We start from the raw sequence: 42,361 nt of genomic DNA, 5'->3' as shown, positions 1-42,361 counted from the left end.
TTGAATTTGAGGAACGACTCAGCAAGCATATTTAAAATCTAAAAACGGGCAGTTACACAGAATCCGTTACAGGCTCCCCTGATAATGAAAACTATATGAGCTTACCAGGTATTTCAGTGTTAATCGGTGGCATGTGGGTAATGAATTTTAGTTATTGGGGTTTCAATCAATATATAATTCAACGTGCTTTAGCTGCAAAAAATCTTAAAGAAGCGCAAAAAGGTATCGCTTTTGCTGCTTACCTTAAGCTGTTAATGCCACTTATTGTTGTATTACCGGGTATTGCAGCCGTTATTCTCTATCCTACATTAACTTCTCCAGACCAAGCTTATCCTTCGATGATGGCATTAATGCCTGCTGGCTTAAAAGGCTTAGTTTTTGCTGCGTTAGTTGCTGCTATAGTGTCATCTCTAGCTTCTATGACAAACAGTATTTCTACTATTTTCACTATGGATCTTTATACACGCTTTAAGCCGAATGAGACTCAAGGTCATTATGTGGGTATTGGTCGAGTTGCCTCGCTGGTCTCGCTGTGCATTGCCTTAGTTGTCGCTCAACCATTATTAGGAAAGTTTGATCAAGCGTTCCAATATATCCAAGAGTTTACTGGTTTCTTCACTCCCGGTATTGTGGTTATTTTTGTTATGGGGATGTTCTGGAAGAGAGCAACGTCAATGGGCGCATTATCAGCTGCATTGGGATCAGCTATATTTTCATTGATACTTAAACTTTCTTGGCCTGAGTTGCCATTCATGGACCGAGTCGGTTTAGTATTCTTATTATGCTTAGTGCTTTGTTTCTCAGTGTCAATGATGGGCAAGCAAAATTCGACTGATAGCAGTGTTAGTTTAGATCAAGTGAGCTTTGTCACAACCAAGCCATTTAATATTGCAGTAGTAGGCGTGATAGTAATTCTTACGGCTTTATATGCCACTTGGTGGTAAACAATATATTAATTAGCAAAAGGCCAATTTATTGGCCTTTTTAATGATTGCCAGATAAATAATGGCGGTGTTATCGGTGTTAATTTATTGATGCTCAATAAAATCATAGCTAGATAATAATCAATGTAGTTTTTGCTCGGTTAAATTCATAGTGTCGGCGCTGAGGTTTTTCGGCTATTTGAATTTGTTTTTATGTCGCGCAGCTATATCCGATTACTCGACCCCGGCATTCTAAGAACGGTACGTGCAAGTTTACCCAAATGCAAAGTGAGATGCCAGCTGGCCTGGTAACGCATTAGTATTTCCGCGTATTCAAGGTGCCGATGTATGCGGTGTAATAGTGGCCATTGGTGAATGTGTTGATAAAAGTCGATTGGGCGAGCGTGTGCTAATAGAGCCTTGTATTGTTAATACTGCAGGTAAAGTGCTTGAGACTCCTTGGTATTTTGGTTCTGAATGCGACGGTGGTTTTGCACAATTCACCTCTGTCGATACTAGCCACGCTTATAAAATTAATAGTCACTATAGTGATGTAGAGCTTGCATCATTTCCTTGCTCGTATTCTACAGCCGAAAACATGCTTTACAGATCAAAAGCTAAACAAGGCGAAACTGTTTTAGTTACGGGGGCATCTGACGGTGTAGGCTCAGCTGCAGTGCAATTAGCTAAAGCGCATGATGCATATGTTGTCGCTAATACGAGTAAAAGTAAGGCGCAGCAGTTAAAGGTTTAGGTGCAGATAAAGTTATTTTTCGAGAAGACGATTTAGTTCAAACATTAGGTAAAAACAGTATAGATATCGTTATCGATTTAGTTGCTGGTGAACAATGGCCTAAATTAATAGAGGTATTAAAACCTAAAGGGCGTTATGCGGTTTCAGGCGCTATTGGTGGCCCATTAGTTGAGCTTGATATACGCACATTATATTTAAAGGATTTGAGCTTTTTTGGCTGTACCGTTTTAGAACCTGGTGTGTTTAAAAACTTAATACGCTTTATTGAAGAAGAAAAGGTAAAGCCAATTGTTGCGCATACTTTTCCTCTTAAAGAAATAGTGAGTGCGCAGCAGGCGTTTATTGAAAAACAACACGTGGGTAAGATTGTATTAACTATCCCTCATAGTGGTTAAGTTTATTTTAAAAGCTTGCTGTGCTGTATAAAACATAACAAGCTTTTTCTTCAACCGGTGTTTTACAAACTCTTTTTAGGTGGCAGTGCTACGTTGGCAAAAATTAACCCAGCTACTAGCGACATAAAAATTAAAAACGTTTGCTGGCCTATATGTTCTGCATAAACAAAGTCTTGACCTTCAATAAGCGAGTTTAAGCCAATATAGGTTTTGCTACCCGGTACTAATACAATTAAGCCTTGCATAGCAACAATAGAAGCGGGGGCGTTGGCCACGCGATTAAATAAGTTGCTAAATATGCCAACGGCTAATGCGCCAACAAAGGTCCCTAAGGTGTAATCGAGATACATAGCCGAGCCAATACTGGTGCCATAAGCAATAAAGCCAGATGCGATAGACCACACGGCATGTTTAAGCTTGGTTCTAAATATGCTATTAGGCTGCTACACAGCAAAAATATAGCAAGCCAAGGCGTCCACGCTGGCAGTGGCGCAGGTTGCACAAAGTCGGCCTGTCCAAATAATGCAAAACCAATACCTATGCCAATAAAACCACCAAAGTAGAGTTTAAACAGCAACATGAATGAGTCCATCACCCGTGCTGTACCCGACACTAAGTGCCTTGCTGCAAGTTCTGCTAATCCTAGGGCTAATGCTAAACCCGGAATAAATACAATGATGGACGACAGTACCACTAAACGTATATTGATCTCTGGGGCAAAATAAACACTAATAGCACAGGCAACGATTGACGATACAATTGCTACCAAAGGCTCAAGCATGTGGGCGACACGTTTTGAGCGCCCCGACCAAAGCACAAACAAGTATACAAGAGATGAGAGTAACGCAGACCAAGCTACATCAAACCAGCTGGTGCCCATTAACATAGCAAACGCACCACCAGATGTGGCAAACGCAATGCCTGTAGTGAGTTTATTGTAAGAGTTAGGAGCAACAAAAATAATGTCTAGCTGTTCGTCCACTTCGTGCAAGGTTAACTTGCCATCAAGCATTTGATTAACTAAGTCGTCGGTGTCGGCAAGTGAGCCTAGGTCGTGATCGCCAGGATCTACCCGTGCAACATGGGTATACTCGTCTTCGTGGCCGTCGGTCCAAATAACAAAGGTAACAGAGGTAGGCGACATAACAAACGACGATTTAAGGTCTAAGTAGGTCGCAACTTCCATTAAATGCGCTTCTAAGCGGTATGCGGGCGTACCATATTTGTGCAGCATTTTACCTAATTTAACGATAAATTTGCGTTTTTCTGTAAAGGTTGCGTTTTTCAAATGCTTTTAAGCCAACGGTTAAATAACTAAGCTAAAAATATAGACAAAAAATACTAATCTGCCATAAAAAGTGCTAATTCAGAGTTCATCCAGTGGCTTTTGATTCAAGTGGGCAACATGTAGGAAGGGTGGTTCCCTTTCAAAAGTTGCCAACGAAGAAGAAATGTCACTGGTGAGCTCCCTTGGGCGAGTTTTAAATGAGCTTATACTGCGTTCCTCGAACTCAAAATAGAACCACTATTTTATCATTCAAGCGCCTTGTCTAGGCTCATTTTAATTCTCGCTGAATTGTACCGTTTAAGGTAGATTGGTATTAAAAATTTGCCCACGTTTAATGGGCGAGATTTTAAACACTAATTGGTGTGTGTCTAGTCATTTTTAATCTAATTTTTTATTTTTTTCAGCTATCCATTGCGACATGTATTGTGTGCTGCGCATTGTATGATATTTGAGCATTTGGCCTGTAAAGTTTTTTTCGCGATGGGCATTTAAATCGCTACTTATTGAATCGACTTTTTGAATTAACGCAGCGCTTAATTGGGCTTTGTCATACAGCGTATTAAGTAGTGTATTGCCATCTTGTTGTGCTTGTTCAAATTCACTTTGATTGTTGTACATTTCAACGGCTGCATTTGCAAAATCTTCGGCGGTGTTTGCTATTTTTCCAGGCCAAGATAACTCATTATGCATACCTTCACTGCCAATATTAGTGGTAACACTTGGGGTTTGCATAATCATGGCTTCAAGTAATTTACCTTTAATACCTGCGCCAAAACGCAGTGGTGCTAAACATACTAGTGCGCTTTGCATTACCTCAAACGCATTATCGGCCCAGCCTTTAATTAAAAACCCCGATTTAGGGTTGTTAAGTGCAGTTGCTTTTGGCGGCGGGTACGATCCATAAATATGCAGCTCAGCTTTAGGCAGTTGCTTGCGAATAAGTGGCCAAATTTGTTGTAAATAAAGCACAGCATCCCAGTTTGGCGCGTGCCTAAAATTACCTATGGTCATAAAGTGTTGGCGCTGCTCAAAGGTTTTAGTGCTGGTGGGCAATGTGTTTAAATCGACCATAAAAGGTAAATGGTGTAATAAGCTAGGCTCTATTTTAAATACATCATTAAGTAAGCTCATTTCATAGCTAGAAATAATAAGGCTTAAATCGCAACGTAAGATGGCTGCAATTTCGCGTTTTGCTATGTCTGAGTGCAAGTCGTTAGTGGTAAATTCTCGCTCGCCTTTGTGGGCTTCGTGGCGCGCATTACGCAAACATTGTAGATCTTCGGTATCTAAAATTTTCAGCGCATTCGGGCAATGCTTATCAACGCGCCAACCAAACTGCTCTTCCATCATAAAACGATCAAACATAACGATATCGGGAGCATATGCTTTAACGTAATCGTCAAAACTTTCGCAGTTAAGCGCAATGCTCTGGCTACTAATACCAAAGTCGTCAAGGTTGACCATGTGCTCGGTGCGCAGTGCCGGCGTTGCAAACTCTACTTGCCAGTTTTGGGCTCTAAAGGCATTTAATAACGACATCATGTGCGTGCCTGCAGCAGATGAGTTGGGCTCTGGCCATACGTAGCCAATTACCAGCACTTTTTTCATTGGCTAGGATCTCTTATTAGTAAGTTTAAATTTACCCATATAGAAACAGGTAAGCTTATTTTTGTGATGGTTATTACAATATTAACGGTAGTAGCACAGTAAATTTAGCGCACTAGTTCTACACAAGTTCAATGCTTATAAAGTCATTTTTTATTAATGGGTAATATTAAAAAATATGACAGCATTTACTTTATTCATCAGCATTGTTTTTTAGGTGTACAGCACTTTATAAATAGCGCTGTAGTGTAGCTTAAGTTAGGGTGGCGATAAATCATTTACGCTATTTTGTATAACCTTAATGCTTTATGAATGCGGCAAAACATGTTTAGATAGCTTTATTAAACTAAATAATTACTAAAGGACAAAACATGAACGCTTTTAGGCTGTTAGTTGCCTTTATTGGCTGTATTGCATTACTGCCAATGAGCTATGCAGAGCAAGGATATCAAACGCCATCGGCTGAACTTGCTGCATTAGTAGATGCTAAGTTATCGCCCACCAGTAGTTTGTCAGACGATGGCCAATGGCTGGCATTGTTTGAGCGCAAACGTGTTGTGTCGCTAGATGAGTTGGCAAAAGAGGAGCTTAAACTGGCGGGCATTAAACTCAACCCGGCAAACTTTTCACGCTCACGCGTAAGTGCAAAATACAGTGCGGTGCAAATTAAACACGTACAAAGTGGTACGGTTATTAATATTAATAACTTGCCACAAGGTATTATTCGCGCGCCAAAGTGGTCATCAAATAGTGAGTACTTAGCCTTCGTGGTTGAGCAAAAAAATGATGCGCGTTTATGGTTATACAATGTAAAAACAAAACAAGCTAATGAGCTAAACTCAATTGCGCTAAACTCTGTCCTTACTGCATCCCCTTATGAATGGCTACCCGATAGCAGTGCCTTGGTTGCAAATTTAGCTGTTAATTTAGGAAAAGCCAGATTACAAAATGATAGCCAAAGTACGATGCCTGTTATTCAGCAAAGTAGCGGCGAAAAAGCCCCTGCACGTACTTATCAAAACTTATTAACCGGTCCGTTTGATGAGGCGCAGTTTAAGTTTTATGGCCAAGGGCAACTCGCCTATATAACGCTTGATGGTCATGCGCAACCGATTGGCCGCCCTGCGTTGCTTAAGTCATTTTCAGTATCACCCGACTCAACCAATATATTAGTGGCAAGCATAAACGAGCCATTTTCGTATCAAGTTCCATACAACCGCTTTGCTACAACATGGCAAATATGGGGAATGCGTGGTTTTTCACTAGTTGAGCTGGCAAAACAACCATTAGCCGATAATATTCCACAAGGCTACGACAGTGTACGTACTGGCAGACGTGACTTTGAGTGGCGAGGCGATCAAGGTGCAGAGGTTATTTGGGCTGAAGCGCAAGATGCCGGTGATATGAAAACCGATGTTGAATATCACGACTTTATTTACAGCTTACGTGCACCGTTTAAGCGCGAGCCTAAACTGTTTGCTAAAGTAGAGCGTCGTTATTCGGGTATAGAATGGGGTAACGATAATATTGCTATGCTCAGCGATTGGCGCTTTAGTGACCGCCAAGTGCGTACTTATATTATTGCCCCACGTGATGCTGATAAAAACCGCATATTATTTTCAGAGCGTAGTTACAACGATGCCTACAAAGACCCTGGTAGAGCACTATATGAGCGCAATGATTTAGGCAGCAAGGTAATAAAAGTGGTTGGCGGACGCTATCTGTTTTTACGCGGTAATGGCGCATCAGAGCAAGGTAATGTGCCGTTTTTAGACCAATACGATGTAAAAACTCATAGCAGCAAACGTTTGTGGCAATCAGCGGCACCTTATTATGAGCGTGTTCGTGCGTTACTTGATGACGAAGGTAAGCGTTTTATTACTATTAGAGAGTCTAAAACAGAGCAACCTAACTTTTTTATTCGTGATTTAAATAAACAAAATTTAACTCAAATTACTAATTTTGAGCACCCTTACCCTGCATTTAAAGGCGTAACAAAAGAGCAATTACGTTATACCCGAGATGACGGTGTTGAGCTTTCAGGCACACTTTATTTACCACCAGGTTATGATAAATCTCAAGGCCCATTACCTGTATTAATGTGGGCATACCCGCTTGAATATAAAGATAAAGCAGTCGCTTCTCAAGTGCGTGAATCGCCTTATGAGTTTACCTCTATTGGTTACTGGGGCCCGATGCCTTACTTAGCTAAAGGTATTGCGGTGTTTGACGATCCTAAAATGCCTATTGTAGGTATTGAGGGCAGTGAACCAAATGATAACTTTAGAAAGCAACTAGTGGCCAGCGCACAAGCTGCCGTAGATGTATTGGTTAAAAAAGGCATTGCTGATAAAAACAATATTGCCATAGCAGGGCATTCATATGGCGCATTTATGGTGGCTAATTTATTAGCGCATAGTGACTTGTTTAAAACCGGTATTGCCCGCAGTGGCGCGTATAATCGCACCTTAACGCCGTTTGGCTTTCAAGGCGAAGAGCGCGACTTTTGGCAAGCCCAAGATGTGTACGCAAACATGTCGCCATTTTTTCATGCCGAAAAAATTAACGAGCCAATGTTGATGATTCACGGGCAAGAAGATCCGAATTCTGGCACCTTTCCCATGCAAAGTGAGCGTATGTACGCCGCATTAAAAGGCTTAGGTAAAGAAGTGCGCTTAGTTATGCTACCCCATGAAGCACATGGCTATCGTGCTCGTAAAAGTTTACTGCATGTATTGTGGGAGCAAGAACAGTGGTTAGATAAGTACTTACTTAATGACTCTGCCGGGCCGGTAAAGGTAATAACTGAGCAAGTGGCAGAGCCAGCACCGAGCCAGTAGTAAAGTACGTGTTTATGCTGTGAGAGCAAGAAGATCCACTCTAAATCTCACGGAACCTTCCCAATGCAAAGTGAGCGTATGTACGCCGCGTTAAAAGGCTTAGGTGAAGAAGCGCGTTTAGTCATGCTGCCCCATGAAGCACATGGCTATCGAGCCCGTAAAAGTTTACTGCATGTATTGTGGGAGCAAGAACAGTGGTTAAACAAATACCTGTTAATGGATGAAGAGGCTGAGCCGGTAAAGGTAATAACTGAGCAAGTGGCAGAGCCAACACCGAGCCAGTAGTAAAGTACGTGTTTATGCTGTGAGAGCAAGAAGATCCACTCTAAATCTCACGGCACCTTTCCCATGCAAAGTGATCGTATGTACGCCGCATTAAAAGGCTTAGGTAAAGAAGTGCGCTTAGTTATGCTACCCCATGAAGCACATGGCTATCGTGCTCGTAAAAGTTTACTGCATGTATTGTGGGAGCAAGAACAGTGGTTAGATAAGTACTTACTTAATGACTCTGCCGAGCCGGTAAAGGTAACGACTGAGCTAGTGGCTGAGCCAACACCGAGCCAATAGTAAAGTACGAGTTTATGCCGTGAGAGCAAGAAGATCCCCCCTTAATTTCACGGAACCTTCCCAATGCAAAGTGAGCGTATGTACGCCGCATTAAAAGGCTTAGGTAAAGAAGTGCGCTTAGTTATGCTACCCCATGAAGCACATGGCTATCGTGCTCGTAAAAGTTTACTGCATGTGTTGTGGGAACAAGAGCAGTGGTTAGATAAGTACTTACTTAATGACTCTGCCGAGCCGGTAAAGGTAATAACTGAGCAAGTGGCAGAGCCAACACCGAGCCAGTAGTAAAGTACGAGTTTATGCTGTGAGAGCAAGAAGATCCACTCTAAATCTCACAGCATCTTCCCAATGCAAAGTGAGCGTATGTACGCCGCACTTTAGAGCAACAAAATGTATTTTTGCACTTTATCATCTCAGACTTTTGCCATATATGAGTGTATAAAATTTCCAAATTCAGACGCTTTTTGTTTTTCATAATAAAGGATAAATAACGCGAAAGCCTTGCTGTTCAGAGCTTTCAAGTGGGAAGATGTTTTACTAATAGGTAAAATTTATTTTGGGCTGATACTTTGTTTAAGGGGGAGGTAACCTTACCAAAAATTGGCTCAAGGTGAGCGAGTACAAATGGTCATATTACATATCATTTATCTTTCACCTTAGCTCTTTTTCCTTTACCCTTTCGCCTAGAACCTATTACAACTTTGTCTTTAACCCATTACGAGTTTTAAATGATTGATATAACAGTACTCGCGGTATTTATTCCCACCTTCTTTTTTGTTTCGATCACTCCAGGTATGTGTATGACATTAGCCATGACGCTAGGCATGAGTATTGGCGTGCGGCGCACTTTATGGATGATGCTTGGCGAGCTACTCGGCGTTGCTAGTGTTGCCGTTGCTGCAGTGCTAGGCGTGGCGAGTATTATGCTTTATTATCCAGAGGCGTTTGCTATTTTAAAGTGGGTAGGCGGTGCATACTTAATTTACATTGGTATAAATATGTGGCGATCTAAAGGAAAAATGTCGGTAAATACCAGCAATGCCACAGCTGTAAGTCGCCAGTCACTGTTTACGCAAGGCTTTGTAACTGCAATTGCCAATCCAAAAGGCTGGGCGTTTATGATCTCATTACTACCACCATTTATCAGCATTGAACATGACGTAGCCCCGCAACTATTAGTGTTGTTAAGTGTAATAATGGTTACCGAATTTTTAAGTATGTTGGCTTATGCAACAGGTGGAAAAAGCTTACGATTATTTTTAACACGCGGTAATAACATCCAGTGGATGAATCGCATTGCGGGCAGTTTAATGGTCGCCGTTGGTGTATGGCTGGCTTTAGGGTAGTGCTGACATACTGTAGAGTAACTTTACTCTACAGTATTCATTTTAATATGGAGTTAGTTTGCTAAGTTATTTAACTCTTCAGTGGTTTGTTGCAATCTAAATTCACGGTAAAGCATATCTTCATCATTAGGGCTCAGATTTTTGCCTGACTTTTCAATCAACTTATCGAAAATAGGCTTAGTATTTTCCATAATAACTAATGCACATAGTTGCTTTTGGTTATTTATTTGAGCAAAGCTGACTTCTTTTGCAATACTACCAACAAGGCTTTCTTCGGCTGTTTGGCGGCTTACTTGTGTAAAAGAACTTTGTGTTTGTACAGAATCTTGCTGCTGCATTTGCTTATTTATTAAGGTATCAAGAACTTGAGCTTTGCTATTAATTTGTGTTGCTAAATCAGCGCGTGCGCTAGCTACGGCCTGTGCTCTACTTGCTGCCATATTACCACTCCAAGGTACACAGCTAGATGAGGCTAACCCTCCTTCAGGTGCGCTTGGCATTAAAACCCAGCTTGGTACAGTATCAGCATTACTAAAGGGGGTTGATTGTGGCTGTTGAGTTGATCCACATGCGCTTAAAAAGAAAATAGTGGCTATTGGTAAAAGTTTATTTTTCATGTTTGATTTCCTTATTATTAAGGTTCCATTGATTAATATTTGCTTGGTACTGCTGTTCAAGCTTGTTTACTTTCTTAAGGTATTTTTTTGTTTCATCATAGGGTAAGTTTGCAATTAAGTGACTGTAAACACTTTCACTATCTAGGTCGTTTATAATAGAAATAGCACGATTAATATTTCGGCTTTTATCAGTATTAAACGCTTTAGCTACATTTCCTGCACCAGTATTGTAAGCTGCAATTGCGCAATATTTACGACTTATTGGATCTTTTATTTTCCGTAAATAACTTTTGTCTAAAATAGAAATGTAAGCAGATCCATAAGTGATATTGGTATCAGGATCAAAAAGCTCCTCTGGTGTTGGCGCTATATCTTTTTTAAAGTGTTTTCTTGCTACATCTAAACCTGCTGAATTAGGTACAATTTGCATTAGCCCAAATGCGGGAATATGCGACTTAGCATTTGGATTAAAAGATGACTCAGCATGCGAAATTGCTAATAACAGAGGTAGTTGTTGTTGCTCGTATTGTAAGTAAAAGTTTAAGTAAGGACTCACTTTTTTATGTAAATATTCGTCAGGGAGTGAAAAAGTACGAGAAGTAATATTTTTATAAGTCACATCATTATCTTTGGTGCTGAGTGATGTGTTTAATTTTTCAATACGCTGCTGTTTTTCTATGGCTAATTGCTGTTTACTTTGTATTGCTTGTTGAGGCTTTAATTGAGTGTTTTTATCAACACTGCTTAGCGACTGTTCATACTGTGTAGTTATTTCTTGTGCTAGCGTTTCTTGGTTCTGTTTTAACTCTTTTTGACTTTTAATTTCACTTTTTGAAATTGCTAAGCTATTTTCTAATTCTTGTTTAGTTGGGCTTATTAATTCTAAAGACGAGGCTAGATTTTTATCAGTTATTAATGTCTCAGCTGCTTGTCCAAGCGTACTGTGAGAATCTAATGTTTCTACAGTAACCGTCATGCTTTGTTCGTCAATAATTATGCGACTTTTTAGGTCTGCACTGTAAACGACCTGCTTTAATGTGCTGCTTTGGATGGGCACAGACCAATGCTTAAGTAATGAATCTCTAAAAGAGTCGTAATCAGCTAAATAAGCTTCTCTAAAATTTGCGTAATCTTGTTTATATTGCTTGCTGAAACTGGTTGCTTCTAAAAGTTGCTGCTTTTTAAACTCAGTAAAAGTGTTCGCACTTATATTTGTTACTGTAAAAGTACAAAGTAGTGGTAAAAACAATGAAAAATGTCGCATTTTGTTCCTTAAAAATAAACGTTAAATTCATATTTAGTAAGTAGTGAATCAGCAATATATTCGCTTGGTAATTCTGAGATTGCGTAAAAAGTTGCTTTATTGGTTGCTAATTTTTTGGTGATAGGTGAAGTAAGCGTTTGCTCGTCACTCATCAAAGTTACTTCATCTAATTTGAATAGATCCTCAGCAACATTTCCCTTTAGCTCAGTATAATCACTAAAGCCACTCGTTAAGTTAAGAAACATACCTTGGGCAATGAGTTGTTTTACTTGCATGTAGTATTTAATGTTATTACTGTCATAAAAAAATTCATTACTATCAGGCACTATTTGTTCAAGACTGTGCTCTTTTAATTTAAAGTTACTAAACGGTACCTTAGGTGAGAAATCGTCAACTAAGCTTTTGTCATAGGACAGGCTATGGACAACAATAGCTACTATGCGAGTTTCTTTATTGATTAAAGTTAGGAGGTATTTATCTTCTTTATAATAACGATATTCGTAACGTTCATCAATTTTTGAAGTTTTAATGACTTGCGGTATACCTATTTGTTTTTGCGCATATGGAAGGTAGTTACCTATGTCTAACATTGAAATCTTTTTTTCTTCAATTTTATTTGTAAAGTTAGTAATAAATCCATTATATGCTTCTATTGATAGAGCTTTAGTATCTGCCCAGTTACCTAAGCCCATAAGCGCCACCATTAACAAAATAAAATATTCTTTAAGTTTTTTTATAGTTGTTTTTTTTTCTTCAGTAACTTGTTCTGTAGGTGTGCTGTTATTTTCCACGGGCATTTCATTCCTTAAAATATGCGTTAATTAACGGGAGTATCTTTTAGTTTAATAATATCTTCAATTAATAGTGATATGCTGTCTTCATTTGCGATTTGTAGTAATTGCTGCGTTGATCTTTTAGAAAAGCTAATACCTTTACCTTGATAATGATCCTGCCAAAGACGCTTGTTAGTGTGAGTAATTATTTCTAACTGTAACCTAGTAAAAACTTTATTTTGACTACTCTTAACAATTGAGTTTTTTACATGGTAATAAACGTCGCAGGCTGAGTCTGTGATATTAAAGCCATTTTGAATAAACTTAGCGGTTAATAAGCTTTTAACTTCACCTGCTTGCGAGCCAGTACTTTTTATGCAGTTATTCTTAGCGGACAGTTTTGACTGTGCCTCTTGCTTTTTTTGTGCTTGCGCTTTTTGTATATCTGTATGGTTTATTGTTACTCCTGCATAAACCACGCAGTTATTTTTATCTACCCAACGTTCGAATATTTTAGCGTTTTTTAGCAGCTGGTCGCTTGTTATTTTAGCTGTAGAATTAAACTGTAAGTTACTTATGGAATTAGAAGAGAAGAGTTTATTTTCCTCTTTAATTTCTATTTCAGTTTTAAGAAGCTTTGTGAGTGCTTTTCGAGCTTCAAGTGCAGAACGGCGTTCGTCAATTGACTTTAGTCCAGAGCATTGAGAAGAGCCTGAGCTAACATAGAGGGTGTCGGTTACTTTATCAACGCCTATCCAATCAGGGGTTTGAGCTTGTGTTGGGTAGTAATGGGCACAGCTGCAATTAGAGTGTGTTTGTGCCTCTACTGTGAAAGAAAATAAAAGCATAGATATAAAAAGAAGTAATTTCTTATTCATGTTTCAACCAAATAGCCCAGCATTTGCTGGGCAAAGTTTGTTTTATAAACGATTGTGGTTATTATTTTGAGCTAGTTTAGCATTATGTTTGTTACGATCTAACAAACGCTGCTCACCTTCAATAATATACTTTAGCTCATCAACATCCATAGTTAGATTATGAGACTTTTGATAATATGCAAGGGCTAGCTCTAGGTCCGCTGCTCTTTCTGCACAAACAGCATTATTATAATTAATTGCTAGTGATTCAGAATAAATACTTTGAGCTCTACTAAACATCTTACAGGCGTTATCTGGCATATCTTTTTCAGCAAACTCTATTCCCATATCCAGCATTTTTTCAGCATCGTCGGACATATCAGAATCATCCGATTCCATTAATTCAACTAATTTTGTAACGCTATGCGGGGCAACATCTTGAATTAGTTCTTCTGATATCTGAGAAACTGCTTGCCCTAATAGCGCACTATCAGAATTGTGAGGATCATCACCTTCGCAAACTTTACTGCTTACCTGTTGGCTGTATCGTTTTGTGAAAATGATTTCACCAGATTCAACAGATATTGCTTTTGGCTCTAGTATTACTTTAGCTAGTTTTTCAGAGCATCGAACTTTAACATCACGAGAGCGTTTGCATTTATACCATTTGTCACCTTTTTCAACACATTCACTACGCTCTTCGTAATAGGTTGATGTTTCAACATCAGAACCATACAGAGCGGTTACCAAAGTGTCTGCGCCAGTAAGTTTACCTAATCGAGTACGATTATTTGAGTTTGTTAGGTCACCTTCATTAAAGCGCTGTTGAGCAATTACTTTATCAAGCGCTGCTTGATCAACAAAAGTAAAGTATGGCTTGTCATTAACGCGAATAGCTGAAAGGTTACTTTCAATTAAGTTCACTGCATTTGAAGAGCTTCTATCGGTAATAACAGCAATACGTTTTATTTTATCGGTGTTATCTTGATTAGCTGGGCGCATGTAGGTTACAGGTAGTTTTGCTGTTGTTAGTAGATTATTTAAGCCACCAATCATGCCGTTAATTTTACTATCTAAAGCACAACCAGATAACAAAATGCTAGAAATTACAGCAAACTGAATTCCTCTTTTCATTAAATATCCCTATTAAGTTTATATTCATATTTATTGCTTATTTTTAACAGCTGTTATTAAATGAGTCAATTAAATATAAGCAAAACCTATGGAATTTCATGCTTTTTACTTATTCTTTAGCACTAATAACACACAAGATACCTTTAATAACCTAGTGGCTAAATCGGGAAAACGTTTAGATCCCGGTTCACGCGAAGCGCTTTACGAAGAGTTCAAAGCGCAAAAAGCAATGAAAGACTTAGAAAAAGAACTCGATAATTTAAATAAGTAACTGCGACACCTAATTTTTAATTTAATAGCGTAATTAGCTTTAATTAAATATACAGCCAGTTAGCTTTATTAAGGCTAGCTAGATAATAACTATGAGGGCTAGTAAGCGCTCATTTTTTGTGAAATAAAAATTTACTGACTATTTTAAAAAGGACTAAAAAATGAAAGATATTTTTTTCTTTGAATCTATGCTGACACCTAAAATCATTACTTTTGTATATTGGTTAATGTTACTAGGTGCTGTAATTTCTGGTGTAAGTACTATGTTTATGCAGTACGGTGGTGGTTTTTGGGCTGGGCTTGGTATTATTGTTGGTGGTGTAATTGGCGCTAGAATTTGGTGTGAACTACTTATCGTTTTATTCAAAATTCACGAGAATTTACAAAAAATAGCTAATAAATCAGAATAAAACTTTAACGTGTCACAGTAAGTTTCAGTTAGAAATAAAACCAGACACGTTATTTTATCCAAAAAACTCCGAGAAAACCCATTGTTCGACACGAAGTGGCGTCGATGGGTAGTTTACTTTAACCACTTTGAGGTTCAAAAAGGCTAAAATACATTTGCAAACATAGTTTTAAGTAAATTATTTATAAAGAGGTTAGGGGGGCGCTGCGCTTCTTATTATTTGCTGTTACTAACTGTTAAGCTGTTGTTTTAACCAAGAAATAAACTCAGCTGCGGGCATAGGATAAGCCATATAATAGCCTTGCATACCGGTAATATTAAGTTGTGCGAGTGTTTTAGCTTGCTCTGCGGTTTCAACGCCTTCGGCAATAACATTAAAGCCAAGGTTGTGCGCAAGTGAGATTATAGTACTTACAATGGCAGACCCTCTATTACCTTCATGTATTTTATCAATAAAGCTTTTATCTATTTTTAGCTCATCAACGGGGTAAGTGTGTATATAGGCTAACGATGAATAACCAGTGCCAAAATCATCAATCGAAAACCTAAACCCTTTAGCTTTGAGCTGCTGCATTTGTGCAATATTTTCAGCCATGTCATCCAGTAAAATGCTTTCGGTTATCTCCAGTTTAAATCTTGTAGGAGATATACCAAACGCATCTACAATACTAACAATATTGTTGTATAAGGAATGTGTTATAAATTGGCAGGCGCTAATATTAATAGCAACACAAAATGAATCATGAAGTTGTTGTGTTTGCTCTAGCGTTTTAATTAACATGCAGGCGTCAAACAGTACACTGCTTTGCAATTGATCAATCAGACCAGATTGTTCCGCAACAGGAATAAAGTAGTAGGGTGATATAATGCCTTTTATAGGGTGTATCCAGCGAATTAATGCCTCCGCGGCTATAATATTACCTTGGCAATCAAGTTGCGGCTGAAAGTAAGCCGCAAACTGCTTTTCTTTTATTGCAGTTATAATGTCGCTTTCTAGCTGTAAACGTAAGTCTAATTCGTGTTGCAGTGCCGGAGCGTAAAACGCAAAACGATGGCCGCCAAATTTTTTGGCGCTATACATAGCTGTATCGGCCCGCTTTAGTACATCGTTGCTTGTTGTGTCTGGGCCTTCAATAAAACTAATGCCAATACTGACGGTAATTTTATAACTACAGTTGTTTATTTTAAATGGGTTTTTGAAGCAGTCGAGTATTTGCTTGGCACACACTATTGCCTGGCTTTGTGCATTGTTTTTATTACTACTTAGGTGCTTAGGTAAAATTACAAATTCATCGCCACCAATTCGCGCAATAATACCTGCATTTTTAATAACGGTTTTTAACCGCATAGCAACTTCTAGTAAAACCTCGTCACCGATAACATGGCCTAATGAATCATTAATGCGCTTAAAGTCATTTAAATCTAAAAACAATAGAGTGCCAAATGAAAGCTGCTTTTTAGATTCGCTGATCATCAATTCAAGCGTGTCGGTTAGCATGCGGCGATTAGGCAATGTGGTTAATGGGTCGTAAAATACCAACTTTTTAACTTGCTCTTCAGCAAGTTTACGCTCGGTAATGTCGCGTATCATCCATAAAACATGTTTTTTATTTGGCTCATCAAGTAGGTAGTTATTAATAATTGACGTTCTAGCTTCAAAAATATGTCGGTTACCCATACAATTAAGTTCGTACTCGTACAGTTGTACTTGCTCTGTTTTCAGTGTTTTAGTAATGATAGAGATTACTTTATTAGGATCACCTAATGGTAGCGAGCTTATGCGTTGCTCATTACTTAAGCTATTACATTGCAACTCGTTGCTAGCACCATAACTTTCAATATACCGCGCTTGTTCATCAAAAATGATTCCTAAATCGGGGATTACCTCAATAAATGCTTTTAATTTATCGTTAGAACGTTGTAGCTCTAAACTAAGTGCTTTTTCTCTTGCGACAGAGCGCGCTTTTTCTATTGCTAGGCCCGATAAATGAGTAAAGCGTTCAATAAGCTTTAAATCTAATGCGGTTGGTGCGTTTGGATGGGTGTAATAAACGGCAAAACTACCGAGCACTTTGTTGTCTGAGGAAAAAATAGGAGTAGACCAACACGCTTGCAAACCATGTGCTAATGCAATAGTTTTATAATTAGCCCAAAGTGGGCTAGTAGCTATGTTACTAACAATAACTTGTTGCTCTGTGTACACTGCAGTGCCACATGAGCCTACATTATCTCCAATTGTAACACCGTCTATTGCTTGGCAATATTCAGGGGGAAGTTTAGGCGCAGCAACGTGGCGAAGTTGGTTGCCCTCTAGAGTTAAAATCGAGCTTTTAGCATTTTTAGAGTCAATTATTGCTTCAATTTGCTCGCAGATATTATGCAGGCACAGGTGTATATCTACACCTAATGCGATCTGCTCTATAATCTGTTGTTGGGCTGCAAATAATGCTGAATGTTGTGCTGGAGTCACTCAGAAAAGTTCCTAAATAATAGTTAATGTGTCTGAGCGCATAGCATTAATAAAAACGAGAAATTTATTTTATATTAATTAAGCAGCACCTTATTGATATTGTAAACATTATCTAATTTAACTCAATACTAGAGTCGAATAAAATTTAAACTCTTTTTGTGTTAATTCTTAACTGTTTGTTACTATTTGTTATATAGAACAAATAGTAACAGTTATAAGTGTTACTTAGTGCCTAGAGTGACTTCTGCGAAGTGCTTTTTTAAAATATCGAGTAACGCATAAGTCTTTGCAGCAATAAAATCTCGTTTTGGCGTTACTGCATACACAGTGTAGTTTGAACGTTGCCAGTCTTTATGAAGTTGCTTTAACTCTTTGTTTTTAATGCGTTCGCGCACTTCTGGCTCTGGTAGCATTGCATAACCTAATCCATCGCATACTAATTGAATAACTGATTGCATATTATTTACTTTTATACGCGGAGCATTAAGTGTGTATGGTGCGCTGTTTGGCTTAAATAATTGATAGTTTAAATGGCTGTGAGCTATATGAGCGTGCTGGTTTAATTGTTCAATACATTGATCATTTTTTGCTAAAGGGTGCGTCGCATTAACACAAAGAGCATAAGGCCATTGGGCTAATTTTCGGGCTATTAAATTTGAGTCGTTAAGTGGGCCAATACACAATGCTAAGTCGGCTCCTTCTTTAAGCATATCAACAGGTTCATCTGTCAAAAGTAGTTCTATGTTTAATTTTGGGTGTAGCTCTATTAAGCGTTTTAATGGTTCAGAAAGTAACCCAGCGCCAAAGCCAACAGGGGCAACTAATTTAAGTTTGCCACTTGGTATACCGGTTAAATACTGTAGTTTTTGTTTAGTCTGCTCTGCTGTTTGCAGCAGCTTTTTACAGCTTTGATAATAAATATCACCCGCTTCAGTTAAGCTTAATGATCGTGGACTACGATTGAATAAGTTTAACCCAACCTCTTGTTCTAATGTTTTAATTTGCTGACTTACAGCAGAAGTAGTCATGCCTAATTGTTTAGCAGCTAAGCTCATACTGTTTGTTTCTACTATGCGCACAAACATAGTTAACGAGCGTGTTAACTTGATATTCATAGTAATTAAGTTTTCCTTAATTTAATTATTAGCATACTTATATTGCTCGGCAATGCACTTACCACTAACATCGCAAATGCTAATCATTATCAATTAAGCAATTCTAACACGGGAAACAAATATGAACACCGCAAGTCGACAATTATTGCCTTTAAGTGCCGCAATTTTATTTACCTTTACAAATTATGCGCAAGCAAATAAAACAAACGATGATATGGAAGTGATGGTGGTCACTGCATCAGGGTATGAGCAGCTAATTAAAAATGCTCCTGCATCTATTAGTGTGATTGATAGAGAAGAGTTAGCGAGTCGTTTTTACCGTGATTTAACCGACGCTATGACAGACGTGCCCGGCGTTATAGTCACTGGCGGTGGCGACAGAAAAGATATTAGCTTACGTGGCATGGCTAATGGCTATACATTAATATTAATAGATGGCCAACGACAAACATCGCGCGAAACACGGCCAAACAGCGACGGCCCAGGCGTTGAGGGGGCATGGACACCGCCTATTGGGGCCATTGAACGTATAGAAGTTATTCGCGGTCCAATGTCATCTTTATATGGCTCTGATGCGATAGGCGGGGTAATCAATATCATTACTCGTAAAACACCTGAGCAGTGGTACGGCGAGGTGCGTTTAGATAGTACTATTCAACAAAGTAATGAGTCTGGGAACATTAACCAAGCTAACTTTTTTACAGCGGGCTCATTAGTTGATGAACTACTTGGAGTGCAGCTATACGGGCAATTTACAAAACGCGATGAAGATGACTTAGTAGCTGGTTTTAGAGGCAAAGAACAAAATAATCTTAAAGCTAAGTTTATAGTAACACCTAATAAAAATCACGAGGTTACATTAGAGCTTGGTCGTGCTGAACAAACGTTAGATGCGACTGTGGGTAAAACAATTGCGCCACTTGCTCCAGGGGAAAAGTGTGGCCGCCGTGGTTGCCCTGAATCAACAACTACACAATACGAGCAAAAAACCATCTCGGTAAGCCATAATGGTTATTATGACTTTGGTAGTTCTAATAGCTATATAAAGTACGATGAATACAATAATAAATCACGCGAAATGCTTATTAAAAATACTGATGCACAAACGATGTGGAGTATTCCGCTTGCGAGTGAGCATAATGCGACATTGGGCGCTTCCTATAAAAAAGAAGATTTAACCGATCATACCAGCAACAAATTAAGTGATGTATCGCAAATAGATAACGAGCAATGGTCTATATTTAGCGAAGATGAATGGCGAACCAGCGAGTTATTTGCATTAACCGGCGGTATTCGATACGACCATGATGGTAACTTTGGCGGCCATATTAGCCCACGTTTATATGGTGTGCTTAATGCGAGCGATAATTTAACCGTTAAAGGAGGTATATCTACCGGTTTTAAAGCACCTAGTTTACGAGCAACTACGCCAGAATGGGGGCAGGTTAGTCGCGGCGGTAATATATATGGTAATGCGAATTTGGCGCCTGAAAAATCAATAAATTATGAAGTAGGTGTTTATTACGATAAAGGTGAAAAGTTCAGTACCTCGGCCACTGTTTTCTATAATCAGTTTGACGATAAAATATCACGTATAGCTTGCCCATTAACTCAATGCACCGACGGTGCAAATGAATTTGGTTCAGACCCAACAACCTACGTAAATGTTGATGAAGCAGTAACACAAGGGTTTGAGCTATCAGCATCGCTTAAACTAAGCAGTAAAGTAAGTGCAAGCGCTAATTATACTTACACCGAATCGGAGCAAAAAACGGGCACTTATGCAGGAAGCCCATTAAATCAGTTACCAACACACTTACTGCAAACCTCTGTTAATTGGGTTTTAAGCGATGCATTTAGTGCATGGGCACGTATGCACTATCGCGGGGAAGAAAGCCAACCTACAACTGGGCCATCGCAAAGTAGCTTAATTGCTCCAAGCTATACCACAGCAGATTTAGGTGCAAACTATCAATTAAGTAACAACATTAAATTAGGCGTGGGGGTTTATAACTTATTTGATAAAGAAATTAGCGAAGTAGAGTATGGTTATGTAGAAGACGGACGTCGTTATTGGGCTTCTTTAGCATGGCAGTTTTAAGTGCTTTAATTAGCTATTTAATGACTTCTTTTTAAAAAAATAAATAATGGCTATATACTAAATAGCCATTATTTATCGAAATTTTCCGAGAAAACCCATTGATCGACACGGAGTGGCGTCGATGGGTAGTTCACTGCAGTAAATGCAGCCAGTATTAAAGTTTGTTTAAAAAAGCTGAAATATTATAAAATGCGGTTGGCTTTTACGCTTGAGTCGCTTATTCTAGCCACATATATGTAGCTGCTTAGTTTACACTTAAATGTTATTACTGCTTGCTACTACTCTATAATCGCACTTAATCCGCAAAGGTAACACCTCGTTTGAACCACCTAGACAACCATAACCAAGTTAATAAAATAAACGTTATTAGCGCCTTTTATTTAGCAGAAAATCTGTGAAAATTCCTAAACGCCTACAACCGCTAGTTGATGATGGTTTAATTGATGACGTACTCAGCAGGCTTATGAGCGGTAAAGAAGCCGATGTTTTTGTAGTGCAGTGTGGCGATCATATTCGCTGCGCTAAAGTTTATAAAGAAGCCAGTAAACGTAGTTTTAAAAAAGCCGCACAATATCAAGAAGGCCGTAAAGTTCGTGGTGGGCGCCAAGCGCGTGCTATGGGTAAACGCTCAAGTTATGGTCGCCAATTAGAAGAAGAAATTTGGCAAAATGCCGAAGTTGATGCGCTATCACGTTTAGCGAGTGCCGGTGTACGTGTACCCGACACCTACGGCTGTATTGATGGTGTGTTGCTAATGGAGCTTGTGTGCGATGACAGCGGCGATGTTGCCCCGCAGTTAGGTAATGTAGCCCTTAGTGAAGAAGAGGCGATTAGGCAGCATAGCTTAATGATGCATTACATTAAATTAATGTTGTGTGCGGGTATCATCCACGGCGACTTATCAGAATTTAATGTGTTGGTTGACAGCAAAGGCCCGGTAATTATTGACTTACCGCAAGCGGTTAATGCTGCAGCGAATAATAGCGCCGAAGCAATGTTTGCTCGCGATGTTAATAATATGCGCCGTTATTACGGCGAATATGCCCCAGCTTTATTGCAAACTCAATACGCCAAAGAAATGTGGGCATTGTTTTCTGAGGCTAACTTAACGGCTAACTCCACTTTAACAGGTGAATTTGAAGATAACAGTGAAGCCGCAGATGTTGATGCAATACTTGAAGAAATTGAAGCCGCTCGTGAAGAAGAGCTGGAGCGCTTAGACCGTATTCGAGACGTTGACGAAGATGCTTAAACTTAATTAAATTAAGCTGATGTCTAGCGTTTAGTAGCTAGACATCAAACCGTTGCAGTTAAATTCAATAAAACAAAGGTTAACTTAATCGCGGCCTGAGCCCGTATAAAGCAAATGTTTTTTGTTTTAACGCTTTCTCTTTCACCTTGAGTAATTTAGCTGTTATTTCACTCCTATTCCCTGCGCTTTAAAGTACTGCTGCATTTCATTTGTATGTGGTTTAAATGCACGCCAGCGGCCAATGGCTTTGTTGTTGAGCGGTTGACGAACCTGCACTTTACTGGCGGTAGAAACCGGCGCTGTATTTAAATGAAAATCAATACACTGCGGTTGCCACGCTAAATCACAAAACTTAACTAAATCTTTAATTTGCACTTCGGGCTGCGCTACTAATTCCTCGTACTGAACTAATTTTATTGTATTTTTATGCAAACTTTGAAAATGCTGCATTAGTTTATAAAAACGGTTATAAAATTTAGCGGTATCAAGTAAGTCTAACGAATAAGCATAATAAGGGTTATTAATACTAAATAGTTGGCGATAGTTACCTATACAGGTGTCCATTGGATTGCGTAGCAGGCAAATTATTTTTGCATTAGGTAATGCTTTAGTTATTAAATCAATATAAAAAAAGTTAAAGGGGAGTTTATCAATAAAGTGTTTACTATTGCCTGTAACTACACGGGTAGCATTTAAGTAATGAGTGCCAAGTTGCTCAAAGTTAATTTGATAGGCGCTACTCAAGGTTTGGTTATCAAGCACGTGCGGCGAGGTGGTTTGGCTTATTTTTTTAACACACAAGCCAAAGTCTTGCAGCTCCCCTGCTGATTGCACGTCGCTGTGGCTTGATAAAATACGCTCTACTAAGGTGGTGCCAGAGCGCGGCATACCTAAAACAAAAATAGGCTCGTTGCTTGGGTTACCTGAGGCGTTTGGCTCGTTATGCTCAAGGCTTAATTTTTTAATATGTGCAAATAAAGCCGCTGAGCCCTCATTATCAAATGGTCTTTTTTTAAGTTTATCGGCTTTACCTTGTTGCAGTGCTAAAAAGGCATCCGAAAATGCGCCAATATCTTGATATTCTTTTGCTAGAGCATGGCCAATATGTAGTTTTGCATCGGGGTGAGTAACCTGTTCAGCAACCGTTTTTAAGCGTTCAATATGGTTAGCTTGCGTACTTGCCTTAGTTAAATCGCTCAATGCAAAGTGGCTTTGGTGGTGTAATGGTTTTAGAGTAATAGCATTTTCAAACGCATTTTGAGCTTGCTCAAAAAGGCCTAAAAACTTAGCGCAAACACCAAAGTTATAAAAGAACTGTGCTTGCGGAGTTTGTTTATTATTTGCCAGTGTTAACGCGTATTCAAAGTAATTTATCGCTTGTTCGTGTAAACCCGCTTGTGTGAGTGCAACGCCTAAAGTGTCTGCATCCAGCGCTTTGGTTATTTTGCTAAGTGCAACACTTAATGCGGTTGTTTTGGCTTTTTGTAGTTGTCCTGTAAGTGCGTAACATTTTGCCAGTTGCGCTGTGTATTCAACACTTTCTTGCAAACCTTGCGCTTTTTCAATCAGCTGAATGGCTTTGTAAATTTGCCCCACTTGTAGGTTTACCATAGCTAGTAAAAAATAGCCGTCTGCAAAGTCTGGTTTTTGGGTAACAAGTTCAACTAAAGTTTTATGTGCTTGTTGCACATCACCTTGGTTTAAGTAATTTATGGCGCTTTGATGTAACTGTTTTAGGCTAGGGGGCATAGTTAGCTCGTATAAATAAAAAGGCTCAAATAAATTTGAGCCTTTATGACATAGATTAAGTACAGTTTAAATGTAATTTAAATTATATTTCAAACTTGTAGTTAAATTTAATGCCTACCGTAAGAGGGCGGTTAATGTAATGGCCATAGTTGCGTTGTATTTCTGCGCCATTAGCACTTGTAATATCGGCATCTGAGCGACGCACCGATGTAACAGCATATTTATTAAACATATTATCAACATATAATGTAGTTGACCACGCATCTGCTGTTAACTTAGCAGAAATATTACTTAAGCTGTAACCTGGTAGTACTTCACCACTATCACGTAAACCAACTTTGGAAATAACGTCGCTTTGCGCAGTTAAGCCGTAGTTTATATCTAATGTTTTGTCGTTAAACACGTCAGTTTGGTAATTAATACCTAATGAAAACTGATGCTCTGGTGAACCAGGTAAACGATCGCCATCTGCAGCGCCATCACTCCCGTCGGCGTTAAATAAAAATGGTGCATCTGATGTTAGCTCCGCTTTAGTGTAAGCGTATGTTGCATAGGCGCTAAATGAGTCTGATAAAATAGCGCGAGTAGCAATTTCAATGCCTTTTGCGTTAGCACTGCCAGCGTTTGAAAGGTAAGGCAGTTGCCCCACTGCGGTTGCCCCAGTAATTTGCGCATTGTCCCAATCTACGTTAAAGAGTGCAGCGTTAAAGTGTAACTGACTTCTAAACCATGTACTTTTAAAGCCAAGCTCGTAATTGGTTGTTATATCGGCATCAAATAGCATTTCATCTGGTTTACCACAGCCTGTTTGTTGATCATCAGGAAGTGGATCAGGGCACGGAACCAAGCCATTTGAACCACCAATTCTAAAGCCTTCACTTACCGTTACATAGCCCATTACGGTGTCATTAAATTGATACTTTGCGTTAAACTTTAACAGATTACCGTTATCACTTGCTGCATTCTCTTCAAAGTTAATAGCGATATCGTTAGGGCCAGCACCATCATATAATGTATTTGCTAACGGAAAGTCAAAAGCGGCTTTAGACTTTACATCGTATTCGTAAAAGCGCACACCAAGCGTTATATCTAGTTTGTCGGTTACTTGATAACCCACTTCACCAAAAAGAGCCGACTCTGTTACTTTGCTGCTCGTTATTTCTAGGTACTCTAGTGCATCAGGTCTAAGTTGAGTTGCGCCAAAGTTATCAACCGCAAACTGATCAAAACCTGGTGTAAATTCTCTGCTTGATGCATCTGTGTCTTTTTTATTATAAAAACCACCTACTATCCAACTAAAATCGCTATCACTTTGTGATACTAAACGCAGCTCTTGGGTAAAAGTATCTACTTCATCAATTTCGCGGGTAAATGTTGAAAATGCTGGAAATTCTTCGTAGCCATAATCAAGACGGATCAGTAAATCTGTTTGGTCGCGTTGACCTTCAGCTTCAAAGCTTGATATACCGGTAGCCGATACTAACTCTGCAAAGCCTAAGTCTGCTTTGAGTTCTAGGCTAAGTAATTGATCTTCTTTCACGCGTGGCTCTTCGTAACGATACGCTGATTCGTACTTACCAATTATATCGCTTAAGCCATTGTTTGCATTTAAGCTGTTGCTATGAACAATTGAACGACCTTCGCTGTCTTGTTTTTGATAAAAATAGTTAAGCGTACCTTCAAAAGACTCACTCGCTTTATAACGAACTGATATACGCCCTGTAGTGGTTGTTTCGCCATTGGCATCTTTTACTTGTTTAAGGTTGTTGTTAACGGCATCAGTATTGCTCCAATCAGGATCGCTAAGCGATACTCCCGGCTCACGAACAACATAATTGTAATCTACAAAACCCGGATCTTTATATAGGTTTAAGCTAGTACGTATGGCAAGCGTATCTTCAATAATTGGTAAGTTGAAAATAAAGCCGCCTTCACCGCCTACTGAGTCACTTTCTTGGGTTTGAAAAACATCACCGTAAATTTCGCCTGAGGTATAATCAAGCTCTGGCGCTTTTAGCATGTAACGAATGGCGCCGCCTAATGTACCTGCGCCATATAATGTACCTTGTGGCCCAATGAGTACTTCTACGCGCTCAATATCAACGAGGCGCATATCAACGCTTACCGGAATTTCATTAATATATGTTGCTACGGTGCCGCCATCTGACGCTGGACCCGATGAGTTAGTATTTAAACCACGTACAATAATAGGTGAGCCTTCGCGGCCACCTTGGTCAGTAATTGTTAAACCAGGAACCCAGCGTGCTACATCGGCAAGTTCACTAATGTTTTGATCTTTCATTACATCAGCGTCAAGCGCGGTTATATTAAGTGGTGCTGCTTGTACAGAGCCGCTGCGTCGTGTTGCCGTAACCTCTATAACTTCAAGTGATTTGTTTTTTGTAACCACTTGTTCTTGAGCTGAAGCGGTATTAGAGAATAAAACCACACTTGAAAGTGTGCTTGAAATAGCCAAGGTTAACAGGCTTGGTTTAAACATAAAAAGTGATCCTAGTTCAATAAAATGTGTTTATAAATGAGCGCTAATAGTATCAGGGGGTTTTAGTGATGGAAATAAAAATATGAATTTTAATTCACTTTTTTAGAATAAAAATATAAAAGTGAGTTTGAGTGTTTCACGCTGTATATTAAATAAACAAAGGCGTTGCTTTAAAATCAACCAAAATAATAATTGTGCCTAATATAGATAAAAACTGGATAATGAATAGTTTAAAACGTTATTACTTATATTTTTATAAACACTATAAAAATGAATATTCCCCCCCATAATCTTTATAAATACACGTTTAATTATTGATAACACGAACAGCACAATTTAGTTGTGGCTGTGAGTCAGTTATATGAGGATTTATAATGTCAAAGCTGTTTTCACCATTGTCACTTGGTAAGTTAAGCCTAGATAATAGAATTATTATTGCACCCATGTGCCAGTACTCGGCCAACAATGGCGCTGCAAGTGACTGGCATACCATTCATTTAGGGCAATTGAGTTTAAGTGGAGCGGGTTTACTTATTTTAGAAGCGACGGCCGTTAATCCCGAAGGGCGAATTAGTTACGCCGATTTAGGATTATGGGATGATACTACCCAAGCTGCATTAGCAAAAAGTTTAACGGCCGTAAGACAATACAGCCCAATGCCTATTGGTATTCAATTAGCCCATGCAGGTCGAAAAGCGTCAACCGATAAACCATGGGATGGCGGTGGGGTACTTATGCCCGATCACCTCAATGGTTGGCAAACGGTTGCGCCATCAGCCATTGCCTATGATGAAAACAGCCCCACTCCCAAAGCGATGAACCAAGATGATATAGATTCGCTCATAAGTGACTTTGTTAATGCGGCAAAGCGCGCTGACGAGTTGGGCCTTGATTTAATAGAAATACATGGCGCACACGGTTATTTGCTACACCAGTTCTTATCGCCGCTGGCAAACAAACGTGATGATCAATACGGTGGTAGCCTAGAAAATAGAATGCGATTATTACTCGACGTATTTAAAGCTGTAAGAACGGCATTTCCAAGCAATAAAGCGGTGGGTGTACGTATTTCAGCAACCGATTGGGTTGATGGTGGTTGGGATTTACCGCAATCAATTGAACTGGCAAAAGCACTTGACGCGTTAGGATGTGACTTTATTCATGTAAGCACTGCGGGTTTAAGCCCTGAGCAAGATATACCTGTTGCTAAGAATTTTCAGGTGCCGTTTGCAACCGCCATTAAACAGGTTGTTAATATGCCAGTGATAGCGGTGGGTTTAATTACCGAGGCGCAGCAAGCTGAAAGTATTATTAGTGATGAACGTGCTGATGGTGTCGCTTTAGCGCGGGGGATTTTATATAACCCACATTGGCCTTGGCATGCTGCGGCCGAGTTGGGCGCGCAAGTACAAGCACCAAAGCAATATTTGCGTTCAAGCCCACATGGCCAGCCATCCTCTATAAAATAGTGAATAACTTAACTGCAAAACCCAAGCAAATAGCGTGGGTTTTGTGTGTCTCAGTAGCTTAATATTTAATTAAATATTAAGCAGGAACTGGCTGCTTTTTACTGTTTGACGTTGAGCTACCAACCGAGGCAATAATAACTAATAAAATAGCAAGCCACTGCCAAATGCTAAGTAGTTCACCTAAAATAACTAAGCCAGCGAGTGCTGCAATAGCGGGTTCAAGGCTCATCATAATGCTAAACCCTTGCGGCGACATATTACGCAGCGTGATCATTTCTAGGGTATACGGCAGGGCGCTTGAGAGTACTGCAATAGCAATACCTAACGGAATAATATCCCAACTGAATGAAGAGGCTTGCAAAATTCCGCCATAGGGCACAAGTACAATGGCCGAAATAGTCATACCCATAGCCACAGTTGCACCACCAGAGCCTTGATTACCGGTTTTTTTACCAAAAAGAATATAACCTGCCCAACATGCACCAGCGGCAAGAGCCAATATAACGCCAACCGGATCTAGGCTTTCTTGGCCTTTCATATCAGGCAGTAATAATAAAATGCCCGCAATAGCACAGCCTACCCAAAATAGATCACGCTTACGGCGCGATGAAAATAATGCAACTGCTAATGGGCCGGTAAATTCAAGTGCAACGCCAATACCCAGTGGAATACGCTCTATGGCGTAATAAAACAAAATGTTCATACCGCCGAGGCTCAGGCCGTAAATTAAAATAGGAAATCGTTGGCCTGCGGCAGGTAAGTGTTTCCACGGTTTAAAAATCAGGCATAAAATAGTGGCAGAAAAACCTAAACGCAGTGCAGTAGTCCCTTCAGGGCCTACAATAGGGAAGAGTTGCTTGGCAAGCGACGCACCAGATTGGATAGTTACCATAGCGAGCAATATACAAAAAACAGCGAGTAAGAGTTCTTTCGTAGATGAATGCATTATTTTCCTTGTATATCACTATTAAATTTGGCGCATTCTACCTGTTTTTGATACTCGAGGTAAACTTATTCGATAAACAACATATTAAGCAACTTACGCTTTGTTATTGTTAAAGAAAACATATGTTGTTGCGACTGTTAAGCTCGTTGCTTCACAAGCTAAAAAGTAGTTAAAAACGTATGAGCGTTAGCTTTTAAACTAACACTCATATTATAAAGCGGCTAATAGGCACTATAGCAAAGGTTTAATTTGTCTCAAACGCTTTATCGTTTGGGTATACAACACCTAATTGCGCGCGAGCGGTATCAAGTACATGCATTACTTCAACACTAAGCTGGTGTGTATTAATATCCGATTGCGGCGCTTTTTGTGTCACCATTTGCATAAAATGATCAACTTCATATTTCATAAAATGCTCGTCAAAAGGCTGCGAAAGTAGTTCACGTTCACCGTTGTTAGCAATAAACTCTACTTTTTTGAGTTGCGACACTGCTTCAATCCGAATGCGACCAAGTTCGCCTTGTATTTCGGTAATATTATCGCCTTGCGATATTTTTGAGTAGCTGATCACCGCTTGTTTATCGTGATAATTTAAGAGTACATCGCCTGCGCCATCTACACCTGTATCAAGGAGTACACCACTTGCGTGTACACTATTTGGTGCGCCCCACAGTGCTATTAATAAATACAGTGGATAAATGCCTAAATCAACCAAAGCACCATTAGCAAATTGAGGTAAAAAGGTATTTGGGCGCTCGCCATTTTTATATTTATCGTAGCGCGACGAATATTGACTATATTGTCCAATAAACTTACGCGGCGTACCAATTTTTAGCATGGCCTGTTGCAACAGTGCAAAGTTGGGTAAATGCGTGGTCATCATGGCTTCCATGTATAAGCATTGATGCTTTTTAGCGGTTGCTATAATAGCGGCTAGTTCGGCACTATTGGCCGCTGCTGGTTTTTCTCCCAGTACATGTTTACCTGCTGCTAAGCATTGCACTGCATATAACTGATGTAAGCTATTTGGTGCGGCAATATAAACGGCATCTACGTGCTCGTCTTGACAAACTTGCTCTATTGAAGTAAAAATTTTTGCTTGAGTATTTTTTGGGTGTTTAGCTAAAAAGGCTTCGCCGCTCGTTGTTGCGCGCGAGCACACACCATATAAATTAAAATCGATTAAGGTGTTGGCTGCTTTTAATAAGGTATCGCTAATAAAATTAGTACCGACAATAACAAAGTTCATACTCAACTCTATAAATTCATAAAAAGTGATACGCAGTTTAACAATTATTTGTTCTAAATGCGCGAGGAGAACAGCCAAACCAGCGTTTAACACTGGTGCTTAATGTGGCTTGTTCTTGATAACCCAATAATTCTGATATGGTTGATATAGTAAGTTGCCCTTGTGTTAGGTAGTGCTGTGCAAGTGCACGGCGCGTGGTATCTTTGAGCTTTACAAAGCTGGTATTATGCTTAGCTAGTTTGCGATGTAAAGTACGTGGATGCATATTAAGCGCCGCAGCAATCGTGTGATTAGAGCATTGATAAATAGGCAGCATAGGGCGCATTAACGCGCTTACTTGAATGGGTAATGGGCTGTTGTATTGACTATTTTTAGCTAAAAAGTTTCGTGCAGCCTCTACGTTAGTCAGCTCCCCTTGTTCAAGTGCTATGCTTAAGTCTTGTTTTGCAATCACAATACCTGCGCTGTTGCGGTGCTCTATTACTTTACAGTCAAAATAGCTGCTATAAGCATACTTATTGGTGGTGAGCTTTTGTGGTAAAAAAACTGTGATAGGTTTGCATTGGTTATTACTAAGCTTTTTAATCGCTCCCATGGCTAAGCCAATTGTTAGTTCGGTAACTTGGTTAATGTTAGGTAGCGGGTTGAGGTTAATTTCGAACGATAAAAATAAGCTTTTATCGTCCTCTAATGGATGAGCCGTAAGCCGAAGAGCAGGGCTGTGCAAATGTAAGTATTTAACCACCCAATCGAGTGCATCACTTAAATAGGTACCGCTTTTAGCGGCAATAGAAATATAACCCAAAATATCAAAACTTTGTCGGCTGGCGAGCCTTAAGCCAAAGCTGGGGCAATTAAATTGTTGTGCGCAGTATTCTAATAATGCTGCATAGCAACGATAGCTTACATATTGGTTTTCGAGCTGAGTAAAATCAACGTTAATATTACACTCCTGCATAATGGCAGCTACATTTGCGCCAAATTCTAAAATTAGCGTATCAATACCTTGTAAAGACGTGGCTCTTATTAAGCTGCTCATAGTTAACCTTTGCTGTTGAGTGTCTAAAAATATCAAGTTTTTATGTTTTTATCTATGCAGTATTATGGTTATGGGCAATTTGTGAAAATTATAAAAGGCATGCTATGAATACAACATTTGACTACATTGTAGTAGGCGCGGGCAGTGCAGGGTGTGTTATTGCCTCGCGGCTATCAGAAAATGCCAATGTAAGTGTGTGCTTAATTGAAGCAGGCTCTAGCGATAATACTGCTTTTGTACAAATGCCTGCAGGGGTTGCTGCAAGTGTGCCTTATGGTATTAATAGCTGGCATTACAATACAGTAGCGCAAAAAGAGCTGAATAATCGCTGTGGTTTTATGCCACGAGGTAAGGTATTGGGTGGCTCAAGCTCTATTAATGCCATGGTGTATATTAGAGGCAATAAATACGATTACGATCAGTGGGCGGCCAATGGCAATAGTGGCTGGGATTATGACAGTTTATTACCCTACTTTATAAAAGCCGAAAACAATAAAACATTTACCAATAGTGAGTTACATGGCACACAAGGGCCACTTCACGTACAAGAATTGAATGAGCCAAGCCCAGTAAATCAATGTTTTTTAAATGCCTGCGTTGAGCAAGGGGTGAGTTTAAATAACGATATAAATGCAACCGAGCAGCAAGGTGCTAGGCTTTCACAGGTTACGCAACATAATGGAGAGCGTTGCAGCGCAGCTAAAGCGTACTTAACTCCTCATTTAAAACGTGCAAACTTAACCGTATTAACCAATAGCCATGTAAATAAAGTAATAATAAACAATAATATGGCGCAAGGTGTACAAATTGAACGTAATAAACAGGTGGTTAATTTATACGCCAATAACGAAGTGATCCTCAGTGCCGGGGCAATTAATTCGCCGCAACTATTAATGCTTTCAGGAGTTGGCCCCAGCAACCATTTACACGCACATAATATTAAGGTGATAGTACCATTAGAAGGGGTGGGGGCTAACTTACACGACCACCTTACAGTGGTGCCTTTGTATAGAGCAAAAACCAGTAAAGGCACGTTTGGTTTGAGTATCCCAGGGGCTGCTAGGGTGTTAAAAGGCTGTATAGATTGGTTTAGTAAGCGCCAAGGGTGCTTAACTACTAACTTTGCAGAGTCGCATGCATTTATTAAGTTATTTGATGACTCCCCCGCGCCTGACGTACAGCTAGAGTTTGTGCTGGGTTTAGTAGATGATCACAGCCGAAAATTACACACTGGCCATGGTTACAGTATTCATAGTAGTATTATGCGCCCTAAAAGCCGCGGTACTGTTAAGTTAGCCGATAGTGATCCGCGCAGCGCGCCGCTAATCGATCCTAATTATTTAAGCCATCCCGACGATATAAAAGTGATGTTACAGGGCCTTAAAAAAACACTACAAATAATGCAAAGCAGTGCATTTGATGCCATCCGTGGTGACATGGTTTACCCGCTTGATATAAATAACGATGAGCAATTGATTGAATTTATTCGTCAAACGGCCGATACCGAATACCATCCGGTAGGCACCTGTAAAATGGGTAATGATCCACTTGCAGTAGTTGACAATGAGCTGCGAGTTTACGCTATACAAGGGCTACGTGTAGTAGACGCCTCAATTATGCCCAGCATAATAACCGGTAACACCAATGCTGCGGTTATTGCTATTGCTGAAAAAGCGGCCGATTTAATTAAGCAGGCTAATCCTTAAATTAAGCGTTAAGCATAAAAGGCATTAAGCCATTGTTGCCAGTCGTGTTCTAGGCGCAGCATTTGCTGATGCTTTTTGGCATTTAAGTGTTTGTTTTCGTCCTCGGTTGCCATATAAGGGCCAACACGACAAAGTGGGCAGTGATTTGGGGTTAAATAATGCGGCAAAGTAAGATGGCAGCTTAACTCGCTATGCTGTTTTGGGCTAAATACATAGGTAATACCGCTGGTGTCTTTTACGTGTTTATCACGGTCAACATTGCGAATTTTATAACCAGCAAAGCGGCTAATATCAAACGGCATTTGCCCTAAATACTCAGCGTTTAAATGTGCATTTAAACTGCCTTCTATATTCCACTCCCGATAAGGCTTTACGTCTTTTGAAGTGATATAGCACAGCATTGGGCCATTGGGGTTAAGTGCATACTCGTTAGCGTATTTTATAAATTGGTGCAGTAAAGCACGATTAAATACGTTCATACTGGTTTGTTGAGTATTGTTTTCAAACGCTTCGCGGCCCACAAAGGCAGGAACAAGCGGAAATTGAAAAATAACCACATCAAAGCTATGTAAGTTAACGTTTAGGTTTTGCCAGCACTGGGGTTTTGTAACATCAAAGCTATTAAGTACGGTTACCTTATTGGCTTTTAATGTGCTTAGTGCATTGTCTTGGTATTTATACTCAATAGTGGCTGTGTCATCAAACGTAGAGGCAACCAATAAGCTCGGCTTTAGGTGTTGATGCAGCGCGTTAGAAAACGATAAATCGCCATCGCCCACAGTGAGTATTTTCCATTTGGGATTTAGGTACATAAGTTATTTAACCTGGACTCTGGTTAAGAGATTTACTAACGTATTGAATCATATTTATATTTAATTTTCTCTAGCCAGAGGTTTTCAGTGAAAACAAGGCGAATTTACGCGTCAATAGCTGGCCTATTGCAAGTAAATTCAACGCAGTTAGCGCTGAAAATAGCTGCTTGAGATCAGGTTATTTAGTATTTTTATCGCTATTTGCAATGATAACGTCGGCGTTATTATTTAGCGCTTGTTGCTCATATAAACGCAGCATGGCTAAACGTGTTTTTAACCCTTCAATGGCCACTTGCTTAAGTATAAGGTTAAAGGTAATTAAAATTGCGAACATAATATGAATAGGGCCATGGGTAAAGCCAGCGTCTATGTCGTAAATAGATAAGCCAAACAAAACAAATAATACCACCATAAGTATTTCAATGAGTTGATTAGAATAAAAGCTCAGACGGCCTTCACTTTTATGATCTTTTTTTATACTAATGGCGCAAAAAAATGGAATAACTTTAATTTTAAATACCGCTTTTTTTTCTACGTAGTTTTCGCCAAGCGTATTAAGTTGCTGGCGCAATTGGTCAATCATGGTGTGCCCTTAAGCGCAATAGTGTAAATTAGTTAGGGTAAATGCTCATACCAATAGTAAATATATGGCATACAAACACGACAGAGGTAAGTACAAAACGCATTTTTTGATAATCTTTATGGTAGCTTTGCCATTGCGGTGAGGCTTTTTCAAAAATAAGCACCAACCAAAAGCTTACCGCTAACCATGCAAGCGCCCATTCAACTGGTAAAAATGATAAAAACGGTACAGGTATAACTACAATAACTGCTTTTATAGCATTACTGTAACTTTGCTCACCAGCGCGCCATAAATTACCCGCCATAAAGGCTAAAATAGCAATGCTGTAAAAAGTAAAAAACTCTAAGTTTACACTGTTACTGCCAAACATTAGTGGCCAACCAACACAGCCTAAAAATGGGAGCAAGCCCAAGTAGCCTAGTTGTATGTGGTTAATAAATTTTTCCATAACAGCACGCCTCGTTTATATGGTGAGTATTTAGCGCGGCTATTGTAACAGTATTACTAATAGCTACCTTAAAAAATTGCGTATAAAAGTAATTTGCCAAACCACCATCTTAAAAACTGATTGAATCAATCTAAACAATCAATTTTATTTAAATTATCATTAGTCTTATAGTATTAATCAAGCCAACGCAGAAGGTCGTTTAAAACGATAGCGTTGATTACTTTTTAAATACATTAAACATAAATGAGGAAATACCATGAGCACTTCATTAATCAACACAAAATTACAACCATTCAATGCAACCGCTTACCACAACGGCGACTTTGTAGAATTATCTGAAAAAGACGTACTTGGTAAATGGTCTATTTTCTTCTTTTACCCAGCTGATTTCACTTTTGTATGTCCAACTGAACTTGGCGACATGGCAGATTATTACGCACAATTACAAGAAATGGGCGTAGAAGTTTATTCAGTATCTACCGATACTCATTTTACTCACAAAGCATGGCACGACACGTCAGACACAATAGGTAAAATTACTTACCCTATGATTGGCGACCCAACAGGGCGTATTACACGTAGCTTTGGCGTAATGATCGAAGAAGAAGGCTTAGCACTTCGCGGAACATTTGTAATGAATCCAGAAGGCGAAATTAAAATTATCGAAACTCACGATTTAGGTATTGGCCGTAGCGCTAAAGAACTTGTTCGTAAAGTACAAGCTGCACAATACATTGCAACTCACGACGGTGAAGTTTGCCCTGCATCTTGGCAGCCAGGTGAAGACACACTTGCACCTTCACTAGACCTAGTTGGTAAAATCTAAGTACTCGATTTACCTAGTAAGGGCAGGTAACTGCCCTTAAATCAATAAACATCCGTTTGTTGGTGCCTCCTATATCAATATACTTGTTTAAGCACATGCATTATTTGGCATGGGAGGCTTGCTGTTTAAATTTTCTAAAAGGGTTAAGCCATGTTAGATAACAACATAAAAAATCAATTAAAAAGCCATTTTGAATCGCTTACTCAACCTGTTGAGCTGCTTATCGCCTTGGACGACAGCAAAAAATCAACAGAAGTAGCAAGCTTAGCAAACGATTTAGCCTCACTAAGCGATAAATTTACGGTAATAAACAACCCAGACACAAGCGCGCGTCGTCCGTCAATGGTTGTACATTCACCTATTAAAAACACCCACATTACGTTTGCGGGTGTACCTATGGGCCACGAATTCACTAGTTTAGTGTTAGCGCTATTGCACACTGGCGGACATGCCAGTAAAGCAAAAGCCGAGGACATTGAACAAATAAAGTCGCTCGACCAAGCGCTTAATTTTGAAGTGTATATAAGCTTAAGTTGTCAAACCTGCCCACAAGTAGTGCAGGCTCTAAATACAATGGCAGCAACGAATAATAAAATTAAAGCCACCATGATAGATGGCGCGTTATTTCAAGGCGAAGTAGAAGAGCGCAACATTTTAGCTGTACCGGCTGTTTATTTAAATGGCGAACCATTTAGCCAAGGTGCACTAAGCCTAACCGACATACTCAATAAAGTAGATAGCAAAGGTGCACAGCGCCAAGCTGAGTCGTTAAGTAAAAAAGAAAAGTTTGACGTGTTAGTTATTGGTGGTGGGCCTGCGGGTGCATCGGCTGCTATTTACTCAGCACGAAAAGGGTTAAACACCGGTATTGTTGCAGATAGATTTGGCGGACAAGTAGCCGATACTTTAGCAATCGAAAACTTTATTTCGATTAAAGCCACCGAAGGGCCAAAACTGGTAGCACAACTAGAAGAGCACGTTAAAGAATACGATGTAGATGTAATGCATAATCAACGCGCAGCTAAGCTTAGTCGCAATAATAATGGTTACGAAATTACTCTAGAAAATGGCGCGGTACTGAGTGCTAAGTCGCTGGTACTGGCAACAGGCGCACGCTGGCGCGAAATGAACGTGACTGGCGAGCAACAATATCGTGGCCACGGTGTGGCATATTGCCCACATTGCGATGGGCCCTTATTTAAAGGCAAACCGGTTGCGGTAATTGGTGGCGGTAATTCAGGTATAGAAGCCGCGATTGATTTAGCCAATATTGTAGAGCATGTAACGGTACTTGAATTTGCCGATACATTACGTGCCGACGAAGTACTTATTCGCAAAGCTAGCAGTATGGCTAATATTACTATTATTAAAAGTGCACAAACAACCGAAGTACTCGGCGATGGCAAAAAAGTAACCGGTTTAACTTACACCGACCGCGTAAGTGGCGACAGTAAGCAGCTCACTCTTGCGGGCATATTTGTACAAATTGGTTTAATACCAAATACAGAATGGCTAAAAGACAGCGAGCTTGAACTGAGCAAATTTGGTGAGATTTTAATTGATGCCAAAGGCGCAACATCACTCCCAGGCGTTTATGGTGCGGGGGATGCAACCAATACGCCATTTAAGCAAATAATAATTGCTATGGGCAGTGGTGCAACAGCCAGTTTAGGTGCGTTTGATTACTTAATTCGCCACAGCGATGAAACAGAGCAAGCTTAATTTAGTTAATCTGCATCAGGTTAGTTAAAAAACGTCTCTTGATATAACAGCAAAAATACACCCATAGCTGTTTGTTCACCCAAGCCGCCCTTCTCCAAAGGCGGCTTTTTTTATATTTAATTTAGGGGTTAAATAAACACTGATTATTTTTGTTTTTTAACATGCAGCGTTTATAAGCTGTATGTTACTTAACCCTGGTAATGCCGACTATTATACACACAGCTCCACCGATCATACCGGCCCATGCTTCTATTGGCGTGTCGCCACTTAGCGCGCGGCTAACTTGTGAGCCAGCTGCTTCATAAACATCATACCCCCAAATAGCCAACGCAACGCCAATAATAATAAGCACAATACCAATCACTTTGTTATTCATAATAGATCCTTACTTTTTAGAGTGTTAGTTAAAAATACTTAGTAAATATACTAGTTAAATAATAGTAAATAAGCTAACGCAATTTATGATTATTTAATAGGTTGAATTTGGTGTGTGCTCTGGATTTATATCGCCGCCTACTTCCTCAGGATCTACATCGTTTATGAGGAGTGTTTCGCGCACGGCTTCAATATGATCAAGTACGGTTTGATAACGCTCGCCGTACTCGTATTTAGTCACCTCGATTGCTTTAGGCATGTAGGTAAATGCAATTTTAAGTGCGTGGAGGGCTTCTTGATTTATTTTTTCGTTCATTATTTTCTCTCTTAAATATGTTTTAAACGTAAGCTATGGTTAATAAAATAACACCAAATACAATGCGGTAAATACCAAAACTTACAAAAGTAAAGTTTTCTAAAAAGCGGATAAATAATTTAATTGTAAAATAGGCCACTATAAAAGAGGTAACAAAGCCTACAGCAAGGGCGGTTAAATCGTCAAAAGTAAATAAGTCATAATGCTTTAGCAAATCATACCCAGACGCTGCAGCAAGTACAGGTAAACCAAGTAAAAATGAAAATTCAGCACTGGCTTTGCGGTTTAAGCCACACAACATAGCACCTACAATAGAGCTACCCGCACGGCTTGTACCAGGAATAAGTGCAAATACTTGGGCTATACCAATCCATATTGCTTGCTTATAAGTCACTTGAGTAACATCGGTAGTGGTGCAGTTTTGTTCTTTATAATTGCGCTCTAGCAGTAAAAAAATCACCCCACCAACAATAAACATTACTCCCACAACAGGTACGTTAAATAGTGCTTTTATTACGTCACTAAAAATGAAAGCAATAATGCCTAACGGAATAAATGCGATGGCTACTTTTATCCATAAGTTAAGATGTTTTGGAGTGAACTTATCTTTATAGTTGGCTAGTACCGCTAAAATGGCGGCTAATTGAATAATTACGCCGAATGCTTGATTAGTAGCCGTTGCTTCTATACCCAACCATTGCGCTGCTACAATAATATGCCCGGTTGACGAAATAGGTAAAAACTCAGTAATACCTTCAATAATACCTAAAATAATTGCGTTAAAAATGTCCACGTTCAATGTGTTCCTAAATACTTAATAAAAAATACAATGGGAGTTGCTAATGCTCATAATATTTCATGAGAAACAATACATAACTCACTTATCAAAATTCCGCCATAGGATAAGAGCTTATTAACAATATCTAAAGTGTTTTAATGTTTATTTAAAATAAAGGGCAGTAATTTGAAATATACAGCTTAAGTTAGTTTTGAATTAAGCTAAAAATGCTTTTGCGGCGTCTACACCCATTTGGTAGCCAGTGTTAAGGGTTGCAAGCTTTTTAGTGGTACGGCCCACTTTAAAATTAACTGGTGGCGCTATAATATTTACCCGGCAATCAGCGGGTGGGTTATTAATAAAATCAATACTTTGGTTATAAACATCGGCTCTGGTGAGGGTTGTGTTAATAAGTGCCGGGTAGTTTTTATATATTTTTTTAGTTAACCATGGTGCTTTACTTGGCCTTTTACGATAACCCAAAGGCTGAGATAAAATAACGGTTATTTCACGTGCACCCATTTCATACGCTTTTATAACGGGAATAGAGTCGGCTACGCCGCCATCGGTCATGGCTATATTATTAATTATTGGATAGTCGCGATACGCAATAGGAATAGCACAAGACGCTTTTAATTGCTCGACCATATCGGTGCTGGTGGCTTTTAAGTAATGGGCTTTACCCGATTCGATAGCCGTAGTAACAATATAAAAGTCTGCCGGGTTTTGCGCAAACACTTCGGTGTTTAGCCGTATTTCACGAATGGTTTCTTGCCATAGCCAGTCTAAATCAAATAAATGGCCACCCTTTATAAAGCGCGCAAGATTAATAAACTCAGGACGACATGAATAGTCGGTGATCACTTTGTAATTGCGCATTGGTTGCTTGCATAAATAGGCGGCTACATTTGTAGCCCCTGCAGATACGCCAAAATAACGTGCAAATGGTTGATAGTTTTGTTTTAAAAACTCATCAAGTACACCGGCTGCAAAAATACCGCGCATTGCACCCCCTTCAACAACCAAAGTGTGTTTATGTTGATTTGTCATAACGATATATTCCTTACATCATTTTTTAATGCTATCAACTTAGTTAGCAAAGTGCGAGGGAGGAGGTAGGCGATTATTTATTATAAATACTCAACAAAATAAACGGGCAGTGTTTAATTGCCCGTTTATTGTTTGCCCAGCGAAGCTGGCAAACCCGATAGGCTGAAAGATGCCTTATCACCCTGACTAAGGGGAAGATAATCTGAATGGCAAGGGCGTCACTGGCCAACGGTGGGGTCTGAAGGAAGCCATAAGAAGTTAGAGGTACACAACTAACCGTAACCTGTTTCGGCAGTATTGGTGGGTCAGCGTGCAAAATAGCGCAACGCCCTATACTTAGTCAGACCAATACTGTGCTTGAGGGTGGGATTTCTAACAGGGAGCCAGTGCAGTAACTGGGGAAGCCTGGCATCTAAACTTAGTGTAAATAAGTGGCCTAAACTCAAGGGGAAACCCAAGGTTTAACGTCGGTGTGAGGTGGCAGATGAACCCGTAGTAGTGAGTAAGGCTAGGCCGATGAAAGCCAGTAATGGTGTGGAGGGGAAAACCAAGCCGACCATCAACATTATGTTTGATGGGGTCAATTTTAGCCAAAAGCTTTAATTGATTGCGAAGGGGGGAAGTATTCTTTAAGCGTATGAAAGACGAAGACTTTTGTTTATCGGCTCACAAGTATTTCGACGGAAATAGCCAAGACATGACGGCCAAGCAGGAATGTAGACGCTGAGAATTGAAGGGCGAGCAATGGAGTAATGGCTGACCACTTAGGCAGATTGCCAAAAAAAAAAAGGCTAGCACACCTAATGTCATCATGAAGATTCAGCGATAAGTAGAATGACACGAGCAGACATACCGCAAGCAAAGGCAGAAAATGACAGTTTACTACAGCTTGTACGGACAATTATTAGACATTAATAACCTGTACAAGGGATTCAAAAAAGTGAAAGCAGCTAAAGGAGCGGCCGGAATAGATAGGCAGTCCGTAGGCGCATTTGCCCTGAATTTAGAAGTAAACTTAAAACAACTGCAACTTGAGCTGCAAACCAAGCAATATAGGGCACAACCTGTCAAACGGGTGGAAATACCCAAAGATGATGGCGGTGTCAGAATGCTAGGTATCCCCGCAGTTCGAGACCGAATAGTGCAACAAACACTATTGAACATACTCCAACCGATATTCGACATCGACTTTCACCCATCGAGTTATGGGTACAGGCCGAAACGAAGCTGTCATGACGCTATCAGTAAAGCGAGTGTATTTATCCGTAAATACCATCGCGACTGGGTCGTAGACATGGATTTGTCGAAGTGTTTTGACCTGCTTGATCATGCTTTGATAATTAGCAGTGTTAGACGCAAAGTGACGGACAGTAGTATTTTAAAGCTGATTAATCAGTTCTTAAAAAGCGGGGTAATGATAGGCGAACACTGGGAGGCTAGTACGATAGGAAGCCCACAAGGTGGCGTAATTAGCCCGTTATTGGCGAATATCTACCTAGATGCTTTCGATCAAGAAATGAAAAAGCGTAATCACCGAATAGTGAGGTATGCAGATGATATCTTGATTTTGTGCAGCACAGAAAAAGCAGCGCAAGAAGCACTTAAGGCATCGACCCAAATACTAGAGCGAGACTTGAAATTAACCGTGAACCAAAAGAAAACCCATATTGCTCATAGCAGCAAAGGTGTGAAGTTTTTGGGAGTAGAGATAGGTAGCCAGTGGACACGGATACAAGCATCAAAACTCATCGTGTTTAAACAAAAAGTGAAGCAATTAACAAAACGTAACGGCGGCATAAATTTAGCAGAAGTAATAAAGCGGCTAAATCCAGTTGTGCGCGGTTTTGTAAATTATTTTAGTATAGCCAATTGTAAGCGAGAACTAAAAGCCTTGGCAGGTTGGATCAGACGAAGACTAAGGGCAATACAGCTGAGGTTGTGGAAGAAGCCATCAAGGCTACATCGACGACTAAAGCAGTTAGGGAAAAAGCCACCGTTTAAGTTCATAAAGATGAACTCGTGGCGTAACTCACTAAGCCCTTTATCTTGTGTATCGATGCCAAACCAATGGTTTGAGGAGCTTGGTTTATATCCAATAGAAAAAGTGAATACGGGATGGCTTGCTTTATCAGCGTTTAGGAAATAAGTTGATAAAATGTGAAGGGTACAGGAGCCGTATACGAGGTCCGTACGTACGGTTCTGTGAGAGGGATGAGGCATAAGCCTCACCCTACTCGATGTTATTTTAACGGTTTAGAAAAATATAATTGCTGTAGGTTTTTAAATGCTTTGAACCCACATTACACCAACTTCTTTTTTAGTTACTTTAACTTGCGTACCGGCGCTAATGGGCTGTTTGCTTTTAAGTTGCCAGCTAATGCCAGAATACTGATGAGTACTTAACCCTTCAATAGTCACATCTTGGTTAAGTACAAAAGTCAGCTCTGCAAAGTCGCTATTAACAGGTTTACGCTCAACATTATTTTGCATCCGCTTTAAGGGCTTCCAAAGCAATATAGAAATTGCAGCTGTTATTAGAGTATTACTCCAAAGCGCAGTGGTCATAGAGTCGGCTAATATTCCCATACTCATGAGCAGCCCGGTTATAAATAACGATAAGCCAAAAAATAACAATATAAAGGTAGAGAGCCCCAATACGGCTACTTCTATGATCAGCGCAAGAACCCCAAGTACCATTAAGGTTTGTGGTAAATTTTGGGTAATAAATTCCATACCGACTCGAGGATGTAACTAATTTTGTGTAACTGCCTATCATTATTTACTCTAAAAAGAGTTTAAGGATTAGGCGATGAACA

Annotated in this window: 32 protein-coding genes and 6 pseudogenes; 16 read left to right on the top strand and 22 right to left on the bottom strand. The window is 39.6% G+C overall.

Going from position 1 to position 42,361, the window contains the following annotated elements:
- Positions 1-74: 74 nt before the first annotated feature.
- Both AAEY55_RS14915 and AAEY55_RS14910 read left to right on the top strand, forming a co-directional pair.
- A pseudogene (locus AAEY55_RS14915) lies at positions 75-944 on the top strand (sodium:solute symporter family transporter); the annotation flags it as partial.
- A gap of 271 nt (positions 945-1,215) precedes the next feature.
- Positions 1,216-2,072 (top strand): annotated as a pseudogene (locus AAEY55_RS14910) (zinc-binding dehydrogenase); the annotation flags it as partial.
- A 62-nt stretch (positions 2,073-2,134) separates the two neighbouring features.
- Here the strand turns inward: AAEY55_RS14910 and AAEY55_RS14905 are convergent.
- Positions 2,135-3,360: pseudogene (locus AAEY55_RS14905) on the bottom strand (threonine/serine exporter ThrE family protein).
- A gap of 378 nt (positions 3,361-3,738) precedes the next feature.
- Complete coding sequence (locus AAEY55_RS14900) at positions 3,739-4,968, bottom strand: glycosyltransferase (protein ID WP_350551977.1); 1,230 nt, start codon at positions 4,966-4,968, stop codon at positions 3,739-3,741.
- Between the two features lie 368 nt (positions 4,969-5,336).
- Here AAEY55_RS14900 and AAEY55_RS14895 point away from each other — a divergent pair, with 368 nt between their 5' ends.
- The 5 genes and pseudogenes from AAEY55_RS14895 (at position 5,337) to AAEY55_RS14875 (ending at position 9,715) form a co-directional block, all read left to right on the top strand.
- Positions 5,337-7,805, top strand: a complete 2,469-nt coding sequence (locus tag AAEY55_RS14895; RefSeq protein WP_089369162.1) for a S9 family peptidase — start codon at positions 5,337-5,339, stop codon at positions 7,803-7,805.
- Between the two features lie 51 nt (positions 7,806-7,856).
- Positions 7,857-8,090: pseudogene (locus AAEY55_RS14890) on the top strand (alpha/beta hydrolase family protein); the annotation flags it as partial.
- Between the two features lie 51 nt (positions 8,091-8,141).
- Positions 8,142-8,372: pseudogene (locus AAEY55_RS14885) on the top strand (alpha/beta hydrolase family protein); the annotation flags it as partial.
- Positions 8,373-8,423: 51 nt separating this feature from the next.
- Positions 8,424-8,654, top strand: a pseudogene (locus AAEY55_RS14880) (alpha/beta hydrolase family protein); the annotation flags it as partial.
- Positions 8,655-9,097: 443 nt separating this feature from the next.
- A complete protein-coding gene (locus AAEY55_RS14875) occupies positions 9,098-9,715 on the top strand; it encodes a LysE family translocator (protein ID WP_182678912.1) in 618 nt (205 codons plus the stop codon).
- 53 nt (positions 9,716-9,768) lie between these two features.
- Here AAEY55_RS14875 and AAEY55_RS14870 read toward each other — a convergent pair whose 3' ends face one another.
- Genes AAEY55_RS14870 through AAEY55_RS14850 form a run of 5 tightly spaced genes read right to left on the bottom strand, consistent with a single transcriptional unit; the run spans position 9,769 to position 14,360 of the window.
- The gene (locus AAEY55_RS14870) at positions 9,769-10,332 is read right to left on the bottom strand and encodes a hypothetical protein (RefSeq protein ID WP_011329873.1); all 564 of its coding nucleotides are present in this window, start codon (positions 10,330-10,332) and stop codon (positions 9,769-9,771) included.
- Positions 10,322-11,596, bottom strand: coding sequence for a transglycosylase SLT domain-containing protein (locus tag AAEY55_RS14865; RefSeq protein WP_011329874.1), 1,275 nt, complete (start codon positions 11,594-11,596; stop codon positions 10,322-10,324). Before AAEY55_RS14865 ends, AAEY55_RS14870 begins: the two co-directional genes overlap by 11 nt.
- 8 nt (positions 11,597-11,604) lie before the next feature.
- Positions 11,605-12,393, bottom strand: a complete 789-nt coding sequence (locus tag AAEY55_RS14860) for an ETEC_3214 domain-containing protein (RefSeq protein ID WP_350551970.1) — start codon at positions 12,391-12,393, stop codon at positions 11,605-11,607.
- A 20-nt stretch (positions 12,394-12,413) separates the two neighbouring features.
- The gene (locus AAEY55_RS14855) at positions 12,414-13,247 is read right to left on the bottom strand and encodes a TonB-dependent receptor (protein WP_244181086.1); all 834 of its coding nucleotides are present in this window, start codon (positions 13,245-13,247) and stop codon (positions 12,414-12,416) included.
- A gap of 42 nt (positions 13,248-13,289) precedes the next feature.
- Entirely contained in the window at positions 13,290-14,360 is a 1,071-nt protein-coding gene (locus AAEY55_RS14850) for a CsgG/HfaB family protein (RefSeq protein WP_350551967.1), read from the bottom strand.
- 88 nt (positions 14,361-14,448) lie between these two features.
- Between AAEY55_RS14850 and AAEY55_RS14845 the strand changes: the two genes are divergently transcribed.
- Together AAEY55_RS14845 and AAEY55_RS14840 are read left to right on the top strand one after the other, a co-directional pair.
- A complete protein-coding gene (locus AAEY55_RS14845; RefSeq protein ID WP_011329878.1) occupies positions 14,449-14,631 on the top strand; it encodes a hypothetical protein in 183 nt (60 codons plus the stop codon).
- A 160-nt stretch (positions 14,632-14,791) separates the two neighbouring features.
- A complete protein-coding gene (locus tag AAEY55_RS14840; RefSeq protein WP_179807818.1) occupies positions 14,792-15,040 on the top strand; it encodes a DUF4282 domain-containing protein in 249 nt (82 codons plus the stop codon).
- Between the two features lie 228 nt (positions 15,041-15,268).
- On the opposite strand, the gene AAEY55_RS14835 is transcribed toward AAEY55_RS14840, so the two are convergent.
- Together AAEY55_RS14835 and AAEY55_RS14830 are read right to left on the bottom strand one after the other, a co-directional pair.
- Positions 15,269-17,509, bottom strand: a complete 2,241-nt coding sequence (locus AAEY55_RS14835) for an EAL domain-containing protein (protein ID WP_350551962.1) — start codon at positions 17,507-17,509, stop codon at positions 15,269-15,271.
- 221 nt (positions 17,510-17,730) lie between these two features.
- Positions 17,731-18,624 (bottom strand): LysR family transcriptional regulator, encoded by an 894-nt coding sequence (locus AAEY55_RS14830; RefSeq protein WP_350551959.1) that lies wholly within the window; start codon positions 18,622-18,624, stop codon positions 17,731-17,733.
- 121 nt (positions 18,625-18,745) lie between these two features.
- On the opposite strand from AAEY55_RS14830, the gene AAEY55_RS14825 reads away from it, so the two are divergent.
- Together AAEY55_RS14825 and AAEY55_RS14820 are read left to right on the top strand one after the other, a co-directional pair.
- A complete protein-coding gene (locus AAEY55_RS14825; RefSeq protein ID WP_350551956.1) occupies positions 18,746-20,725 on the top strand; it encodes a ligand-gated channel protein in 1,980 nt (659 codons plus the stop codon).
- 394 nt (positions 20,726-21,119) lie between these two features.
- Positions 21,120-21,977, top strand: a complete 858-nt coding sequence (locus tag AAEY55_RS14820) for a PA4780 family RIO1-like protein kinase (protein ID WP_041454909.1) — start codon at positions 21,120-21,122, stop codon at positions 21,975-21,977.
- Between the two features lie 162 nt (positions 21,978-22,139).
- On the opposite strand, the gene AAEY55_RS14815 is transcribed toward AAEY55_RS14820, so the two are convergent.
- Together AAEY55_RS14815 and AAEY55_RS14810 are read right to left on the bottom strand one after the other, a co-directional pair.
- Positions 22,140-23,726 carry a sulfotransferase gene (locus AAEY55_RS14815; protein ID WP_350551953.1) on the bottom strand — a complete coding sequence of 529 codons (1,587 nt, stop codon included), beginning with the start codon at positions 23,724-23,726 and terminating at the stop codon, positions 22,140-22,142.
- Between the two features lie 82 nt (positions 23,727-23,808).
- On the bottom strand, positions 23,809-26,226 hold the full coding sequence (locus AAEY55_RS14810; RefSeq protein ID WP_350551950.1) for a TonB-dependent receptor domain-containing protein: 2,418 nt from the start codon (positions 26,224-26,226) through the stop codon (positions 23,809-23,811).
- 374 nt (positions 26,227-26,600) lie between these two features.
- Between AAEY55_RS14810 and AAEY55_RS14805 the strand changes: the two genes are divergently transcribed.
- Entirely contained in the window at positions 26,601-27,695 is a 1,095-nt protein-coding gene (locus AAEY55_RS14805; RefSeq protein ID WP_086994578.1) for an NADH:flavin oxidoreductase/NADH oxidase, read from the top strand.
- 76 nt (positions 27,696-27,771) lie between these two features.
- On the opposite strand, the gene AAEY55_RS14800 is transcribed toward AAEY55_RS14805, so the two are convergent.
- The 3 genes from AAEY55_RS14800 to AAEY55_RS14790 form a co-directional block, all read right to left on the bottom strand.
- A complete protein-coding gene (locus AAEY55_RS14800) occupies positions 27,772-28,641 on the bottom strand; it encodes a DMT family transporter (protein WP_350551947.1) in 870 nt (289 codons plus the stop codon).
- Positions 28,642-28,885: 244 nt separating this feature from the next.
- Positions 28,886-29,890: a Gfo/Idh/MocA family protein gene (locus AAEY55_RS14795; protein WP_089369174.1), complete on the bottom strand. Its 1,005-nt coding sequence runs from the start codon at positions 29,888-29,890 to the stop codon at positions 28,886-28,888.
- A gap of 37 nt (positions 29,891-29,927) precedes the next feature.
- Complete coding sequence (locus AAEY55_RS14790; protein WP_350551944.1) at positions 29,928-30,929, bottom strand: AraC family transcriptional regulator ligand-binding domain-containing protein; 1,002 nt, start codon at positions 30,927-30,929, stop codon at positions 29,928-29,930.
- A 104-nt stretch (positions 30,930-31,033) separates the two neighbouring features.
- On the opposite strand from AAEY55_RS14790, the gene AAEY55_RS14785 reads away from it, so the two are divergent.
- Positions 31,034-32,635: a GMC family oxidoreductase N-terminal domain-containing protein gene (locus tag AAEY55_RS14785; RefSeq protein ID WP_350551941.1), complete on the top strand. Its 1,602-nt coding sequence runs from the start codon at positions 31,034-31,036 to the stop codon at positions 32,633-32,635.
- A gap of 8 nt (positions 32,636-32,643) precedes the next feature.
- Here AAEY55_RS14785 and AAEY55_RS14780 read toward each other — a convergent pair whose 3' ends face one another.
- The 3 genes from AAEY55_RS14780 to AAEY55_RS14770 form a co-directional block, all read right to left on the bottom strand.
- Positions 32,644-33,447: a class I SAM-dependent methyltransferase gene (locus AAEY55_RS14780; protein WP_086994567.1), complete on the bottom strand. Its 804-nt coding sequence runs from the start codon at positions 33,445-33,447 to the stop codon at positions 32,644-32,646.
- A 178-nt stretch (positions 33,448-33,625) separates the two neighbouring features.
- A complete protein-coding gene (locus tag AAEY55_RS14775) occupies positions 33,626-34,030 on the bottom strand; it encodes a hypothetical protein (RefSeq protein WP_011329893.1) in 405 nt (134 codons plus the stop codon).
- A gap of 28 nt (positions 34,031-34,058) precedes the next feature.
- Positions 34,059-34,478 (bottom strand): DUF3429 domain-containing protein, encoded by a 420-nt coding sequence (locus tag AAEY55_RS14770; protein WP_011329894.1) that lies wholly within the window; start codon positions 34,476-34,478, stop codon positions 34,059-34,061.
- A 256-nt stretch (positions 34,479-34,734) separates the two neighbouring features.
- Here AAEY55_RS14770 and ahpC point away from each other — a divergent pair, with 256 nt between their 5' ends.
- Positions 34,735-35,304, top strand: coding sequence for an alkyl hydroperoxide reductase subunit C (gene ahpC, locus AAEY55_RS14765; protein WP_011329895.1), 570 nt, complete (start codon positions 34,735-34,737; stop codon positions 35,302-35,304).
- Positions 35,305-35,454: 150 nt separating this feature from the next.
- Positions 35,455-37,026, top strand: coding sequence for an alkyl hydroperoxide reductase subunit F (gene ahpF, locus AAEY55_RS14760; RefSeq protein ID WP_011329896.1), 1,572 nt, complete (start codon positions 35,455-35,457; stop codon positions 37,024-37,026).
- Positions 37,027-37,210: 184 nt separating this feature from the next.
- Here the strand turns inward: ahpF and AAEY55_RS14755 are convergent, their stop codons facing one another.
- The 4 genes from AAEY55_RS14755 to AAEY55_RS14740 all read right to left on the bottom strand — a co-directional run bounded on the left by AAEY55_RS14755 (position 37,211) and on the right by AAEY55_RS14740 (position 39,545).
- Positions 37,211-37,402: a DUF3185 family protein gene (locus AAEY55_RS14755; RefSeq protein WP_011329897.1), complete on the bottom strand. Its 192-nt coding sequence runs from the start codon at positions 37,400-37,402 to the stop codon at positions 37,211-37,213.
- A gap of 93 nt (positions 37,403-37,495) precedes the next feature.
- Positions 37,496-37,717 carry a penicillin-binding protein gene (locus AAEY55_RS14750; RefSeq protein ID WP_350551937.1) on the bottom strand — a complete coding sequence of 74 codons (222 nt, stop codon included), beginning with the start codon at positions 37,715-37,717 and terminating at the stop codon, positions 37,496-37,498.
- 22 nt (positions 37,718-37,739) lie between these two features.
- On the bottom strand, positions 37,740-38,510 hold the full coding sequence (locus AAEY55_RS14745) for an undecaprenyl-diphosphate phosphatase (protein WP_011329899.1): 771 nt from the start codon (positions 38,508-38,510) through the stop codon (positions 37,740-37,742).
- Between the two features lie 201 nt (positions 38,511-38,711).
- The gene (locus tag AAEY55_RS14740; protein ID WP_208835086.1) at positions 38,712-39,545 is read right to left on the bottom strand and encodes a patatin family protein; all 834 of its coding nucleotides are present in this window, start codon (positions 39,543-39,545) and stop codon (positions 38,712-38,714) included.
- Positions 39,546-40,416: 871 nt separating this feature from the next.
- Here AAEY55_RS14740 and ltrA point away from each other — a divergent pair.
- The gene (gene ltrA, locus AAEY55_RS14735; protein ID WP_350551934.1) at positions 40,417-41,691 is read left to right on the top strand and encodes a group II intron reverse transcriptase/maturase; all 1,275 of its coding nucleotides are present in this window, start codon (positions 40,417-40,419) and stop codon (positions 41,689-41,691) included.
- 134 nt (positions 41,692-41,825) lie between these two features.
- Here the strand turns inward: ltrA and AAEY55_RS14730 are convergent, their stop codons facing one another.
- Positions 41,826-42,278 carry an NfeD family protein gene (locus AAEY55_RS14730; protein WP_011329901.1) on the bottom strand — a complete coding sequence of 151 codons (453 nt, stop codon included), beginning with the start codon at positions 42,276-42,278 and terminating at the stop codon, positions 41,826-41,828.
- Positions 42,279-42,361 lie beyond the last annotated feature (83 nt).

This window comes from Pseudoalteromonas sp. 120-MNA-CIBAN-0494, assembly GCF_040308885.1.
Classification (GTDB): Bacteria; Pseudomonadota; Gammaproteobacteria; order Enterobacterales; family Alteromonadaceae; genus Pseudoalteromonas; species Pseudoalteromonas nigrifaciens.
Note: the sequence above shows the minus strand (reverse complement) of the source record. Positions and strands in the feature narration are given on the sequence as shown.

What these genes read in the sequence shown, in the direction of transcription:
- AAEY55_RS14900 (WP_350551977.1), bottom strand. Translation starts at nt 4,968, where the DNA reads ATGAAAAAAGTGCTGGTAATTGGCTACGTATGGCCAGAGCCCAACTCA.
- AAEY55_RS14895 (WP_089369162.1), top strand. Translation starts at nt 5,337, where the DNA reads ATGAACGCTTTTAGGCTGTTAGTTGCCTTTATTGGCTGTATTGCATTA.
- AAEY55_RS14875 (WP_182678912.1), top strand. Translation starts at nt 9,098, where the DNA reads ATGATTGATATAACAGTACTCGCGGTATTTATTCCCACCTTCTTTTTT.
- AAEY55_RS14870 (WP_011329873.1), bottom strand. Translation starts at nt 10,332, where the DNA reads ATGAAAAATAAACTTTTACCAATAGCCACTATTTTCTTTTTAAGCGCA.
- AAEY55_RS14865 (WP_011329874.1), bottom strand. Translation starts at nt 11,596, where the DNA reads ATGCGACATTTTTCATTGTTTTTACCACTACTTTGTACTTTTACAGTA.
- AAEY55_RS14860 (WP_350551970.1), bottom strand. Translation starts at nt 12,393, where the DNA reads ATGCCCGTGGAAAATAACAGCACACCTACAGAACAAGTTACTGAAGAA.
- AAEY55_RS14855 (WP_244181086.1), bottom strand. Translation starts at nt 13,247, where the DNA reads ATGAATAAGAAATTACTTCTTTTTATATCTATGCTTTTATTTTCTTTC.
- AAEY55_RS14850 (WP_350551967.1), bottom strand. Translation starts at nt 14,360, where the DNA reads ATGAAAAGAGGAATTCAGTTTGCTGTAATTTCTAGCATTTTGTTATCT.
- AAEY55_RS14845 (WP_011329878.1), top strand. Translation starts at nt 14,449, where the DNA reads ATGGAATTTCATGCTTTTTACTTATTCTTTAGCACTAATAACACACAA.
- AAEY55_RS14840 (WP_179807818.1), top strand. Translation starts at nt 14,792, where the DNA reads ATGAAAGATATTTTTTTCTTTGAATCTATGCTGACACCTAAAATCATT.
- AAEY55_RS14830 (WP_350551959.1), bottom strand. Translation starts at nt 18,624, where the DNA reads ATGAATATCAAGTTAACACGCTCGTTAACTATGTTTGTGCGCATAGTA.
- AAEY55_RS14825 (WP_350551956.1), top strand. Translation starts at nt 18,746, where the DNA reads ATGAACACCGCAAGTCGACAATTATTGCCTTTAAGTGCCGCAATTTTA.
- AAEY55_RS14815 (WP_350551953.1), bottom strand. Translation starts at nt 23,726, where the DNA reads ATGCCCCCTAGCCTAAAACAGTTACATCAAAGCGCCATAAATTACTTA.
- AAEY55_RS14810 (WP_350551950.1), bottom strand. Translation starts at nt 26,226, where the DNA reads ATGTTTAAACCAAGCCTGTTAACCTTGGCTATTTCAAGCACACTTTCA.
- AAEY55_RS14805 (WP_086994578.1), top strand. Translation starts at nt 26,601, where the DNA reads ATGTCAAAGCTGTTTTCACCATTGTCACTTGGTAAGTTAAGCCTAGAT.
- AAEY55_RS14800 (WP_350551947.1), bottom strand. Translation starts at nt 28,641, where the DNA reads ATGCATTCATCTACGAAAGAACTCTTACTCGCTGTTTTTTGTATATTG.
- AAEY55_RS14795 (WP_089369174.1), bottom strand. Translation starts at nt 29,890, where the DNA reads ATGAACTTTGTTATTGTCGGTACTAATTTTATTAGCGATACCTTATTA.
- AAEY55_RS14790 (WP_350551944.1), bottom strand. Translation starts at nt 30,929, where the DNA reads ATGAGCAGCTTAATAAGAGCCACGTCTTTACAAGGTATTGATACGCTA.
- AAEY55_RS14785 (WP_350551941.1), top strand. Translation starts at nt 31,034, where the DNA reads ATGAATACAACATTTGACTACATTGTAGTAGGCGCGGGCAGTGCAGGG.
- AAEY55_RS14780 (WP_086994567.1), bottom strand. Translation starts at nt 33,447, where the DNA reads ATGTACCTAAATCCCAAATGGAAAATACTCACTGTGGGCGATGGCGAT.
- AAEY55_RS14775 (WP_011329893.1), bottom strand. Translation starts at nt 34,030, where the DNA reads ATGATTGACCAATTGCGCCAGCAACTTAATACGCTTGGCGAAAACTAC.
- AAEY55_RS14770 (WP_011329894.1), bottom strand. Translation starts at nt 34,478, where the DNA reads ATGGAAAAATTTATTAACCACATACAACTAGGCTACTTGGGCTTGCTC.
- ahpC (WP_011329895.1), top strand. Translation starts at nt 34,735, where the DNA reads ATGAGCACTTCATTAATCAACACAAAATTACAACCATTCAATGCAACC.
- ahpF (WP_011329896.1), top strand. Translation starts at nt 35,455, where the DNA reads ATGTTAGATAACAACATAAAAAATCAATTAAAAAGCCATTTTGAATCG.
- AAEY55_RS14755 (WP_011329897.1), bottom strand. Translation starts at nt 37,402, where the DNA reads ATGAATAACAAAGTGATTGGTATTGTGCTTATTATTATTGGCGTTGCG.
- AAEY55_RS14750 (WP_350551937.1), bottom strand. Translation starts at nt 37,717, where the DNA reads ATGAACGAAAAAATAAATCAAGAAGCCCTCCACGCACTTAAAATTGCA.
- AAEY55_RS14740 (WP_208835086.1), bottom strand. Translation starts at nt 39,545, where the DNA reads ATGACAAATCAACATAAACACACTTTGGTTGTTGAAGGGGGTGCAATG.
- ltrA (WP_350551934.1), top strand. Translation starts at nt 40,417, where the DNA reads ATGACAGTTTACTACAGCTTGTACGGACAATTATTAGACATTAATAAC.
- AAEY55_RS14730 (WP_011329901.1), bottom strand. Translation starts at nt 42,278, where the DNA reads ATGGAATTTATTACCCAAAATTTACCACAAACCTTAATGGTACTTGGG.